Below are 56,763 nucleotides of genomic sequence, written 5' to 3' on the forward strand. Positions count from 1 at the left end.
CCTCCAAGGCCGTTCCCGAACTCGTGGCCAAGGACGGCGGCCGGGCGGTCCGGACGCGCGTCGGGCACTCCTTCATCAAAGCCGTCATGGCCGAAGAAGGTGCCGTGTTCGGCGGGGAGCACTCTGCTCACTTCTACTTCCGGGATTTCTGGAACGCGGACACCGGAATGCTCGCCGCCATGCATGTCCTGGCAGCCCTGGGCGAGCAGGACGGTCCCCTCTCCGAACTCGGGCGTCAGTACGAGCCCTACGTTTCCTCCGGTGAAATCAACTCCGAGATCGACGACAAAGCAGGCGCGATCGAGCGGGTCCGCCTTGATTTCCAGAACGATGACGTCGAGATCGACCACATGGACGGCAGCACCTTCAGTGCCAAGGACGGCAGCTGGTGGTTCAACCTGCGCCCCTCCAACACCGAGCCCTTCCTCCGCTTGAACGCCGAAGCCAAAGACCTGCCCACCATGGAAAAAATCCGCGACCGCGTCCTGACTCTGGTCCGGGCATAGGGACCGGCAAACATGAGCGAGCAGCCCATCGACGACGCCGATTCCACCGGGACCGTCCAGGAGCGTGAACTCCGGGAGATTCTGGGTACTGCACTGGGAACTGCCCAGGAGCACATACTGCAGAACGGCGGCTTTCTCCCCTTTGGCATCACGCTTTCACATGAGGGTGAGGTGCGGATTGTCATGGTTTCTCCAGGAGAGCCGGACGAAGACGGTCACATTGACGCGGGGGCAATGTTGACGGACGTCGAGGAATTACTTCGCCAGGGACGGAACGATTACCGGGCCGTGGCCATCGCAAGTGATGTCGCGCTGCCCGAGCACGGCTCGGATGGCATCCACGGCACTGCCGAGCACCGGGATGGTGGGGTCATGGCAGCCGTCATCCCCTACGTCCACACCGCTGAAGGGTTCGACTTCGGCGCCCTTGAGCCTGACACCCACGAGCCCTCGCTCTGGGTGGACTAGACCTGACTACGTAGGCTGATCCCATGAAAATCAACGCGTTCGCAGATGTCAGCCTCCGCGCCGTTATGGTGTTGGCGTCCGCCCCTGAGGGCACCTTGCTGACAACCCAGGCTGTGGCCGACGCCGTGGGAACTCCGTACAACCACGTCAGCAAGGCCATGGTCCGATTGCGGAGCCTTGGATTGATTGATGTGGAACGAGGCCGCCTGGGTGGCTCGCGCCTTAATGAAGCGGGGAGACAAGCGACCGTTGGCCAACTCCTTCGCCACTTGGACAGCCGGCAGGATCCGGCGGAATGCCAGTCCCCCACCCATGACTGCCCCCTCATCACAGAGTGCGGTCTCCGTCACGCAATGAGTCGGGCCCGCGAAGCGTTCTATCGCGAGCTGGACACCGTCGTCATCTCATCCCTCCCTCATGCCCGGCAGATGAATCCGGTCTTCCAAACAATTGGCCTCCGGCCCGAATTCAGGTCCCCCGCAACCCTGCCCTGACCGGTCGTCCGAGCAGGCCTGCGCTTCGATTTGCACATCTTTTCTACAAGGAGTAGAAATTGAGATGTAAATATAGGCATTCGAAATGCTTGTATTGTGACGGTCCGAATGACCCAGCCGGGCCCCTACCTCAGGAGAACCATGCTCTCGGAAAAATCCCGCCCCATTATTGAAGCCACTCTTCCGCTGGTGGGCTCGCGTATTGGTGACATCACCGCCGATTTCTACACGCGTCTCTTTGCAGCGCACCCCGAGTTGCTCGATGGACTCTTCAGCCGCTCCAACCAGCGCTCGGGTGATCAGCAACAGGCACTCGCCGGGAGCATCGCCGCCTTCGCCACCCATCTGGTGAACAACCCGGGCACCCTCCCGGAAAAGGTCCTGGCCCGGATCGCCCACAAGCACGCCTCACTGGGCATCGCCGAAGAGCAGTACGGAGTGGTCTACGAGCACCTCTTCGCAGCAATCGCGGCCGACCTGTCAGACGTCATTACACCGGAAATCGCCGAGGCATGGACCGAGGTTTACTGGCTTATGGCAGACGCCCTGATCAAGCTCGAAAAGGACCTCTATGCCTCCCAGTCAAACAATAAAATGTGGATGCCCTGGCGCGTGGTTTCCAAGGTACCGGCTGGCAAGGACGCCATGACATTCACCTTGGAACCTGCCGACGACACTCCGGTAACACCGGCCCTGGCCGGCCAGTATGTGAGCGTCAAGGTTGCCCTCCCTGACGGCTTGCGCCAAGTGCGGCAGTATTCATTGTCAGGCGACGCCGGCACCAGCCGGATCTTCACCACCAAGCTAAACGACGGTGGTGAGGTGTCCACCGCCCTGCATACCGCCGTCGAGCCTGGCGATGTACTCGAAATCTCCAACCCCTACGGCGAGATCACCCTCAAGGACGGCGAGGGGCCGGTTGTGCTCGCATCAGCGGGCATCGGGTGCACGCCGACGGCCTCGATCCTGCGTTCTCTGGCTGAGGCTGGCACCGATCGCCAGGTTCTTGTCCTGCACGCCGAACGCTCCATGGACAGTTGGGCCTTGAGCGGCCAAATGACTGCAGACGCCGCAAGCATTGACGCCGAACTGCAGCTCTGGCTCGAGTCGCCGCAGCCCAGCAACGAAGAGCACCGCGCCAAGGCAGGCTTCATGTCCCTGAGGGAAGTCGACGTGCCGGCAGACGCTTCCCTGTACCTCTGCGGGCCGTTGCCCTTCATGAAGAAAATTCGTGACGAAGCAATCGAGGCCGGGATTCCGGCCACCCGGATCCACTACGAAGTTTTCGGCCCCGACGTGTGGCTCGCGAACTAAGGCAGAGCCGCAAACACTGTAAAAGCGCCAGAAGCACGACGGCGGCCCGCCACCTTTCATCCAAAAGGTGACGGGCCGTCGTCGTTCACTTAAGAACGCCGTTGTTCCTAAGAGGTCTAGCCCAGACGGGTCTTCAGACCGTCCAGCTCGGACTGAAGTGCCGCCGGGAGCGACTCGCCGAAGTTGGCGAACCATTCCTCGATGGACGCCAGTTCGGTTGCCCATTCCTCGGGGTCGACACGAACAGCCGACTCAACCTCAGCCGGGGTCATGTCCAGGCCCTCGAGGTCGATGGATTCACCGGTCGGTACGAAACCGATCGGGGTTTCAACGGCGTCAGCCTTGCCTTCGAGGCGTTCGATGGCCCACTTGAGCACACGCGCGTTGTCTCCGAAGCCAGGCCAGGCGAAGCCGCCTTCAGCCGTGCGACGGAACCAGTTGACCAGGAAGATCTTGGGCAGACGCTCCGGGTTTGCCTTGGCGGACAGGTTTACCCAGTGGTTCAGGTAGTCACCTGCGTCGTAGCCGATGAACGGCAGCATTGCCATGGGATCGCGGCGGACAACACCGACGGCGCCAGCTGCAGCAGCGGTGGTCTCCGAGGACAGCGTGGAACCCATGAAGATGCCGTTGGACCAGTTGCGGGCCTCAGTGACCAGGGGAATGGTGGTCTTGCGGCGGCCGCCGAACAGGATCGCGGACAACTCCACGCCGTCCGGGCTGAAGTACTCTTCGGCCAACATGTCGATCTGGTCGATCGGCGTGCAGAAGCGGGAGTTGGGGTGTGCGGCCGGGGCGTCGGAGTCCGGAGTCCAGGACTCGCCGCGCCAGTCGGTCAGGTGCGCCGGAGTTTCCTCGGTCATACCTTCCCACCACACGCCGCCGTCATCGGTCAGCGCAACATTGGTGAAGATGCTGTTGCCCTTGGCAATGGCACGCATGGCGTTGGGGTTGGTGCCCCAACCGGTGCCTGGCGCGACGCCGAACAAGCCGGCCTCAGGGTTGACGGCGCGGAGCTCGCCTTCCTTGCCGAAACGCATCCAGGTGATGTCGTCACCGAGGGTCTCCACCTTCCAACCCTTGATGGTGGGATCCAGCAGGGCGAGGTTGGTCTTGCCGCAAGCAGACGGGAAGGCAGCGGAGACGTAGTAAGTCTTCTGCTCCGGCGAGGTCAGCTTGAGGATGAGCATGTGCTCGGCCAGCCAGCCTTCGTCGCGGGCCATCACGGAGGCGATACGCAGTGCGTAGCACTTCTTGCCCAGCAGGGCGTTTCCGCCGTAGCCGGAACCGAAAGACCAGATGGAGCGCTCTTCGGGGAAATGGACGATCCACTTGTCCGTGTTGCACGGCCACGCGACGTCGGCCTGGCCGGCTTCCAGCGGAGCGCCCAGCGAGTGGAGGGCCGGAACAAAGAATGCATCTGTTTGCGTGATACGGTCCAGGACGTCCGTGCCAATGCGGGCCATGATGCGCATGGAAGCTACAACGTAGGCGGAGTCAGTGATCTCAACGCCGAACTTCGGGTCCTCTGCATCCAGATGGCCCATGACGAACGGAATGACGTACATGGTGCGGCCGCGCATGGAGCCGGCGAACAGGCCGCGCAGCTTCTGCTTCATCTCCGCCGGGGCCATCCAGTTGTTGGTAAAGCCTGCGTCGCGCTCGTTCTCGGAGCAGATGAAGGTCTGCTCCTCTACACGGGCAACGTCGGCCGGGTCAGAGAACGCCGCGAAGGAATTCGGGAACGTTTCCGGGTTCAGCCTCTTCAGGGTGCCGGCCTCGACGAGTTCGTCGGTCAGCTTCTTGTTCTCTGCTTCGCTGCCATCAACCCAGTGGATGCGGTCCGGCTGAGTCAGCTCGGCTACTTCCTCAACCCAGGCCAGCAGGCGTGCATGCGTAGTAGGTGCCTTCTCAAGCAGCGGCAGTCGCGCCAGATCGCCCATTGCGGTTCCCTTCCTCGGGTTCAGTGGTGTGTCCTAAACGATAGGGGTCCCGGACCAGACCAATCCCCTGTCAGACGTCAGATGTCCAGTGGGGACGAAACGAAAAACCCCTAGAATTCAAGGTTCCAGTTTCACAGAAGCGCGATTTAAGTGAGGAAGGTCACATAGACCGGTCTAGTTGTCTAGATTACAGCTTTTCGATTTGGAACTTCACATGAACTTCTGTAAAGTTTATTGAGGTTCGAGGGGGTCAGAGAAACAGACCGCCGAGAATCACACGAAATGCGCCCATAGCTCAGCTGGATAGAGCGTCTGTCTACGGAACAGAAGGTCAGGGGTTCGAATCCCTTTGGGCGCACAGATAGAGACCCGCACCGGTTCGCCGGTGCGGGTCTCTTGTTTTGCCCGGCTGACCCAAGTAACTGGCATTAGTGGTTGTTTTGAGCGCTCATAACAACCACTAATGCCAGTCAGTTGGGTGAGCCGCGCGCAGAAACGGACAGGGCCGCCGTCGTACGTTCCGAAAAAGTACGACGGCGGCCCTTGCCGTAAGTGCGGACGCTTACTCGCCCACAGCCTCGCTGATGCGGCGGCGGATCCCATCGAAGTGACGGTTGAGAAGCTCGGCCGCGAGCACCTTGTCTCCCGCCGCAACGGCGGCATAGATGTTCCGATGAATGGCGGCAGTCTTGGCCAGGTCCTCGATACCGGCGCCGATCTCTACGTGGATCTTCCGGTATACCTTCCAGAAGACCCCCATCAGGTTGATCAGAAGCTCGTTGTTAAGGGGTTCGAATAGGCGGCGATGGAACTCGGCGTCGGCGGCCACGAAGTTCTCGCCGGCGGCAGCGAGTTCCTCCATTTGCTTCACCGATTCCTCGATGGACGCCAACTGCTCCTTGGTCATCACATCGATGGAGGAGGCAATCAGCCCAGACTCCAAGGCCTGCCGCACGTCCACCAGCTGCAAGGCTTCGAGTCCCTGGTGCCGGAGGGAAAGCCGGCCCCGGAATGTCAGGCCATCAGCCAAGGCATCGAAATTGCTGGGCGCCACGAACATCCCGAAGCCATGGCGGATCTCGATCACACCCAGGGCCTGCAGCACTTTCAGGGACTCGCGCAAGGTGTTGCGCCCTACACCGAGCGCGACCGAAAGTTCGCTCTCCGTGGGCAGCGGGTCACCTGCCTCGAGCTCACGCTCGAGGATGAGCTCCATAATGTCCGACTGCAACGCACGCAGCCGGGCCTGTGCACTGAACCGCGCTTGCGGAACGACACCGGAAGTTGTCATGGGCTCTCCTTGCCGATGCACTCCTCCCGCAGAGGCCTATGAACCTCGGATGCGAAGGAGTGCGGTGTTAATATTGAGGCGAGCTTAATGCCCACCGCAGAATGAGTGACTCGCAACATACAATATCGGATGTCCCACCTCCTTGATAGGTATGTCTTCGGAATTCCTTGAGAATTCCGCATTCTGGCGCCCGGGCGGCGAGGAGCCGCGAGGCTCCAGCTTCCCAGGCAGCCTCACCGTGATCCATCTCTCACTTGACGTCCCCTTGTGACCACACTTACAGTTTCAATACGAGCATCGGACGTCCTACATCCGATAACCCACGACAGTCGAATGGTGAGGCACCTTTATGAGCAAGACCATCAACAGCCTGCCGCTGGTCAATGACGCCAGCCGCCGCAATTTCCTCAAGCTGAGCGGCGCAGTTGGTGCAGCCGCCGCCTTCACGGCAACCCTTTCCGCGTGTGGCGGCGCTGCCAGCACCACCACGGGGAATGCAGCCAACACCGCGGCTGTGAACAAGGACCTCATCATCGAGGCAGGCATCTCATACGCCCTCTCCACAGGCTTTGACCCGCTGAGCTCTTCGGGAGCCACACCGATGGCAGCCAACCTCCACATCTTCGAAGGCCTCATTGAGCTCCACCCGGCGACGCGCCAGCCCTACAACGCCCTGGCAGCGACGGATCCCAAAAAGGTCAACGACACCACCTACCAGGTGACCATTCGCGACGGCGCCAAGTTCCACGACGGCTCCCCCGTCACCACCGAAGACGTGGCCTTTTCCTTTACCCGCGTCATGGACCCGGCGAACAAGTCGTTGTTCTCCCAGTTCATCCCTTTCATCCAGGACGTCAAGCCTCTGGACGCCAAGACAGTGGAATTCACGCTCAAGTACGCCTTCCCGGGCTTCGGGCCGCGAATTTCGGTGGTCAAGGTGGTCCCCAAGGCACTCGCCAGCGATCTAAAGGCCTTCGACGCCAAGCCAATCGGCTCCGGTCCTTACAAGCTGGTCTCCGCCGTCAAGGACGACAAGATCGTCTTCGAAGCGTTCGCAGACTACAACGGCCCCAAGCCTGCACTCGCCAAGGGCATGACCTGGCTCCTCCTTTCGGACGCTGCGGCCCGCGTTACTGCTGTCCAATCCGGCCGCGTCCAGGCCATCGAGGACGTTCCGTACCTGGACGTCGACGGCCTGAAGTCCAAGGTCAAGGTGGAATCAGTCCAGTCCTTCGGCCTGCTGTTCCTCATGTTCAACTGCGCCAAGGCCCCGTTCGACAACAAACTCGTCCGCCAGGCACTGCACTATGGCATGGACAAGGAAGCCATCATCAAGAAGGCCCTGTTCGGCAACGCCAAGGCGGCCAGCTCCTACTTCCAGGAAGGCCACCCCGACTACGTCAAGGCCAAGAACGTCTACGGTTTTGACACGAAGAAGGCCGAAGACCTGCTCAAGCAGGCGGGCGTCAGCAGCCTCGAATTCGAACTCCTCACTACGGACACTGCCTGGGTGAAGGACGTTGCACCACTGATCCTGGAGTCCTGGAACAAGATCCCTGGCGTCAAGGTCACGGTGAAAAGCCTCCAGTCCGGTGCCCTTTACAGCGACCGCGTGGGTAAGGGTGACTACACAGTGGTTGCGGCTCCGGGCGATCCATCCGTGTTCGGCAATGATGCTGACCTGCTGCTGAGCTGGTTCTACTCCGGTGCCACGTGGATGGAGAAGCGCGCCTTCTGGACAACTCCTGAGCGCACCAAGCTGCAGGAACTCATGAACAAGGGATCGCAGGCTTCCGGCGACGACGCCAAGAAGGTAGTGGCCGAAATCGTGGACATGGTCTCGGATGAGGTCCCCCTGTACCCCGTCCTTCACCGCCAGCTTCCCAGCGCCTGGGACGAGAAAAAGCTCAAGGGCTTCCAGCCGCTGCCCACCACCGGATTGTCGTTCATCGACGTCGGACGTACCGCCTAGAAACCTGAGTTGCGAGGCCTGCTTTGCGGCCTGAATCCCCAAAGTAGCGCGCAGAGCAGGCCCCACAACCAGCAGCACCCCCAACCAAACCGGAGAACAAATTGGTCACGATATTGCGTCTGCTTGGCCGCAGGCTTGCAGCATTGCCATTGATGATCCTGGGCATTACGTTGCTCGTCTTCCTCGTCCTGCAGGCCGCCCCCGGCGACCAAGCCAGCTCGGCCCTCGGTGACGGTGCCAGCGAAGAAGCCAAGCAGCAGTACCGCCAGGAAAATGGCCTGAACGATCCCCTGGTCCTGCAATACTTCCGTTTCCTGGGGAGGCTGCTGCAGTTGGATCTCGGCGTCACAACCCCGCCGGCAAAGTCAGTGGCATCCATGATCGGCTCTGCGTTCCCCCTGACGCTTCAGCTGACCTTTCTGGGCGTCATTATCGCAATTGTTCTGTCCCTGGCTTTCGGAATCCTCGGTGCCCTCTACCGCGACAAGTGGCAGGACCAGTTGATCCGGGTCTTCTCAATCGCCGCCATCGCCACGCCGTCGTTCTGGCTGGGCATCCTGCTCATCCAGTGGTTCGCACTCGGCGCCAACCCGATGTTTCCCTCAGGCGGAATTGCGACGCCGGAATCCGGCTTTGGCGGTTGGCTGAACTCGATGGCCCTCCCGGCCCTGGCACTGGGCATCCCGGTATCGGCATCGCTGATCCGCGTGGTCCGGACCTCGATGGTGGAAGAGCTTGACCGCGACTACGTCCGCACAGCCATCGGCAACGGTGTCCCCTACCGCGAAGTGGTTTCCAAGAATGTTCTCCGCAACGCCCTCGTCACCCCGGTGACCGTGCTGGGACTCCGCGTGGGCTATCTGCTGGGTGGCGCCGTCGTGATTGAAATGATCTTCGCCCTGCCCGGCATGGGCCAGCTGATCCTTAATGGCATCACCAACCTGGACGTCAATCTGGTCCAGGGCGTGGTGCTCACCATCTCGGTCACCTTTGTTCTGGTGAACATCGTGGTTGACCTTCTCTACCTGCTCATCAACCCCCGAATCAGGACGGTATAGCTCATGCGCAGCAAGCTCGCAGAACGGCTAAGTGCACCGGGCATCCGCTTCAAGGCCCTGCCCTGGGGCTCCCGCATCGCCCTGCTCTTCCTCATCATGATTGTCCTCGCGGCCATTTTCGCGCCGATCATCGCCCCGCACGATCCGCTGGAGACCTTCATTCCGGCCACCCCGCCGGGCGCTGAACACTTCTTCGGCACCGACCGCCTGGGCCGCGACATTTTCTCGCGCCTGCTCTTCGGCGCACAGTCGTCACTTTTGATCGGCCTCGGCGCGGTTGGTCTAGCCATCCTCGCCGGTGCGCTCCTGGGCTCCTTCGCAGCGACGTCCAGCAAGTCCGTGAACGAGATCATCATGCGGCTCATGGACATCCTCATGGCGTTCCCGGGTATCGCCCTTGCAGCCGTATTGTTGGCTGCCTTTGGCAACTCGGTTCCCACCATCATCATCGCGATCGCCATCATCTACACCCCGCAGCTTGCACGAGTGGTCCGCGCCAACGTGCTGGCGCAATACGGCGAAGACTACGTCCGTGCCGAACGCGTGATCGGTGCTGGCCGCTTCTACATCCTGGTCAAGCACATCGTCCGCAACACCGCCGCTCCGGTGCTGGTGTTCGCCACAGTGATGGTGGCCGACGCCATCATCCTGGAAGCCTCGCTCTCCTTCCTGGGCGCGGGCGTTCAGGATCCCGCCCCCTCTTGGGGCAATGTGATCTCCTACGGCCGCAATCTGGTTCTTTCCGGTGGCTGGTGGGCCACCACGTTCGCTGGCCTGACAATTCTGTTGACCGTCCTGTCCCTGAACATCCTCGCGGAGGGCCTCACCGACGCCATGGTGAACCCGAAGCTTCGCCGCGCGCCCGCAGTGAAGGACGACGACGGCTCTGCCGCAGTTCTGGCCGTGGACACTGAGGTTGCAACGTCCGTAGCTCAGCCGTCGGTGGTTGAGGAACACGAGCTCGACGGCGTTCGTCCGGCTTCCGATCGCACCGTCACCGAAGTCTTCGGCAAGTCAGCTCTTCTCACCGATGTGAACGCTGCAGCCGCCAAACCGCACCTCCTGCTGGACCGCGAACTGGAACTGCTGGCAGCCATCGAAGCCAAGCGCACGGACCGCCTCCCCCAGGTGCCGGCAGGCGCGCGGAATGTCCTTGAGGTGAAGAACCTCTCCATCCGTTTCCCGGGCCGCTTCGGCGAAACCGCGATCGTGGACAACGTCTCCTTCACGGTCCGCGAAGGCGAAACCATGGGCCTGGTGGGGGAGTCCGGTTGCGGTAAATCGATCACCTCACTCGCTGTGATGGGCCTTCTGCCCAAGACAGCCCAGGTCACCGGTTCCATCCTGTTTGATGGCAAGGAACTCCTGGACGCGAAGACCCAGCACAGCAACCCCAAGGCCTATGAGGGGCTGCGCGGCGAGCAGATTGCCATGGTCTACCAGGATGCGTTGAGCTCGCTGAACCCCTCCATGAAGATCAAGGACCAGCTGGAGCAGCTCACCAAACGTGGCGGCCGAAAGACACCCGCTGAACTGCTGGAAATGGTGAAACTGGACCCCGCCAGGACGCTTGCCAGCTACCCCCACGAGCTCTCCGGCGGCCAACGCCAGCGCGTGCTGATTGCCATGGCCCTGTCCCGATCGCCGAAAATCGTGGTGGCCGATGAGCCCACCACGGCCTTGGATGTCACCGTGCAAAAGCAGGTGGTGGATCTGCTCAACGAACTCCGTGAGCAACTCGGTTTTGCCATGGTATTCGTCAGCCACGACCTCGCCTTGGTGGCCTCCCTGGCTCACCGCATCACAGTCATGTACGCCGGCCAAGTGGTGGAATCCGCACAGGCTTCCGAGCTTCTGCAGAATCCCAAGCACGAGTACACCCGTGGCTTGTTGGGTGCCGTCCTCTCCATAGAGGCCGACGCCGTCCGGCTGCACCAGATCCCCGGCACAGTCCCTTCACCACGCGACTTTGCTTCGGGCGACCGCTTCGCGGCCCGCTCACTCAGGGCTGACGCCGACCCCAACCAAAAGCTCGTCCTCACCACCGTCCCGTCTCCCAATGCCGACGCTGCGGATCACTATTGGGCCAGCCACTTGAAGGAGGACGCAAAATGAGCGAATCAAGCTCCAAGCCGGTCATCGAGCTCCAGGACGTCAAGGTCTATCACCACGCCAGGACCGGCGGATTATTCCGGCCCAACATCGTCAAAGCTGTTGACGGAGTGGACTTCACCATCAGCCGCGGCGAAACCGTGGGCATCGTTGGTGAGTCCGGCTGTGGCAAGTCCACCCTCGCTTCAGTTCTCGTGGGACTTCAGCCGCCGACGTCGGGCAAGGTTTTGTTTCACGGAAAGCCAGCCATCAAGCGCAACGCTGCCATGCGCAAGCAGTTTGGCCGCTCGGTCTCCGTGGTCTTCCAGGACCCGGCTACGGCGCTCAACCCACGCATGACCATCCAGGACATCCTCACCGACCCCCTTCAGATCCACGGCATCGGGAACGCGGCAAGCCGCGCTGCCAAGGTCAAGGAACTGTTGGCGCTGGTTGGCTTGCCGCAATCGGCAGCCGAGGTGACGCCGTCGCAGGTTTCCGGTGGTCAGCGCCAACGTGTGGCAATCGCCCGGGCACTGGCGCTCGATCCGGACATCATCGTGGCGGATGAGCCGACGTCGGCCCTGGACGTTTCCGTCCGGGCGCAGGTCCTGAACCTGTTGTCGGATCTGAAGACCCAGCTGAACCTGGGCATGGTGTTCATCTCTCACGACATCCAAACCGTCCGCTATGTTTCGGACCGCATCTGCGTCATGTACTTCGGCAAAATCGTCGAGCAAGGCACAGCCGCACAGGTCTTCGACAACCCCGGAAACGATTACACCAAGAAGCTGCTGGGCGCCGCGCCGAGCCTTCTCCACATCTAGTTTTCCCCTCACCAGCTACCAACAACGGAGATTTCTGTGTCCACTCAGTTCCAGGGCGTCATTCCCCCGGTCATCACACCACGCCACTCCGACGGCAGCATCGACACTGCGTCGCTGAAGAACGTCACCAAGCACCTGATCGACGGCGGCGTGTCCGGACTTTTCGTCCTCGGCTCCTCCGGGGAAGTCCCCTACCTCACCAATGATGAGCGTGAGCTGGTGGTCTCCACCATCGCCGACGCCAACGCCGGAGCGGTCCCGCTGATCGTCGGCGCCAACGAGCAAACCACCAACCGGGTGATCGAGGAGGCCCGAAAAGTGGTGGACCTGGGCGCTGACGCGATCGTGGTGACCTCCATGTACTACGCCATCGGCAACGCCGCGGAGACTGAAACTCATTTTCGCAGCATCCACGCAGCCGTCGAGAAGCCAATCTTCGCTTACGACGTCCCCGTCCGAACCCACTTCAAACTGCCAACGGACCTCTTGGTCCGCCTGGGCCGTGATGGTGTCATCGCCGGCGTGAAGGACTCCTCCGGCGACGACGTTTCGTTCCGCCAGCTGCTCCTGGCGGCCAAGGACATTCCCAACTTCGACATCTTCACCGGTCACGAAGTTGTGGTGGACGGCGCCCTCCTTGGTGGCGCCCAGGGTGTTGTTCCGGGCCTTGGCAACGTTGATCCGGCGGGCTACCGCCGGCTGTTCGACGCCGCGCAGGCTGGCGACTGGGCGGGTGCGGCCCGGGAGCAGGACCGTTTGGCCGACGTCTTCGAGATCGTCTACACGCCCAACGGCCGTGTCTCCGGCGGCGCCGCTGGGCTGGGAGCGTTCAAGACCGCGCTGCAGGTCATGGGCGTCATTGAGTCCAACACGATGAGCGAGCCCATGCTGTCCCTGAACTCCGATGAGACGGCGCTGATCCGTGAAATCCTGGAGCGGAACGGGCTGGTCTAGGTTTTCCATGACCGCTTCCATGACCCACGTGATCGGCGTTGACCTCGGCGGCACCAAAACCGCCGCCGGGGTTGTTTCCGGCTTTGGTGAAGTGCTCTTCTCGGAATCCATTCCGACGTTGAACCGGGCCGGTGGCGAAGCGATCCTCGACGCCACCGCTGCCCTGGTATCGGGTTTGATGCAACGCGCTGCCGACGCCGGACATTCCGTGTCCGGCGTCGGCGTCGGCTCCGCTGGGGTGATTAACGCGTCTTCCGGGGCTGTCTTGTCTGCCACGGATGCGATTCATGGTTGGGCGGGGACTGAGCTTGTTACCGGGCTTGCTGCCCGTCTTTCCTTTCCGGCTGCTTCGGTGCGCACCGTCAACGATGTCCACGCTCATGCTCTCGGAGAAGCTTGGCTTGGTGCCGCAGCTGGAACGTCCACTTCTCTGATGGTGGCGTTCGGGACAGGCGTTGGCGGCAGCTTCGTGGTGGATGGCGCTCCTGTTTTGGGGCATCACTCTGTTGGCGGTCATGTTGGGCATTTTGCCTCGCCCTACGCCACATTTGATGGGGCAGCGCTGCCATGTGTATGCGGCCATGCCGGGCACGTCGAGGCCGTGGCTTCGGGGCCCGCCATTCACGAGTCGTACCTGCGATTTGGTGGTTCTTCACGCGAGGCGGCGGATACGCGTGGCGTGTTCGTGCTGGCTTCCGGTGCTCCTGCTGGCGTGCCCGACGGCGGTGCTGCCGCCACTGTCAGCCGAGCCGCCGCCTTGCGTGCCATAGGTCTCGGGGCGGCCGCCGCAGGTCAAGCCGTGGGCGGACTCATCAACATTCTTGACCCTGAAACCGTAGTCATTTCAGGTGGCCTGGCGGACGCCGGTGGGCTCTGGTGGGAGCCCATGGAAGCCGCCCTCCGCCAAGAGCTACTGGTGCCTCTTGCCGAGGTCCCCGTGGTCCGGGCAACCCTTGGCAACACCGCGGCCATCGTTGGTGCCGCGAAACTCGTCCTTTAGAAGAAAGAGACAACATGATCCTGACCCTCGAAGGCCTCGAAGCCCTCCGTTCCCAGCTGATCGTCTCCTGCCAGGCCTACCCGGGCGAGCCGATGCGTGATCCGCGAACTACGGGACAGGTGGCGGCATCAGCGGTCATCGGCGGTGCTGCGGCGATCCGAGTCCAAGGGTTGGCCGACGTACAGTTCACTCGTGCCGCCGTCGAAGTTCCCGTCATCGGCCTCTGGAAGGACGGTCACGATGGCGTCTTCATCACCCCCACGCTCCGGCACGCGCTTGCCGTGGCGAACGCGGGCGCGCATATTGTGGCGATTGACGGAACGCGCCTGGCTCGCCCCGATGGTTTGTCGCTGGGAGCCACCGTTGCTGGCATCCACGCCGAGTCCCACGCCTTGGTCATGGCGGACTGCGGTTCCTTCGATGACGCCGTGGCAGCTGTTGAAGCCGGCGCAGACCTGATCGGAACCACCCTGTCCGGCTATACCGGCGAGCGCCCGAAGACCGACGGTCCGGATCTGGATTTGCTGAAGCAGATCGCTTCCGCCGACTTGGGTAAGCCACTCATCGCAGAAGGCCGCATCCAGACCCCGGCCCATGCACGGCAGGCCCTCGACGCCGGAGCGTTTGCCGTTGTTGTCGGGACCGCGATCACACACCCAGCCACGATTACGGGCTGGTTCAAGGGCGCGATGCACGCGTAGCCCTGACTTGCGGCGCCTACTCTGCGCCCCAAAGCCATACCAGGGCCCACGCCGCCCGGGCCTCACAACGCAGAGGTAGCAGTTGTAGGCTTCTCCCATGAATGCCGAGAGCTCCCGTGAATTCGACGTAATTGTGATCGGCGCGGGCGCCGTCGGGGAAAACGTGGCGGACAGGGTGGTTCGTGGCGGACTGACGGCAGTGATTGTGGAAAGCGAATTGGTGGGCGGCGAATGCTCGTACTGGGCGTGCATTCCTTCCAAAGCACTCCTCCGGCCAGGCAGCGTCCTCCACGCGGCGCAGGGAATTCCCGGGGCTTCGGAAGCGGTAACGGGAGTCATCGACGCAGAGTCGGCCCTGAAACACCGGGACTGGTTTACGAACAATTGGCAGGACGGGAGCCAGGTCGAGTGGCTGGATAGTGCCGGCATCGAGCTGATCCGTGGGCGGGGGCGCATCACAGGACCGCGGGAGGTCCAGGTGGACGGGCTCGACGGCAACAGCTATGCGCTCAAGGCACACCATGCAGTGGTTGTTGCTACAGGCTCAACCCCTACCATCCCGGATGTTGAGGGCCTCAAGGACGTACCCTTCTGGACCACTCGCGGCGCCACTGCCGCAAAAGTCATCCCCCAGCGGTTCGCGGTGCTCGGAGGCGGAGTGGCCGGCGTCGAATTGGCCCAGGCTTTTGCCCGACTTGGTTCGGTGGTGACACTCATTGCTCGTGGTCGACTTCTGAGCAGCTACTCCGAAGAGGCGGCCGACCTGGTCCTGGCCGGGCTGCGGGCTGATGGGGTAACAGTCCATCTCCACACTGATGTGGACAAAGTGGAAAAGAACGACGACGGCTCGGTGTCAGTCACGTTCAACGGCGAGGCCGTCACGGCCGACAAACTCCTGGTCGCATCTGGCCGGCATCCAGCGTTGGCCAATTTGGGTTTGGAAAATGTGGGCGTTGAACCGCAGAACGGGAAACCGCTCCGGCTCACTACGGACGCCAGTGGGCTGGTGGAGGGGCCGGCAAGCGATGGCACCAGCGGACTCTGGTTGTACGCGGCAGGCGATGCCGCGGGCAAAGTCTTGCTCACGCACCAGGGAAAGTATGAAGCCCGGGCAACCGGTGATGCAATCGTCGCAAGGGCAAACGGTAAACTCTCCGGCGCCCCGAAACCTTGGAGCGCGTGGGCCCACACAGCCAACGAGCACGCCATTCCAAGCGTCGTCTTCACGGATCCGGAAGTGGCCTCGGTGGGCCCGAGCCTTGAACAGGCCCTGCTCCAAGGCAAGCATGTCACCGGAGTGGAGTTGCCCATCAATGTCTCCGGATCCCAACTCTATTCCCCCGATTTCAAAGGGTGGGCGCAGATCGTGGTGGACGAGGACCGCAAAGTCATTCTGGGTGCCACGTTCGTCGGGCCCGGGGTGGCGGAACTGCTCCACTCCGCCACCATCGCGATCGTCGGCGAAGTCCCCTTGGACAGGTTGTGGCACGCGGTGCCGTCGTACCCCACCATCAGCGAGGTGTGGTTACGTCTCTTGGAGAAGTACGGCCTTTAACTCCTATTTGAACTGACCAGTCAGTTCAGTTAGACTTTCAGCAGACACCATTTCTGCGAAAGGCTCATTGTGCTGTCCGTACAGCAACTCCAGATCAACGGCCGCCGGGACGATCTCCTTCCGGCAACGTCACTCCAGGCCCGTCGTGGCGAACTCTTGCTCGTGGCTGGCGAAGGCCAGGATCAGCGGACCGCCTTGGCCTTGGCACTCAGTGGACGCATGAAACCCAGCAACGGCGTCCTCAGTTGGGACAACAACAGCAAGACCAAGAAGATCCGGCTGGCGAGCGCCTTGGTGGACTCGCCCGGCGTCAATGAGCCTGAACAGCATCTAAGTGTTCGCGACCTCGTCACAGAGGACCTCTCCCTCATCCCCCGCCGTTATCGTGGCGCCCTGCTGAGCAAGCCGTGGCTGAAGATCAACAGCTTTGAGGACATCGCCGGCCTATGGGTTGAACAGCTTTCCGCCAGCCGCCGGCTCGAGCTCCTGACCGCCCTCGCTTTGGCAGATCCGGCAACGGACCTCCTCGTGGTCGACTCCCCCGATCGCCACAGCGCCGATCCCGCGGCATGGCTGCCCCGACTTGAGGCACTGGCGTCCGACGCCGGGCGACCCCTCGCCGTCGTCGCCGTCGTCGGTGCCCTCCCGGACAACTGGACTGGCCCTGCTGCGGTGATTGGCAACTCAGTCGCCCACGCGCCGGAACCGGAAACCGTTGAAGTGTCCGCCCAGCCGGCAAAGGCAACGAACGCGCAATCGACAACGACCCCAATCGCGGCCCGCGAGATTCAAGACGAAGCATCCGAACCTGAATTCCAAGACCTCCAAAGGACTGCAAAGTGACTGTTCTGCGGCTCGCCCGCTCCGAACTCAAGCGCATGACCGGCGGGCTCCTGCCCAAGCTGACCATTCTGGCCCTGACCATGGTGCCGCTGCTCTACGGTGCGGTGTACCTCTATGCCAACTGGGATCCTTACGGCAACCTCAACCAGATCGACGCCGCCTTGGTAGTAGAGGACACCGGGGCAACCTCGAAGGATGGCACCGAGCTGCAGGCCGGCAAGAAGGTTGCCGACAGCTTGGTGGATGGCCACGTCTTCAATTGGAAGCAGGTTTCCAGCGCGGAAGCTGCGGATGCCGGCGTCCGTTCAGGCGAATACGCCTTCGCGCTGCGCATCCCCAAGGACTTCTCCGCCAACCTGGTCTCCCCCGGCAGTTTCGACGCCGCCAACCAGGCAATGCTCCATGTCACCACCAACGACGCCAACAACTACCTCCTGAGCACCATCGTGGACAAGCTCACCACAGCCGTGCACTCAACGGTGGCCAAGGAGGTGGGCGAGGAAACAGCAAACCAACTCCTCACCGGCTTCGGCACCATCCACGCCTCCATCGTGAAGGCAGCGGACGGAGCATCCCAGCTCGCCACGGGCGTGGGCCAGCTCAGCGACGGCGCAGCAACGTTGCATGATGGCACCACCCAATTGGTGACCGGAGCAGACCAGCTGGTGGCGGGACAAACGAAACTGCGAGACGGAGCCGTCCAGCTGAACACAGGCGCCAGCCAGTTAAGTTCAGGATTAAACGAACTGAAGAGCAAGACCTCCACCATGCCTGCCGATTCGCAGAAACTCGCCGACGGCGCCGCGCAAGTAGCAGCCGGGAACGCGGAGCTGAATGCGAAAGTCCAGGACGTCGTCGGGCAGCTTGATGCAGCAGACAAAGGCCTTCGCAATCGTGTTGTCGAATCCAATGTGCGGCTGGTTAGCGCCGGCGTGCTCACCCAGGAGCAGGCTGACAAGGTCCTGGCCGATTTCGACTCCACTGCAACCTCTGGCCCGGTTACCGACGCCAAGGCCAAGATCGCGGGCGACGCCGCCAAAATCCAGCAGCTCTCGGATGGTTCAGCTGCCGTGAGCGCCGGCGCATCGAAGCTTGCCGCGGCTACACCAACGTTGACAGACGCGATTTCGCAGGCAGCGGCCGGAGCCGGACAGTTGAGAACCGGGGCGTCCGCGCTGGCCGCCGGCCAGCAGAGCGCACTGGATGGCGCCATAAAGCTCGACGACGGCGCCCATCAACTCAACGACGGCGCCGGACAGCTTGCCAATGGCGCGGTGAAGGCCTCCGATGGCTCACACACACTGGCCACAGAACTCGCCAAGGGTGCCGGAGAAATCCCCAACCCGAACGATGAACAGAAGAGCAGTGTGTCCAAAGTGATCGCCGATCCCGTCGCGGTGGACAACGTATCGCAGGCCAAGGCAGGATCTTACGGGGCCGGCCTGGCACCCTTTTTCCTGACCCTGGCCCTGTGGATCGGCGTATTCATGCTGGTGCAGGCCATGCGCCCCATCACCCAGCGCGCGCTGGCATCCAACGCACGCGCCTGGAAAATCGCGGTGGGTGGCTGGCTTCCGTTCTTCGTTGTCTCGGTCCTGCAGGCCACCATCCTGACCCTCGTGGTGAATCTGGGCCTCGGCTTGAACGCCGCCCACCCCGTAGGCATGTGGTTGTTCATGTTAGCCGCGGTGATGGCGTTCAGTGCGATCATCCAGGGCATCGTGGCGCTCATGGGTACTCCGGGCAAGTTCGTGGTGCTGATCCTGCTGGTCCTGCAGCTTGTGTCCTCGGGCGGTACGTTCCCCTGGCAGACCACCCCCATGCCACTTCACGTGGTGCACGAAGTCCTGCCCATGGGCTACGTGGTGACGGGAATGCGGCACCTGATCTACGGCGGGGAACTCAGCATGATCTGGCCAACAGTTCTGGGCCTGCTTGGATACACTTTGCTGGGAGCGGCACTGTCCACTCTCGCGGTCCGCAAACACAAGATGTGGACCCTCAAGACGCTGAAGCCGGAGATCGCCGTATGAGTACCACCGAGCCGGCCCCTTCAGAGCTGGGGGCCGCGGCAGGAAACGCGGAGAAGAAGTTGCGCCCCGGGCGCACCAACGCCACCAAGCAGCGCCTCTTCGAGGCGTCCATGGAGCTGATTGGCGAACGTGGCGCTGCAGGTGTCACCGTGGATGAGATTGCGGCCGCGGCCGGCGTGTCCAAGGGTACGGTTTACTATAACTTCGGCAGTAAATCGGACCTGATCGCGCAGCTGCTGCGGCACGGCGTGGACATTATGCTGGTCCGCCTCCAGGCAATCGAAGGCCAAGCCAGCGATCCCCTGGAATCCATGAAGAACATGGTGGGCCAGGCCATGGAATTCATGGACGAATACCCGTCATTCGCTCGTCTGTGGGTCAGCGAAAACTGGCGGACGCCGGGCGAGTGGAGTGCTGTGTTCGCCGAACTCCGGGCAGAACTCCTCGCGGTCATCGGCTCTGCGGTGGAACGTGTGGCTTCCGGATACAAGGTGGACGAGTCCATCGCCCGCGGGAGCCTGGAGGCGGCCATCTTCGGGGCCATCTTCGTGGTGGGACTCGACCGGCAAACCTACAACCCGGAGCGTACCCGGGAACAGAGCGTGGCCGCGGTCATGACCATCATGCATGGGTACGTCATCAAGTAGGTGACCGTCCGCAACGGTATCCAACTGCAATCTACGACGGCGTGGCGTAGCCCGCTGGTCGGCGATGATTAGACTCATGCGTCACATGGGGAACAGCGGAAAGCTTGCGGTGGTAACCGCTTTTATGTCGCTCGGGCTCTTGGTCCTCGCAGCCGTGGTCCTTGAAGAACTGGTCCTGTATCTGTTTCTGGGAGCGGTGCTGACCTGCTATTTGGCATCGATAGTGCAGGTCTTCAACCGGCGCCGATACCTCGTGGTTCTCCTTGGCGCTGCAGGCACCAGCTTGTTCATCGGCTTCAGCATCGCGTTCCTGCGCATGTGGGGCCTCGCGTTCAACCAGGACGCCAACGCCATGGGAAGTGCCGTAAGTACCGAGGACTCAGACATCTACTTCTACCTGGCCGCCGTGGCTGGGGTTGGAACCCTGGCTGTGCTGTTCCTCGGGGCGGTGGTGCCATCGTTCGGTTCCAGCCGGGCCAGGCGACCCACGCCGGTGGCCAAAAGAACCACAACGCCAACTAAACGAGCTCCCAACTCACGTCCAGCCGCGCCGGCAAAACGCCCAACTACATCGACGGCACGTCCTTCGAGCTCCGCCAAGGCCTCTCCGGCGAAGCGTCCCGCAACACCCCGCACACCTACAGCGGCAGCCAAGCGTCCGACGTCGGGCGTTCCGTCTCAACGCAAACCTGCCTCCAAGCGCTAGCGATCTCCAAACGCCAGCCTTGCGGGGCCCGCTCTGCGTGCCTCCCGAACGATTAGACGCGCAGAGCGGCCCCTGCAACGGTCACTTCGGGACGCTTCCGCCCAACTCCCAGGACTGCAGTGGCAACACCGAGCAGCAGGATCAGGCCGCCCATGATCTCGGCAACGGTGGGAATCTCGTTCAGGACCAACCAGGCCGCCGTCATGCCGACCACCGGAACCAACAGCGTGAAAGGCACGACGTCGGAACTCGGGTAGAGGGACAACAGCCGGTTCCAGATTCCGTACCCAATAAGCGAGGCGAAAACCGCCGTGTAGATGGCGCTCAGGATGGTGGGCATTTGGAGGTTCGTGATGGTCGCCCACACGGTGTCCGGACAGTCCACCACAAGTGACAATCCCGCCAACGGGAGCGGCACCACGGCCCCCGACCACACCACCAAGCCAAGGCCTGACGCAGCCTTCGAGTGCCGGGCCACCACGTTGCCCACAGCCCAGGACAAGGCAGCGGCCAGCACAATCATGAGCGGAAGGACAGGCGCCACGGCACTTCGTCCCAGTGCCACCACTCCCAGGCCTGCGATACCCAGCACCACGCCTGCCATTTGGCGGCGGCTGGGCCTCTCTCCCAGGAACTTCGCGGCGAGCAGGATCGTGAACAGCACCTGGGCCTGGAGAACCAGCGATGCCAGGCCGGCCGGCATCCCCAGCGCCATGCCCAGGTACAGCAACCCGAACTGACCGGCGCTCATGAAAAGCCCGACGCCGATGATCGCCTTCCAGCTCACGTCCGGTTTGCGGATGAACAGGATGAACGGAAACACGACCAGCAGGAAGCGGAAGGCGACGAAAAGCAGCGGCGGGACATCGCGACCGTTGGCGTGAAGGCCCAGGTCTATGGCGACAAAGTTCACGCCCCAGAGGACAGCGACAAGGACGGCGAGTGCGGAGTGGCGGAGGTTCACAAGAATCACTCTGGCATGCGATTGGTTTAAGCACCAGCGTTGAATTCAGCATGAAACCACGTAGATTTACTTCATGATCGACATTTCAGCTTTGCGTGCTCTTGTAGCTGTGGAACAGCACGGATCGGTAGTGGCCGCCTCCGACGTGATGGGCTACAGTCCGTCAGCAGTTTCCCAGCAGATCAAGAAGCTGGAGAAGCAAACGGGCGTAGCCGTCCTGGAACGGAACGGCCGTGGTGTACTCCTTACCGAACGGGGCCTTGCCCTCGCTGGCTACGGGCGGCGAATCATGGACGAGCTCGAGGAACTGCAGGCAACGCTCCTCGCCGATCCCGCGAAGCCCTCGGGTCTGCTGCGGCTCGTAGCATTCTCCACTGCCTGCCGTGGCTTGGTGGGGCCAATGCTCGGACGCATCGGGACCACCGATTCTGAGCTTGAAATCAGCGTGCTGGCCGAGGACCCACGTGAGGCCGTCCAACGAGTGGCCTTAGGCGAAGCCGAGCTGGCCGTGGTGCACAACTGGAACTCCGTGCCGCTGGTCATTCCGGAAAATCTGGTGCACGAGGACCTTTGCCTGGACCAGGCCGACGTCCTGGTTAACAGCACCCACGCACTCGCTGGACGGACCGTCGTCGAGCGTGAAGACCTGCTGGATGAAATTTGGGTCAGTACGCCGGCTGGCGCCATCTGCAACGAAGCCCTTCTGCAGATCTTCGCAGGGCTTGGGCGCGTCCCCGACATCCGTGTCTACGATCCCGACTTCTCCACCCATATTGCCATGGTGGAGCAGGCCGTGGCCGTGGCGCTTGTGCCTCGGCTGGGCAGGCCGCCCCTGCCACCTGGCGTGGTTGCGGTGCCGGTCGTTAATCCCATTCAGCAGCGGGCAGTGGGAATCGTGTATCGAAAGACCATGACCGCCAGCCCCAATATCCGGCACGCCGTCAGGCTTCTCCGCGAAATAGCGGCCGAGCACGAACTGCCAGTACGGGGTTAAACCATCCGTACGGGCCAAACGACGGCGCTGTTACTTGCGGGGCACCTTAAAGTGCGTCAGACGGGCGTCCTGCCCATCCAGTTCCGCCCATGACTTCTCAGTCTCAAGCACCGTCAAAGCACTGGTTGGGTACCGCGTGGCAGCGTCCATGTAAGCATCATGGTCTGAGTCGCGCGATGCGAGGTGCATGGCCAGATCCTGGACGCCGGGCATGTGCGAGATCACCATCAAAGTGGTGACGGTGTCCGGGACGTGGTTGATCACGGTCAACATTCGATTCGCTGAAGCGGCGTACAAACCGTCCTCGAGCTTGGGCGTCGGGGCTTTGTCCCCCAGCTCATCGCACACCCACGTGCAGGTTTGGCGGGTCCTCACCGCAGACGAGCACAGAATGAAGTCCGGAACCACGCCATGCTTGAGCAGCCACCTACCAGCCAGCGGAGCCTCACGGTGTCCGCGTTCCTCCAGCGGACGCTCATGGTCCGGCACCCCCATGGGCCAATCGGCTTTGGCATGCCGCATAATCACCAGGCGCCTGATGTGATGGTCACTCATAAACCAACCCTATAGCCGCAAACCCCCATCCGCCGCGGAGGCCAATACTCACGGGAGCACGAGAGGGAAGCCCGGGCATGGTGCGGGCGCTGTAGCGCAGCGGGCCACTTTGGTGAGGGCGCGGTAGCGTAGCGGGGCATCTTGCAGCGGGCGCTGTAGCGTAGCGGGGCATCCCGAAAGCGCCGTTGTTGCGTGAGGCACGAGCGCAGGCGCAGGCGCAAAGGGATCGTCCCGCGAAAGCGAAAGGGCCCGCGACCTGACAGGATCGTCCCGCGAAAGCGAAAGCGCCCGCCCTTACAGGACAGGCGCTTTCGGCTGCAGCAGCTACTTAGATCGAGTATTCCGGAGCGGCCCAAACGATAACTTCGGGGTGCTCGTAGAAGCGGTAGCCCTGGCCGCGTACGGTGCGCACCGTGTTGGCCAGGCGACCCAGCTTGGAACGGAGGCGGCGGATGTGGACGTCGATGGTGCGCTCGTTCGGTACTTCTTCGGCGTTGCGCCACAGGCCCTCAAGCAGTTCGTCGCGGCCCACCGTGCGGGTGCCGTTTTCCACGAGGTAGTTGAGGAGCTCGAATTCCTTGAACGTCAGGTTCAGGGACTCGCCGTCGAGGTGGACTTCGCGGCGGGCGAGGTCGATCAGCACGCCGGAGGGGCGGGCTTCCTGCTGCGGTGCCGGGCGGGCAGCCTCGGTGCGCTGGCGGGCGGCGACTGTGGGGTCACCGAAAGTGGAACGTACGACGTCGAGTGCGGACCCGGGCGCCCCGGCCGGTGCGACGGCGACTGCAGCGTAGCTCTCAGCGCCGGTGACCAGGGACTGTGCGTAGGCCCGGATTTCCTGGGCGAGCTTAGCGATGGAGGTTCCTGCCGCTGCTGCTGTCTCTTCGTCGATGCCCATGTAGAGCACGAAACCGCGGGCCACGTTGTCGTTGGCGACGGGGCGAAGGCGGTCAGACTGCGCAATGACAGGAGTAGGCGCCGTCATGGGTGCTGGCTCGTTGGTGGGAACTGCCCGCAACTGGCCGTAGGAGTTGGGGTTGTACCCCTGTGGCACGTAGCCGGGAGCCTGCTGGCCGTTGCCCTGGGGGGCGGGGGCGTAGCCGGGACGGTTGCCGAAGCCGGGGCGGAGCCCTGCGTTTGAAGCGGCCTTGTTGGCGTTTCGGACGGAGATGTGGACGTAACCGGATGCAACTGACATGGAGTGATTACCTCAAAAGTGAATAGCCGTCATCGCGGCTTCGAATGCTGGTTGTCCCCGCAATGAGTTTGGGGAAGGGCGCCCAACGCTGGGCTAGGGGGCGAATGCCTGAAACTTCTTTGGGGTGGAAAGTTAGGCTTGCATTCGACAACAGCGGGTCACGTCGCCAGCGGGTGAGCTGGACCAGATTGCTGCGGCTGCAGGTGCTGTTGAGTTCTTGTTCACATTGGAAGTGTGCAACGTAACAATGGCAACACGCAAGTAACAAAGCGCCTAACCGTCCACATTTTGAGACAAGAGGGTCTATTGTGCTGCAGATCACAATTCTTTCACTACGGAAAATGAACGTCATTTCATTCGGTTCCGATAAGAAATATTCGGCTTATGGTGAATTTTCTTCGGCCAATGGTGCATGATGCCCTTCCTGATTCCCGGCAGGCGCAAGACGACGGAATCTCAAGATCTGAAACACTTGCTGTCCAATCGCAAGCCACTCTCGTCTCGAATTTTTCCCTCAAAATCTGCTACAAGCCGTAGAAAGGGCGCGCATGGGACGGCCATGCCCCGCAACGCCTTCCACCGAACTCCCACGTCGCTAGTGTTGACCTCACAGCGTCCTCACAGGCTCGGCAAAGCTTCGCCAAACCAGAAGAATGGAGAGTTGTCCCATGGCATCCCCGCACTCCATGACGAACAACCTTCCCCAGCTTTCCCACCCGGACGGCTCTCCTATCCGCGCCTTGGTGGTGGACGACGAACCCAGCCTCTCCGAGCTCATGAGCATGGGCCTTCGCATGGCAGGCTGGTCCGTCGCGGTAGCAGCCGACGGACCAGAAGCCGTGAAGCTTGCCAAGGACTTCCGCCCTGACGTGCTGGTGCTGGACGTGATGCTTCCAGGATTCGACGGCGTCGAGGTCCTCAACCGGATCCGTACCTTCGCGCCGGAAGTGCCCGCGCTCTTTCTCACGGCCAAGGACGCTGTCCAGGACCGCATCGTAGGTCTTGCCGCCGGCGGGGACGACTACGTCACCAAGCCCTTCAGCATGGAGGAAGTCCTCCTTCGCCTGCACAGGCTCGTCCAACGTTCGGGCGTTGCCGCCATGGACACGGCGGAACTGGTGGTGGGTGATCTCACGCTGAACGTGGATACACGGGAAGTCTCGCGCGCCGGCGAAGACATCCAGCTCACGGCAACGCAGTTCGAGCTGCTTCGTTACCTTATGGAGAACCCCAAGCGCGTGGTCAGCAAGGCGCAGATCCTGGACCGCGTCTGGGACTATGACTTCGGCGGGCAGGCCAACATCGTGGAGCTCTACATTTCCTACCTGCGCAAGAAAATCGAAGCCAACCACCCGCCAATGATCCACACCATCCGTGGCGCCGGCTACGTCATCAAGCCTGCGGACTGAATCTTGTCCACCCTTTCAGGAGTAACCCGCAAGACCCAGCGGAACTGGCTCAATCCCACCACCTGGCATCTGCGCACGCGATTGGTCCTGGTGGCCATGGCCTTGCTGGTAGCGATTTGCGGGGCAGTCGGAGTGGTGAGTTACGCCTCCATGGACATGTACTTCAACAAGCAACTCGATAAGCAGCTGGAGCAGGCGTCAAGCCGCGCGAATGACTTCGGCAGGCCGCCGTCGAACTTTCCCTCAAGCGGGCGGCCAGATCCTCTGGAGGCCCGCGGCCAAGGTGCCGGTACCCTCAACGCGAGGATTGACGGTTCCACCGTCATTAACTCCGGCCTGCTAAATTCGAATGGCCGCCGCGTCGCACTTTCGGCAGAAGACAAGCAGGTCCTGCTCTCACTCCCCCGTGACAACCGGCCTGTGGACCGTTCATTGTCCAACGGCGACTACCGGCTGGTGGCAGTAAATACCACCTACGGCGACGTGATTGTGACGGGCCTGCCGTTGGCTGATAAGCAAAATGCCGAGGCCTCGCTGGTATGGACCATGGTGTTTGTTTCCCTTGGCGGACTGGTGCTGATCGGCCTTGCCGGTACCGTCATCATTCGCCGGACCATGCGGCCGCTGGAGCAACTATCGGAGGTTGCAACCAAAGTATCGCGCCTTCCCCTCGACGCCGGTGAAGTGGCACTCGCTGTGCGCGTACCGCCGTCGGCCTCCCATCCTGGAACAGAAGTAGGCAGCGTTGGCCACGCTTTGAACCAAATGCTCAACAACGTTTCCAGGGCCCTGGAAGCCCGTCAGGAGAGCGAAACCAAGGTCCGGCAGTTCGTTGCGGATGCCTCCCACGAACTGCGGACGCCGCTGACCGCCATTCGTGGATATACCGAATTACTCCGCATGACGGAGAACTTCACGGACGACGGCCGGAAGTCCCTGGCACGCGTCCAGAGCCAGTCCGAACGCATGACCACCCTGGTGGAGGACCTGTTGCTGTTGGCGCGGTTGGACGAAGGCCAGCCATTGAAGGTCACGGATGTGGACCTTACCCAGTTGGTGATCGAGACCGTCAGCGACGAAAAGGTGATGGCACCGGATCACATCTGGAAGCTCCAACTCCCCGACGAGCCCATCACGGTACGCGGGGACGCAACCCAGCTGCATCAGGTGCTGGCCAATCTCCTGTCCAACGCCCGCAAACACACCGATCCAGGTACCACAGTGATCACTGGCGTCGTGCTCTCCGCGGACGGTACCGCGGTGGTCACGGTCACTGACAACGGGGCTGGCATTCCGCCTGAATTCCAGGGCCATGTTTTCTCGCGTTTTGCCCGCGCTGACGCCGCGAGATCAGGCTCTGAAGGAACCTCCGGATTGGGCTTGTCAATCGTCGAATCAATCGTCCAAGCGCACGGCGGAAGCGTGGCAGTAACGTCCAAGCCGGGGTGCACCGAGTTCATTCTGAGACTCCCGTCAGTTTCGAACGAACACGTATAACGAATCAGGCAACATGACGCGCCGTGACCGTGATCTCTGTTACCCAAATGTGACTTAAGCCGAAACCTCCTGTACCTTCGAAAGGGTGGGTCGCCCATAGTTGGCCCACACCCGGGATGCGCCGAGCTCTGCCACTTCCCGGAGTTCCGTTCTCATTCGAGGCAGAGACGGGGGACCCAGAGTCTCCGGGCACAGTACTTTCCTTGCCCTTGGGGTGAAGCCGCAGCTACGCGCGCGGCCGGATGACCTCATCCGAACCCGACAGCTAACTCCGCAGGCGCTGAGAGGTAATCACACATGTCTGAATTCAACGATCAGACGCGCCCTTCCGCGCGTCACCGTGACGAACACAACGCTCCCCTGACCAAATCGCAGTCTGTTCTGAAGACCGCTGCCCGCCGCGGCAAGACCGGTCAGCGCATGTCCGTTGTTGCAGGAGTCGTTGCCGCAGCATTGGGCGTCGCATCGCTTGGCCAGGCCGCAAACGCCGCATTCAACCTCCCGGAAACGAGCCAGGCATCCGAGACGCAAGCCACGGCCCAGGTCAGCAACAAATCAGCGGAAATCTCTGCGTCCCTGGATGCTGCTGCCAAGAAGGGCGCCGGCGATAGGGCCGCTGCAGATCAGGCAGCAGCAGCTGCACAGGCCGCTGCCGAGAAGGCTGCCGCTGAGAAGGCTGCGGCCGAAAAAGCCGCCGCCGACCAGGCAGCAGCCGCACAAGCCGCCGCCGAAAAGGCTGCCGCTGATGCAGCCGCCAAGCAGGCTGCCGATGCCGCCGCTGCTGCAGCCGCAGCCGCAGCAGCTGTTCCCAAGGCCGTGGACGATCCCGCTGCTGCCAAAGCTTACGCCGCCAGCATCCTCGCCAGCTACGGCTGGGGTCCGGGTGAAATGACTGCCCTGAACACACTGTGGGAGAAGGAATCCAACTGGCGGACCACCGCGACCAACGCGTCCAGTGGCGCCTACGGAATCGTGCAGTCTCTGCCAGCTTCCAAGATGGCAACTGCCGGCGCCGACTGGGAGACCAACTACCAAACCCAGATCAAGTGGGGCCTGAACTACATCAAGGAACGCTACGGCTCCCCCTCGGCCGCCCTCGCCTTCCACTTGGCCAACAACTGGTACTAAGCCAACTCAATAAGCAGGTTTGAGCCCACCCCAGCGGGCTCAAACGTGCAGGGCCTGATTACCGCCCCGTTTTCCGCCGTTCGCAGCAGTGATTACTGCAGCTGACAGCGGGAACGGGGCGGTTTTCGCGTTTCAGGTGGCGACGGCTTGCACCTCACGTAACGTCAGGACTTAGCGTTGTGCCCATGACGGGAACAACAGGAACCGGACCGTGGAGCATCGGTGAACTGGCCACAGCATGTGGCGTCAGCGTGCGGACGCTCCACCACTACGACGAGATCGGGCTGCTGTCCGCAAGCCAAAGGACATCATCTGGTCATCGCCGGTATTCGGAGAGCGACCTGCGCCGCCTATACCGGATCAGATCGCTTCAGATGCTGGGGCTTCCGCTCGCTGCCATCGGCAAGGCGCTGCAAACGCCCGAGGATGATCTGGAGTCCCTTCGAGACCTCCTCCAACAGCAGCTGGTCCATGTGCAGGAGCATGCCCAGCAACTCCAAGCGCTCCAAAACCGTTTGGGCGAGCTGTTGTCACGCATGGACGGACACGCCATGCCCACCCCTGAACAATTCATGTCAACGTTGGAGATGATTACCGTGCTCGAAAACAACTTCACTGCCGAACAACGCCTGCAGCTCGCGGACAAGCGGGAAGAACTCGGCGCAGAAAAAGTCGAAGCCGCCAAGCAGCAGTGGGCTGCCCTTGTGGAAGAAGGACTGGCACACGTCGAAGCCAACACGCCCGTTACGGACCCCTCCGTCCAGGAATGGGTGCGCTCATGGGACGGCATAGGTTCCATGTTCCACTCCAGTGAGGACACCAAGGCCGCAGCGCGTGCGGCTTGGCAGGAAAACACCCAAGCCATTAGCGCCGGCCTGCCTTGGAGCGCTGAGCAGTTGGCCGGGCTGATGGCATATTTGGAAAAGGCGCGCTCGGCCCGGTAACTGGACTGTGCCTATACTTCCGGTTCGGCCTATGCTTCCGGTTCGGCCTCTGCCGCACCTCGAACGGCTGCGATGGAGGCAGCGACGTCACCTGCGTCCGTGGACCAATTGCTTACCGAAATCCGGAGGATGTCACGTCCTCGCCATGAGGAACCCGACATCCATACAATCCCTTCCGCCATGAGCCGCTGGGTGATGCGGTGTGTGCGGTCGTCACTGCCGAAGGCGACCGACACTTGCGTGAAAACGACGTCATTCAGAATTTCCACACCCGGGATCTCCGCGAGGCCCTCCGCCAGCGCGCGGGCGTTTGCTGCAAGCCTGTCCACCATGGCTATGACTCCGGACCGGCCCAACTGTCGCAGCGCTGCCCACACCGGGATGCCGCGGGCCCTACGGGACAGTTCCGGAACTTTGTCGAACGGATCGCCCAGTCCGGTCTCCGTTGCAATGAGGTAACTCGTGTGAACGCTGAAGGCGCGTCTAAGGGCTTCCGGCCGGGAGACGATGGCCAAGCCGCAGTCGTAGGGAACGTTCAATGTTTTGTGGGCATCGGTGGCCCACGAATCGGCTGCCTCTACTCCGGCCAGCCGCCCGCGCAGATTTGGGCTGACTGCCGCCCACAGCCCAAAGGCGCCATCCACATGCACCCAGGCCTCCCGGTCATGGGCTACCGCGATGGCTTCGGACATCGGATCGAACGCACCGGAATGCAGGTTGCCGGCCTGCAGGCACACGAGGGAAGGCCCGGGTTGCTGGTCCATGGCGTCGGCAAGGGCTTCCGGCAGGATCCTGCCTTGATCGTCCGTGTCCACGGGCACGCACGCTCCCAGCCCCAGATACCGCAGGGCGAGATCCACGGCGGCGTGCCGTTCCCGGCCGGCAAACGTTGTGATGAGCGGCGCGCCGGTCAGGCCCAGGTCCGCCAGGTCCCATCCTGCCTCGTCCATCAGGTATTGGCGCCCGGCGGCCAGGCCCGCGAAGTTGGCCGTGGTAGCGCCAGTGGTGAATCCGACGTCGGACCCTCGCGGAAGATCCAATAGTTCCAGGAGCCAAGCTGCTGCGGATTCTTCGATGGCAGCGGCAGCGGGAGTTGCAAATCTGAGTCCGGCGTTTTGGTCCCATGCCGAAACAAGCCAGTCTGCGGCCATGGCAGCGGGCAACGTCCCGCCCATGACCCAGCCGTAGAAGCGTCCGGACTGGATGGCCATCAACCCGGGCTCCGCCAATGCGGCGAGCTCGTCTACTACGTCAGCCGCGTCCGTTGCTTCGTCGGGAAGGCTCGAAAGAAGGCTCGCGGCAACTTGGTCGGCGTCGGACGTGGGCCGGACTGAACGGCTGGGCACTGACGCAAGCCACTCCGTAGCGTGCGCCATGGCCCGCTCCAGTGCAGCACCGTACGCCTCCGGCAACGCAGACATGCGCACAGCCTACTCCCGGTTCACCGGCTGGAACAGCGAAGGCGAACAGTGCTAGAGCGTGAAGGTGATGAGGTGACCGCCGTCGTCGTCTTTCACTGCTGTGACCATCACGGCTGAGTAGTCCGGGATCCGCCACATGCCCGGCTCAAGCTCGCCTCCGGCGTCGCCCACCACCACGGTTCGCATCCCGGCGGCGCGGGCTGCGGCGATACCTGCCGGAGCGTCCTCAAAAACCACGACGTCGGCCGGTTCCGCGCCCAGCAACGCTGCGGCTTTGAGATACCCCTCCGGGTGCGGCTTGCCCCGCGTAACGCCTTCGGCGGTGACGGTAGTCGATGGCATGGAAAGTCCGGCAGCCTTCATCCGGATGTCGGCAAGGATGCGGTCCGCGGACGTGACAAGCGCGATGGCGTCGTCCGGCAATGATGCAAGCAGGGCTTCTGCGCCAGGAAGGGCAATCACGCCGTCGGTCCTGGTGCGTTCCATCTCGCCCAGCTCGGCCGTCAAAGCTTCAAGATCAGCTCCTGCCGGAGCATAACGGCGCACAGTATCGCCCGCTTGCACCCCGTGTGACGTCCGCAGGATTTCGTTGTAGTCGAGGCCGTATCGTTCGGCGAACTCCAGCCATACTTGCTCGACGATCGCCGTGGAATCAACCAGTGTTCCGTCCATGTCGAACAGGACAGCACGAACCGTCAGGGTAGAGGATCGCTCGGCGTGTGCGGAAGGCGAGGTTGGCTCGGCAGGATGGCTCATGCATCCATCCTGCCGCACCATGCAGGGGTTGCGGCTAACTGTGACTTAGCCGTTGGGCCGGTGCGGAATGTACTGCACAGCCCACTTATTGCCGTCGGGGTCCGCAAAATGGACGAAGTGTCCCCAGTCCTGAACGTCGATATCACTGACCTCGACGCCATTGGCCTTGAGCTGTTCGTGGGCTTTATTGATGTCGCTCACCACTATTTGAAGGGATGGCGCTGTCCCGGGAGGAGCATCGCTGAGGCCCTCCCCGATCGCGATGGAACAAGCCGATCCCGGCGGCGTCAACTGCACAAAGCGGATGCCGTCCATGGGACGCTCATCGAAATCGGCATTGAAACCAACTTTGTTGACGTAGAAATCCTTCGCGCGATCCACGTCGGACACAGGGACAAACACCAGTTCAAGTTTCCAGTCCATGCGCCACAGGCTAACGGGGCGCGCAGGAAAGCGGTAGAGGCGTACGGATTAGCCGGCCACGCCGTAGAGGCGGTCGCCGGCGTCGCCCAAGCCTGGAACGATATATGACCTGTCGTTCAGCTTCTCGTCAATCGAAGCGAGGACTACCGTCACATTGGCGTCCTGCAGTTCCTCCTCCAACTTGGCGAGGCCTTCCGGAGCAGCCAGCAGGCAGATGCACGTAACGTCGGAGGCGCCGCGTTTGAAGAGGAATTTGATGGCTTCGCGCAAGGTGCCGCCGGTGGCAAGCATGGGGTCCAGCACGAAGATCTGACGTCCGGTGAGGTCCTCGGGAAGGCGCTCGGCGTAGGTGATGATGTCCAGTGTCTCTTCGTCGCGGGCCATGCCCAGGAAGCCGACCTCAGCGGTGGGGACCAGTTTGGTCATGCCCTCAAGCATTCCCAGCCCAGCGCGCAGGATGGGAACCACCAAGGGCGTCGGCTTGGTGAACGCCGTGCCGATGGTCTTTGTGACAGGAGTCTCGATCTCCACTGGCTGTGTCTTGACCTCGCGGGTGGCCTCGTAGGCCAGGAGGGTGACGAGTTCTTCAGTGAGCTGCCGGAAGACCGGTGAAGGGGTGTTCTTATCCCGCAGTACGGTGAGCTTGTGAGCGACCAGCGGGTGGTCCACGACGAGTGTGCGCATCGTCCAAAACTATCATTGAGACATGAGCGCCACGGAGCCGTATCACGCTGAACACATGGCTTGGATGGGCCTCGCCCTGGACGAGGCCCGATTGGCGATGGAAACGGACGACGTGCCGATCGGCGCGGTCGTTCTAGGACCCGACGGCGGTGTGCTGGGTTCAGGGCGCAACGAACGGGAAGCACACGGGGACCCGACCGCCCACGCAGAGATCGTCGCCATCCGCGAGGCCGCGGCTGCCCTGCAACGCCATGCCCTCGAATTGGGCGAAGGCGGCGACGGGTGGCGGCTCGAGGACTGCACCTTGGTGGTAACCCTTGAACCGTGTGCCATGTGCGCCGGGGCGATCGTCCTGGCACGGATTCCCCGCGTCGTGTTTGGCGCGTGGGATGAGAAAGCCGGGGCCGCAGGTTCGGTGTTCGATATCCTCCGCGAGCGCCGGCTCAACCACTGGGTGGAGGTGTATGCAGGAGTGCGCGAGGAAGAATGCGCAACGCTCCTCCGGGACTTCTTCGCTACACATCGTGTGCCGGCAGCGGAGCACCGCTCACCCGCCTGAGCTCTATGTAAGGAGCCAATCATGACAATCGCTTTCAACCACACCATCGTCTACGCCACGGACAAGCACGCGTCGGCTGCGTTTCTGGCCCGCATCCTTGGGCTTCCCGCACCACAGCTCATGTGGTCCTTCGTCACTGTTTCCTTGGAAAACGGCGTCACCCTGGATTTCCTCGATGCCACAGGAACCATCGCGCCCCAGCACTACGCCTTCCTGGTCAGCGAAGAGGAGTTCGATGCGATCTTTTTGCGGATCACGGCCGAACACATTCCCTATTGGGCCGATCCCGCACGTTCCCGTGCGCAACAAATCAACCACAACGACGGCGGCCGCGGGATCTACTTCAGCGACCCGGACGGGCACTTCCTTGAAGCAATCACCCGGCCGTATGGTTCGGGCTGAATGCCTTTCGGGCTGAGTGCGTTACAGACCAGCGGCCTCGTTGAGGGCGTCGATCCGTAGCTGCCGGGACGCCGGTGAGTCCAGGCTGAACGACCTGAAGTCGCCGAGTTCATCGCGGATCCATGCTTCTATTTCGGCGATGCGCTTGCTGACTGCGGCAGTGGGCTTGGCGAACGTCCACGCCGCGATGCGTTCGTTGCCGGGATCATACTGCCACAGGCCGATGATCCGGCCCCGGTCCAGAATCGGGTGATCCGGGAGGTCGGCCTGAAGCGCAAGGGTGGTGTCCAGGACCTTCTTTCCTTTGTCCTCCTCTGCGAACATCTCAGCCGAATTCCGCCTGTGGAGGACCAGTGAGTCGGTGCCTGCAAGCAACTGGATCTGCTCGTCGCCGGGTTCTTGGAAGTCGGCCAAGCGTTCGACGTCGTCCGGCAGCATCCACAGCACGTCACCGTTCGCGGTGGCCACTTCCACGGCCCCGACGCCGGCGAGCGCCGCTTTGGTCTGGGCTACGGTGAACGCAGTGAACCACTGGCTCTGCTTGAGAGTCGCTCCGCCTGTCCAGCGCAAGTACCGTTCGAGCAGGAGGCGGCGAGCGCCGTCGTCGTCGATTTTGCTGGGCCCAAGGCCCCACTTGGTGTAGGCATAACGCTGCTGGTCGAGGCGGCCGTTGATGGGGACCCGGCGGATGCGGCCGTCGGCCTGAAGCAGGCCCAGGGCCGTGGGCAGCGTGGTGGCTGCACCCTTCTTCTTGCCTTCCTCCCCGAGGCTCCGGACAGAATCGCCCAGTTGGTCCTTGAGCTGCCTGGGATCCAGGGGATCGCTGGACTCCTGCAGGGCGTGCTCCACTTGGTCCTCTAGAAGGGTGATCTCGCTGCGCTCCACGCCGAGTCGCGCCAATACCTTGAAGGGTGCAACGGCGGCGTCGCGGCCGATCTGCAGGCCCCAGGCGAAGTCGGCCCGGCCCAGTACGTACGTGCAGCCGCGGGCAGTGGGGAGTTCGTGGATGTTGAGTTCTTTGACATCGCGGTCGGCCTGTTCCCGACTGATTCCCGCCCTCGCAAACAGGGTGAGGTACGGATTGGCGCCGCCCACCGAGCGTGCCCATCCGGCGTGATCGAGGACTTCCTCGGATGTCTTTCCTGCGAGCGACCCGTCGAGGCCCTGTTTGTGCCAGGCCCAGGCCCGGAGGTGCTCCGCGGTGAGGGTTGCTGCGGCCGGAATGGTCTGGACTTTGGGCGTCATGGCCCTATTCTGCACCCTCGCCGGTTCCGAGGGCTTTCAGAACCTTTGCTGCTGTGGTGTCCCACCCGGGAAGGTTGGCCCGGGCCTGGATTGCGGCAGTGCGCCAGGTCTGCTGGAGTTCGTGGTCGCTAAGCCATCTCCGGATGGTGCTGGCAAGGTTGTTGGGCTGTGTTAGGTCAAGCGCCGTCCCCGCTCCTGCGCTTCCGAGCGCTTCCACGGCACCGGTCCCCTGCCGGACAAGAACCGGTACGCCATGGGCCAATGACTCCGTCACCACCAGGCCGAACGCCTCGGACTTCGAAATGAGGATGCTGAGATCGGCTTTGCGCCACTGATCCTCCAACAATTCTCCGGTCAACTCGCCGGTGATGATGATGCGGTTTTGGAGGCCATGACGTTCGACGGCGGCCCTCACCTTCGTCGCGTACGCCGGGTCAGCGTGTTCCGTGCCGATCAGGGCCGCGGCCCACGGAAGGTCCTTCAGTGTGGCGAGGGCTTCCACCAGTTCTGATTGGCTCTTATTGGGCAGCAGCGCGGCGAGGGCGATGATGTGCGGGGGTTCCGAGCCCTTGGCAATTTCAGCCGCTTCAACACCGGGATGGGCGATCACCACGTTTTTGAGGCCATGCCTGTTTTCCAGTTCCGCGACGGCGTGGGCGCTGGGGCAGACAACGCCTGAGGCTGCAGCCAGAGCCCGGGCTTCAAGATCCGCGTGATCGGCCAGCGCCATATGAGAGAGTACCCACACCTTGGTTCCTGCACTCACCGCGCCCGCCACCTCTTCCGGGGCCCCGCTCGCAACCAAACCGTCGGCAATCACTGTAGCGCCGCCGTCGAGCACTTCCGCGAACCGGCGCCGGTCTGCCGCGCTCCCAACCGGCCAATCGCCGTCGACGATGACTGTCTCGACCCCGACGCCCAGGGCCATCAGGTGCTCGGCGAGTTTGGCGTTGTACTTGTTCCCGCCGGAACCATGCCGGACGTTTCCCGGCACCAGGAAGCGGATGTGCACTTACTTGACCGGGAGCTCCAGTGAATATCCTGCCCACGCGTCCGGATTCTCGCGAAGGACGACGTCGATACCGCTGAGGGCCGGCCCATCCTCTGTGTTCTGGATCCGGGTGGCAACGGCGTCGGCGATGTGCTTCGCCAACGCCTCCGTGGTGGACAACTTGCCCTTGAACGCAGGGTGTTCGTCGAGGTTCTTGTAGTTCAGGTCTTCAAGAATTTCCTCAAGAATGCCGCCTGCCGCGCCAATATCCAGGACGATTGCGTCCTCGTTGAGCTCGGTGCGGCGGAAGGTCACTTCGGCGACGAACGTGGCACCGTGGAGGCCCTGCGCTGGGCCGAAGGCTTCGCGGGGAAGGCTGTGGGCGATCATGAAATGGCGTCGGACGGTCAGGCTGAACATGTCTTACTCCTCCGGCTTTGGATAGGCGACCACATGGCAAAAGCCGCCAGGCTTTTCAAACAACTTAACGAGGCTGGTGGGCAGATTCTGAAATTGGCATTCGCTGCTCAGGAACGTGTCGAACACCGGGTCTCTTAATTGGTTCGCGGCGAGTTCGAGGCGCTGGGCGTTGGTTCTTCTGTGTCTCCTCGGCAGCGCCACCACGCCCACTTGGCTGGAGCGGATCGTCAGCCTGCGCGCGTGGAAATCCTCGCCCAGCGGCAGAGTGACTTCCTTGTCAGCGAACCATGAAAGCTCGATCACGTCGGAATCGTCGCCAGCAAGTTGAAGGCTCAGTTTGAGTCCCTCGTTGGCGGCGGAGCAGTGGAAAACGATGTCGCAATCGTTCTCTGCTTCGTCCGGGAGCGCGAAGTTGATGTTGAGTTTTTCGGCGAGATCTCTCTTGTCCGTATCTGCGTCCACGAGTTGCAGCCGGCCGAGCGGATACTTTCGGAGTATGGTCGCCAGAACGCCGCCCACCAAGCCACCCCCGACGACGGCGACACGGTCTCCCAGCCTGGGCCCGGCTTCCCAGAGGGCATTGATGGCCACCTCCACGATGCCCGTGAGTACGGCCCGGCGCGCAGGCACGTCGGCCGGTATGGCTGTGAGCTGATTCGTCGGGACGACATAGAAATCCTGGTGCGGGTGCAGACTGAAAACCGTTTTGCCGAGCCAGTTGTCCGGGCCTTGTTCTACGACGCCCACGGACAGGTAGCCGTACTTGACCGGGCCGGGGAAGTCGCCTTCTTGATGCGGCGCATGCATCAGATCCGCCACGCGCTCCGGGACCCGCCCCTCATGCACAACACGCTCCGTGCCGCGGCTGACGCCCGAGTAAAGGGTCCTGACGAGGGCTTCTTTGGGGCCCGGCGTTGGTATGGCCTCCGGGCGCAACTCACCGTGTCCCGACTCAGTGACCCAATAGGCCTGGGCCTCGTGTTCTTGTTCGTGCGAGATAGTCATGATGCTTATGAATCTATCGCTGGGCCGGTGCGGGCGGAAGTTGGCGTGGGTTGTCGGCGTTTCCCGGGTGGTTGGTGGTTGGCTCGCTTGCGGCTCGTTTGCGGCTCGTTTGCGGCTCGTTTTGGGGAACGGGCCCCAACTCCGATACCCTATTTCAGTTGGTGACGTGTCCGAGCGGCCGAAGGTGCAACACTCGAAATGTTGTTTGGTGTAAAAGCCAACGTGGGTTCAAATCCCACCGTCACCGCCACGTTGAAAGGCCCTGCTTCCCTTTGTTTATGAGGGATGCGGGGCCTTTTGCTTTGGTCGGACTGGGCGCGTGGTTCGGCGGGCTTCTTCTATATCAGCAGCCACGTCGCTCCCCCGGCTGGTTTTGCCGGCTGGGTCTAGTATTTCTGTGCCAGGCTCACGGACGGCGTTGTCGAGGGAGGCACTTGATATTTCGCCAGGACCCTGGCCATGACGTCGTTGAATACGCCAGCTTCACTAATACCGTAGATATTTCCCTTCGGGCGCTGAACATTGACCATCACAACGTATTGCGGGTCGTCCATGGGCGCCATTCCCACAAATGATGCCGTGAAGCCGTTAAAGCCGGCCCCGGTCTCGGCAACCGCTTCGGCTGTTCCTGTCTTGCCTCCGACGCGTTAGCCAGGAACCTTCACGTCCCTGGCGCCGCCAGCGGTGACAACACTTTCAAGAATGTCCCGCACCTGGTGGGCGGTGTCCTTACTGATGACTTCGGTTCCCGACGCAGGTGTCTCAGCATGCTCGATGCCTGCCTGATCGATGATGGATTCGACGAGCCGGGGTTGTAGCCTCACTCCGTCGTTGGCGATCGCCTGGAACGCCATTGTCGTCTGCAGCGGCGTCTGCGCAACCCCCTGCCCAAAGAGAACGGAGAACTCCTGGCGGGAATCCCACGTATCGGGTTGAGCCAGCAGACCAGGTGATTCGCCAGGCAGTGGTATGCCTGATTTCTCGCCAATACCGAATTTCCGCAGGTAGTCATACCGCTGCTCGCGCGACAGCTTCTCGCCAACCATGACAGTCCCAGTGTTCATGGAATCGCCGATGATGCCAGCGAACGTGCGCTGCTGCGTTTCGTGCACGAAAGAATCCTGGAAGGTCTGGCCATTCACGGTATACGTCGGCGGGACAAGGAGCTGGGACAACGGCTCAATCTTTCCTTCCTGGATGGCGGCCGCTGCGGTGATTGCCTTTTCTGTTGATCCTGGTTCGATCGCCGCCGTGACTGACCTTGCACCCCGGTCGCCAGGTGGCGTCGCCCCGGGAACATTGGGATCGACCGTGCCGGTTTCCGCCATGGCACGGATCTTGCCTGTCTTTGACTCGACCACCACGATGTTGCCGTACTCCGCACGTTGAGCCTGGACCTGTTTCTCAATGGACTGCTGCGCGTAAAACTGCAGGTCACCATCGATTGTCAGCTTCACCGTCGCCCCGTCCACAGCCGGCGTAATTCTGTTCGTGGCTGTTGGAATGATGATTCCGTCCGCACCGATCTGAAAGGTCCGTTCCCCATCGGAGCCTTTCAGCTCCTCGTTCAACGTTTGCTCGATACCGGCGGCCCCTCCTTCATCATTGACGTAGCCAACGATGCTGCCGCCAACAGGGCCCAGAGGATACGTACGCTGCTGGACCGGACGGGACTTGACTCCGGGAATCCGAAGTTCGGCAATCGTGGCCTCTACTGCCGAGGAGACGGACCGCGCGAGGTATGCAAATTGACTGCCGCCTTTCATGGCCGTCCTGATGTCTTCGTCGGAGCGGCCCAGGGCTTCTGCCAGATCACGAAGGCCGGTGTCCCGGTCAATGTCGGCGATAGTGCCGTCTGCTGCCTGTCGAGGAAAAGAGAGATTGGCTGTATTTTCCCGGGGCGATCCGATGATGTCGTAACGAATAATGCTCTCGGCCAGAACGACACCTGAAGCATCCACGATCTTTCCTCGGGATGCGCCCAATACCGATGACTGCGTTCGCAAAGCGTCACCTGCCTCCGCCAGTCCGGTGGGGTCAAAACCTTGGACAACAATGACCCGCCCGGCAATGACCAACAGGAACACCAACATGACCCCCATGCCGATGCGGAGCCGTTGACGCCCTCTTTTCGCGTTCACTCGGGCGGAAGAAATTGCTGGTACCGACTATTCACTTTAGGACGTCCTTGTATTTGGCCAGCGCGGAAGGGCCACCGCTATCCATTAGGTGTCCGCACTCCCCCAAACATGATGCAGATCGCCGTGATCCGCCCTGTCTGAAGCGGGAAGTATGGACGCTAAACCTAACTTCCATTTCGTGACGCGAAAATCTAAAGAATTAATCAAACCGAGACTAAATGCATAATTGACCCTTGCCATTCAGCACTAGCGAGCGAAAGCTCAATTGTTTGAATCGAGAAAAATCCATTACCTTTGAAAATCGTGCATGTAGCGCATCAACCACTCTGAGGAGCGTCATGAACCCGCTGGATCAAGCCGAAGCATCTCCGCCACATTTTCGAGTGCGGAAGCCGGCCAGCATGTCTTCCTCGGCGCTTCGAAATCCTTGGTGGATCGCGTTGTCTGTCGGATTGCTGGCCCTGGCGTTCCGGGTGTTCGGCATTCAGCGGGCAAACGATGTATTTATCGACGAAGTTACCTACGCGGACCTGGCCAGAGAAATTGCTGATGGGAAAATGCCATCAATTCTCGGCAACCCTTTTTTTCTTCATCCCCCGGCCTCGTACGCTCTGAACGCGCTCGTAATACGCGTGCTCGGTCTTGAGGGCCACCCCATGGACCTGGCTTTGCAATTGCGCTGGGTCAACACGGTCCTCGGAGCATTGACGGTGGTTGTCTGCTTTCTGTTGGTGCGCCGTCTGGTCGGAGTAGGACCAGCTGCGGTGGCTGCCGTCATACAGGCCAGTGATCCCTTTGTCCTCCGCATGGACGGGCGCTTGATGATGGAGACTCCAGCTGGCCTGGCTGTACTGTCGGGATGGCTACTCGTCCTTCACCTGATAGACCGCAAGTGGGACCGCACACGCTTGTGGCTTGAACTCAGCGCCGGGTTGGTCTTCGGGCTGGCAATCGTCACCAAAGACATGACTGCTGCGTTCACTGTCGTCCCGCTCGTGGCCGCCACGTTCTGGCGTAGAACCGTTCCACTGCTTACAGCTCTGCGAATCCTCGTCGTTTCCGCCGTGCCCTATTTGATCTATCTAGGCGTGATCGGAGCAAACGGCCTGCTTCCGCAGTTCATCGAACAAAAGTCGGTGGGCGTTCTAAGAATGATGGGAGCCGTTCAAATGACCGGCTTCAATTCAGTTCCGGGCGTGAACCTGACAGAACGGCTTATAGACATGGCTGGCCGGTTCGGCACCAGCTATCTGCTCCTGGGGCTATCGATTCTGGCCGGTGCCGTGGCCGTCACCTCACAGGTGACGAGTCGGCGCGTCATTGGCTTGTTTTCGCTTTTCACAGGTTTCGTGGGCATCTATTCAGTTTTCTTTGGGGCGGCAGAAGAACAATTTGGATACTGCGTTGTTCTTGCAGCCCTGGTTTCAACGCCGGTGGCTCTGGCGATGTTGGTTTCGTGGCGACCACGACTTCGCAGGATCACAACTGCCGCCGTGGCAGTCGTGGCAGTTCTCAGTCTCGGTTTGGGCATACAGGCAAGGTCAGTCGTGGACGACGGGCTTGTCCGCGCACGAGATTGGATGAACGCCGAACTGCCCGGATCTTCCAAGGTGGGGTTGACGTCGGTAACCGGTGAATTCGCACTAATGCCACACGAAGGTTGGGAGGTTTTGCCCTCGTTGCAGTCGTTAAGGAACGCTGGCGCCGAGTACGTCCTGACTCAGGGAAGGCCGCTGAGCGAGGGCTACGGCTTCGCGGCTCCTGAACTCCTGGACTGGCTGGAGGGCAATGCTCAGCCGGTTTTCATTTTTACCGGACCCACTTCAGGTGAGACGGTCATTTGGAAGCTGGACCGAACTAAGCTGGACGCCGCAGTCGCCGGAGGGACGATCCTGCCACCGATAAATGGCGGATACCGGTAGAGGCAGGATTCTAATCTCATGGCCGGATCCCAGGCATGAAGCACGGCCCACGCCTGAATAGATGCCAGCCGAGACACCCTTGGGAAGTCGTTCTTCACGTCACGTTTACAGAGCTGCAGGCACTAAAGAAGTAAAGGCGACCGGGACAAGTGAACGATCCGCGTCGTAGTCATCAGCCTCGAGAATTTGATCGGACACTAAATCAATGACTTATTACATCGACAGCTCTGGGCTCCACTCGTCGCCGCCGTGTGGTGCAAATGATGAGTCTTCTCCGGCAGCTGCAAAGGTGTCAGGTAGGAGTCGGAGCAAGCGCCAGCGCCTGCTCCATTTCGTAACTTCTGCAAGCGCTACACTTCTGGTCTTGATTGCAATGACGCCGGCAGCGCCCGCCGCGACTGCGACATGGGTTCAGAATTTCGTGCCTCTTGCAGTTACGTCGTCCCGCACTTTAAGTGGTGCCACGGGTAGCAGCGCGACCAACCTTTACCCCGTCACGGCCACTCCAGATGACGCCATCGACGATACGGCCGCCATCCAAGGCAGGATCAATGTGGCAGGCGCGGCCGGCGGTGGCGTTGTGAAACTATCTGCGGGGACGTTTGTTATCAACGGCAAACTTCGCATGGCGAGCAATGTGAAACTCGAAGGATCCGGGCCAACAACCGTTTTGAAGGCCGGGCCAACCTTCATGAACAACAGCGGTCCGGCGGGCGGTTTTCCGATCGTGACGACGGCAGGGGCCGACAATACAACACTGACGAACTTCACTGCAGATCAGTCAGGTGACACTCTGAACGGCAACGTCACGGGCCGGTTGAATGAGTACATGATTGACGTCCGCGACTCGTTGAACTCGCTCGTCCAAGGTGTTCACACGAAAAACCCTTTGACGTACTCAATTGCGTTCGTCGGCGGTTCCACCTGGTGCGTCAAGGACAGCAGCACTGAATCTACAACCAACGGCAAATATGTTGAACTGGACGGCATCCACGCAATGAACACGAGTAACGGCGACATTGTTGGGAACGTCGTTGACCAACGCAAAGGCACCGATGGGGATGACGGAATCGCCATCCACACGTACGGCGCCGAGGACGTTCACGACGTCAGGATCGCGAACAACGACGTGCGCGGCGGTCGTCATGGCGCCGGGATCGACCTCGCTGGCGGATCCGGCGTGATTTACAACATTGATCTCACGGGTAACACCGTCTGGGGTTCCCCACGCGGGCTGCACGACGCTTATTACGATGGAACGCAGCAAATCCATCACATCCAGATCGTGGGGAACACCTTTAGGAACAACGACATCCAGACTGCCGGAGGGGCCATCGACTTCGAGCGCGCGGTGAGGTACGTGACAATGACGGACAACACGGCCTGCAGCTCAGGCGGTTACAACCTTCCGGCCGGCACGGGGAATGTGAACCTCAGGAACACTCTGACCGCGACGTGCGGAGATTGACTGCTCCCGGTAACTAATCCTGATAGGTTTCCCTGTAATCCTTGGGAGCTTCAATGCGTGCTAGGCGACGGTTTCTGAGAGCCACTTTGCTGGCCGCGACTTTAGGGCTTCTCGCTGTTTCTTCGTGTGCGCAACCAGGCGATCCTGCCTGTGAAGTATCCACTTCCACTGCGAACCCGGTGGAGGTGTCTTCAGGGACATCTGGGCCTGCATCCGCCACAACGATGCAATCGCCGACACCTTTGCCGAGTCGCACCCCTACGGATAAGTGCTTAGACAACACACAAGTGTTGAGATAGGACCACAGCTCAGCGCAGCGGGCCTCCCGGGGAGCCAGCATCACCGTCGATTCCTATGGCGGTGTGCTCGGTCAGGAAACTGCCGCAGTGCCAACAGCCTGGATATAACCGTTCATTTCTCATCGGTAAATTACTGCCAGGACATCGTGAACCAGATGATCGCGATGACATAGCCCACCAGCGCCAGTAAAGCGAAGCGTCGGGGCGTGCCGACTGGGTTCTTCTTGGTAAAGCCGAAGAACGAGTTGATATTGAACAAATGAAGCAGCAACCCTCCGCCGAGCAGTCCGGCGAACATCGAGGGAGGCGCCACCAAAAGAACAGTTACGGCAAAGAACGCATACTCCAGGACGAATGCCAGTCGGGGGCGGCTCCATAAACCAAAACCTACACGTCGATCACTCCGCCCCCAGCCAAGAACTGGAAGGTCCCGGAGGTGGACCACCACATCCAGAAGCCAGTGAGACAGGACGCCAACCCAGAACAGGACACCCACAAGGACACTCTGGTAGATCACGCCAGCCAGCAGTGCAGGCACAATGCTGAGCGCACCACCGAGGACCAGCGAATGCGAGTAAGGGTATGAAGTGAATTTGACCCGGGACTGCAACGGATTGTTGGGGTCCACTTTCACCGACTCTTTGCCAGCAAAGACCAATGCAGGCCAAACAATGTCCGGCCACGCAACTGCGACCGCGATTGGTAAGGCGGGCGTTTCAGGCGCCACTGCGAGAATAACCGCAGCTGCGGCGAAATGACCTATATACACAATCGCCAAGCCTAGCGTCGGCATCGAATGACTATCTCAATCTGCCACCTCGAATCGCCTTTGCACCCACCACACGCGGCACTCACCACAAGCGAGATCCCGGGCGCTCCCGGAAAGCTAAGGCGCGAAGACCAACCTCTCGGTACGATTAGCAGCGGAGGCACCAATGGCCAGGTCAATGCAACGAACCAGCAAAAGCACCGACTACGAGTTCCTTACGGTCTGGAGAGTGGCCGGAACGCGAGAGGAAGTGGTGGATGTCCTCGGTAACGCGGCCACCCTCAAACAGTGGTGGCCCTCGGTGTACCTCAAGGTGACACCCGTGGCGCAAGGCAACGCGGACGGCGTGGGCGCCTCGTTCGACCTCCACACCAAGGGCTGGCTCCCGTACACCCTGCGTTGGCGGCTCACCGTTACCGAACCCATTACCCTGCACGGCTTTGCGCTCAAAGCCGAGGGAGACCTCAACGGCACGGGCCGCTGGACTTTCGAAACCGACGGCCCGGAAGTCGTCATCACCTACGACTGGCGGGTCAGCACAGCGAAGCCACTCCTGCGAAAGCTGAGCTGGCTTCTGAAGCCTGCGTTCTCGGCCAACCATCACTGGGCCATGGCGCGTGGCGAGGAAAGCCTGAAACTTGAGCTCCGCCGTCGTCGGCCTGGTGCGGATCTCAGCCGCATACCGGAACCACCCGGACCAACCTTTGTGCGTACTAAGGGCCGACTTTCAGAGCAATAAGCCCGGGGCCAGCATCTCCACATGCGCGCAAAGTATCCACATAGGCACCCATCCGAGGCCAGTCCGGCTCCGAACTCCCGATAGAATCAAGACGCTGACAACAGGCAGTATCCAGCCAGACGATCGAGGGAGGACTCCGTGCGCTCATCGCAGCCGAGGGCACCCTTCCATGCGTTGCGGTCCGGTGCGATCTCGCTCGTCATAGTGCTTCTTGCAGCTGGGGCTCACGTGATCGGCGGCGGGGAACTACCCACTACCGTGGTGTTGTTGGCCCTTGTCGCATTGACAGGATTGGCCGCGACGCTGGCTACGCGCTTCAAGCTCAACTTGACCGCCATGACGGCCTTGCTTGGAACCAGCCAGCTCGTGCTCCATGAAGCCTTCACGGCTTTGAGTCCAGTAGCGGCAACAGCTCAAGTAAACGCGCACCACGCCGCTGCCGAACCTCTGACTCCCTTGCTCTACACAGCCACGCCCCACGTCCATGAGCTCGGCACCACTGCGGGCACCGTAATGTTGATTGGCCACATCCTGGCGACCATCGGCTCTGCTGTGATCCTGGCCAAGGGCGAGGATGCACTGTGGCAGCTGGGGGCCTGGCTGCGTCCTTTAGTTGCGCTGCCCACCCTGCTGTTCAGGCCCGACGCCGGCGCCTCCCCTATCGCCGTCGGTGCGCCTGACGTTTTCCTGCCCCGCCCTTGGCGGAACCTGAGGCAAGACAGCCGCCGCGGCCCGCCCGCCGTCGTCGTTCTTCCCTGATTCCGCCCGGCACCAGCGCGACGCACTAAGCAGACGCCTTTGGTGACGGGCCACAACCCCGTACCCGGCGCCGATACTGGCGCCCCTGAAAGGCAATCCCATGAAGAAGTCCACCATCCGCCGCACCCTGTCCGCGACCGCCGCCGCTGGCGGAACCGCTGTTCTGATGATGGCCGGCCTCGCCGGAGCATCCGCACATGTATCAGCCGATCCGAACAAGACTGCTGCCAACTCGTACGCACTGTTGACGTTCGGCATCCCCCACGGCTGCGACACGTTCGGCACAACAAAAGTCGCTATCTCGTTGCCCGAGGAACTGACCGATGCTCAGCCCACGGTCAACCCAAACTGGACTGTCGAGAAGGTTACGGAGACGTTAGCCGCACCGAAGAAGCTCGACGATGGCACCACCATCACCAAGCGGACCAGCCAGATCGTCTACACAGCCAAGGCTCCGTTGGACCCACATCTTCGTGATGCTTTGGTTCTCTCGGTCAAGCTGCCCGACGCCGCCGGCAAGACGCTCTACTTCCCGACGCTGCAGACCTGCGAGCAGGGCCAGACTGACTGGTCGGAGATACCAAAGGATGGACAAGACGAGCACGAGCTCAAAGCACCGGCCCCGTCCGTCACCATCACACCTGCCGAAGCCGAAGGCGACCACCACGCAGGCACGGTGTCCACCGAGCAGGCCTCATCGGTAACCGACGATGGATCACAGGCCCGCAGCTGGGCCGGCCTTATCGCCGGCATCGCTGGTTTGGGCCTGGGCGGCGCCGCGTTCTTCCGCGGCCGGTCAGCAAAGACAGCAGCAGTCAAGGACGACGCCAAGTAAAAGCGTGAACCTTTAGGGGATTGGCGTTCGGAAAGATTACGATCCGGACGCCAATCCAATTTCCTTGCCGTGGCTCAATTGACTCCCGTCACACCCGGCGCAAGGCTGGTGCCCATGTGGACTCAGCGCATCAAAACTGGACTTGTGACGACGACGGCCGCAGCCTCGCTGCTGCTCCTTGCTGCTTGTGGGCCAAGCCCAAGCCCGGCTGGAAGCAGCAGCGCCCCTCCCACCTCCTCTTCCGCATCTCCGACGTCGGCCTCTCCCAGCGCGAGCAACTCGGCTTCGCCGTCCGGAACGGCCACCTCCGCAGCGCCTGCGGCCGAAGGCCAATGCAAGGCCGGTTCCCTCACCGCCGCCACTGATTCCACCGGCGGCGGCGCTGCTGGGAGCATCTACGAGAAACTGATCCTGACGAACTCCGGAACCACGCCTTGCACCTTGGAAGGCTTCGCGGGAGTTTCCCTGACGGCCGATGCCAACGGTGCCCCTATCGGCGAGCCTGCTACCCGTGAAACCACTACGCCTGTCACCAAGATCGAGCTTGCCCCAGGGAAGTCGGCGTGGGCTGAACTGCGTTACACCCAGGCTGGAAACTATGGCGATTGCACCAAGGTTCCGGCGGCTGGTTACCGCATCTACCCGCCTAACGACACAGCGTCACTGTTCGTCGCTGAGCAACACGATGCCTGCAGCAACGCAGGCATCAAACTCCTGACCATCACTGCCTTCCAGGCTGTCTAACCATCAGCCCACGGCTCGGGCTTATTCTGTCTGAGCCGTGGGGCATGATGGAGGAATGCAGGAGCAGCAGGCGTCCATCGGCGCCATAGGCCGTTTCAGCCAGGCAACCAGGGAATGGTTCCTTGGCGCTTTTTCCGCGCCCACTCCCGCCCAGGATGGTGCGTGGAACGCTATCTCGTCGGGCTCACATGCCCTGGTGGTGGCCCCCACTGGTTCCGGTAAGACCCTCGCCGCTTTCCTTTGGGCCTTGGACCGGTTGCATTCCACGCCGTCGGATACGTTGCCCGGATTGGAGTCCGTCCCCGACGGGAAGGGCCGCGCGAAGCGTCCCAAGACAAAGACCCGCGTCCTTTATATATCGCCCCTTAAAGCACTGGGTGTTGATGTGGAGCGGAACCTTCGCTCACCGCTCATCGGGATAACCCAAACTGCCAAGCGATTGGGGCTCCCGGCACCTCTGGTTACTGTCGGCGTCCGTTCCGGAGACACGACGGCGGCAGATCGCCGCTCGCTGTTATCGAACCCGCCGGACATCCTGATCACCACGCCGGAGTCCCTGTTCTTGATGCTGACGTCCCGTGCCAGGGAAACGCTGAGCGAAGTAGACACCATCATCATTGACGAAGTGCATGCTGTGGCAGGAACCAAGCGGGGCGCCCACCTCGCCGTGTCCTTGGAAAGGCTTGATGCCCTTCTACCGAAGCCTGCCCAGCGGATCGGCCTCTCCGCTACGGTGCAGCCGCGTGAACTTGTTGCCCAGTTCCTGGCGGGCCAAGCCCCTGTGGAAATTGTGGCTCCGCCGTCCAAGAAGAACTGGAATCTCACAGTCACTGTGCCTGTGGAGGACATGTCGGACCTCCAAGGGGCTGCGGGCGCCTTTGACTCCGGCCCTGCTTCCGGGCTTCAACCCCAAGCATCCATCTGGCCCCATGTTGAGGAACAGATTGTCGATCTTGTCCTTTCCAAGCAGTCCACCATCGTCTTCGCCAACTCACGCCGCTTGGCCGAACGGCTGACAGCCCGATTAAACGAGATCTATGCCGAACGGCAAATGCTGGCCGCGGCCGGAGGAGAGTGGGGCGCTCCCGACAACGCAGAGGATTCGGGAAGCTGGGGCACCGGGCCGACTGCCAAAACCGCTCCCGTGTCCACGGCGACGCCGGCCCATTTGATGGCCCAGGCCGGCAGCACGAGCGGAGCGGATCCCGTGTTGGCACGCGCCCACCACGGCTCGGTTTCCAAGGACCAGCGGGCCATGATCGAGGATGACCTGAAGTCGGGCAGGCTGCGCTGCGTCGTTGCCACCTCGTCACTGGAACTTGGCATTGATATGGGAGCCGTGGACCTGGTCATCCAGGTAGAGTCACCGCCCTCGGTAGCCAGCGGCCTGCAGCGTGTAGGGCGTGCCGGCCACCAAGTGGGCGAGATCTCCGAGGGCGTGTTGTTCCCCAAACACCGGGCTGACCTCCTTCACACCACCGTCACAGTCGAACGGATGCTAAGCGGCCAAATCGAGCGCCTAAGCATCCCCATGAATCCTTTGGACATCCTTGCCCAGCAAACTGTGGCCGCTACGGCCCTGGGCAGCATCGACGTCGAGGAATGGTTCAGCACGGTCCGCCGCTCGGCGCCTTTTGCCAGCCTGCCCCGGTCCGCATTTGAGGCCACGCTGGACCTTCTTGCCGGCAGGTATCCGTCCGACGAATTTGCAGAACTTCGGCCACGCATTGTCTGGGACCGCCACGCAGGCACCATCGAGGGCAGGCCAGGGGCGCAGCGCCTTGCCGTCACCTCTGGTGGCACTATTCCGGACAGAGGCCTCTTCGGCGTGTACATCATCGGCACGGAAGTTGAAGGATCCTCGTCCTCTGCGAACGCCGATGGTGAAGGCCCCAGCGCCTCCGCCCGTGCCGCGAAGGGTGGACGCCGCGTGGGTGAGCTCGACGAAGAAATGGTCTACGAATCTCGGGTAGGCGACATCTTTGCCCTCGGAGCCACCAGCTGGAAAATCGAAGACATCACCCACGACCGCGTTTTGGTCTCCCCTGCTTTCGGCCAGCCGGGAAAGCTCCCCTTCTGGAAAGGCGATTCGCTCGGCCGTCCGGTGGATCTCGGCCGCGCTTTAGGAGCCTTCATCCGCGAACTCTCGGCGGCCGACCCCGCGCCAGCCATGGAGCGCTGCCAAGCCAGTGGGCTCGACGCCTTTGCGGCGGGCAACCTGCTGCAATATCTGGAAGAACAGAAGCAGGCTACGAACATCGTTCCCAGCGATCGAACATTGGTCGTGGAACGCTTCCATGATGAGCTCGGGGACTGGCGTGTTGTCCTGCACAGCCCCTTCGGCATGCCTGTTCACGCGCCGTGGGCTCTGGCCGTTGGTCAACGCCTTCAGCAGCGCTACGGCTTGGATGGCTCAGCCATGGCCGCCGATGACGGCATCGTTCTTCGCGTCCCCATGATGGAGGACGAGCCACCCGGCGCCGAGCTGTTCCTCTTCGATCCCGAAGAACTGGAACAGATCGTCACCGCTGAGGTTGGGGGCAGCGCGTTGTTCGCCTCCCGGTTCCGTGAGTGTGCCGCCCGCGCGCTGCTGCTGCCCCGCCAAAACCCCGCCAAGCGCCAACCCCTGTGGCAGCAACGACAACGTTCTGCCCAATTACTGGACGTCGCCCGGAAGTACCCGTCCTTCCCCATCGTGCTCGAAACCGTCCGCGAATGCTTGCAGGATGTTTACGATCTGCCCGCCCTCAAGGACATCGCCGCATCCGTCGAGCGCCGCGAACTGCGCATTGTGGAGACCACCACCCAGCAGCCGTCACCGTTCGCGAAGTCCCTGTTGTTTGGCTACGTGGCACAGTTCCTCTACGAGGGCGATTCCCCCTTGGCGGAGCGTAGGGCGGCGGCCCTCGCCTTGGATTCCACGCTGCTCAATGAGCTTTTGGGCAGGGTGGAGTTGCGCGAGCTTCTTGACGCGGCGGTCATCGATGCCACGGAACGCGAGCTGCAGCGTCTGGTGCCGGACCGTCGCGTGCGCGGAATGGAAGGTGTCGCTGACCTCCTCCGGCTCCTTGGTCCACTCAGCGTCGAGGAAGTGATGGAGCGCCTTGAAGAAGCGGCGGATGCGGGCTCACACCTTGCCGCACTCCAGAAAGCCAACCGCGCGCTGAAGGTAACGATCGGCGGCGTCGAACGTTTTGCAGCAGTGGAAGATGCCGCCCGTCTGCGCGACGCCATCGGTGTTCCCCTGCCCATGGGCGTGCCGCTCGCCTTCATTGAGCCCGTCCACGATCCCCTGGGCGACCTCGTCTCACGGTATGCGCGCACCCACGGACCGTTCACGGCAGCCGAGGCTGCATCCAGGCTGGGACTTGGCGTCGCCGTCGTCAATACTGCACTGAAGCGGCTCGCGGCCGATGGCCGTGTTGTGGAGGGTGAGTTCCGGCCGCATGCCGTGGCGACGGAGAGCAGCACGGTGGAAGCGGCAAATCCAGAGCTCATGTCCGCAGACGCACCGCCGTCCAGCGAATGGTGTGATGCCGAGGTCCTGCGGAAGCTCCGGCGTCGTTCGCTGGCTGCCTTGCGCGCGGAGGTTGAGCCCGTTGACACTGCCGCGTATGGGCGGTTCCTGCCGGCCTGGCAGAACGTGACGGCACCGGGGAAATCGCGGAGCCAGGCATTGCGCGGACTCGATGGCATCATCACGGCGGTCGATCAACTCTCAGGCGTGCCCATCCCCGCTTCCGCATGGGAGCCATTGGTGCTCTCGAGCCGCGTGGCGGACTACAAGCCCGCCATGTTGGACGAACTGATGGCCGCCGGTGAGTTGCTGTGGTCCGGGGCTGGGGCCTTGCCTGGAAACGACGGCTGGATCACCCTCCACGTGGCTGACTCCGCCGAGCTGACGCTCAATCCGGCGCCCGATTTCGAACCCGGCGACGCCCAAAAACGGCTCCTGGACTACTTGGGTGCAGGAGGCGGTTACTTCTTCCGCCAACTCACTGAGGTGGCGGGCGGAATGGACTCTGTGTTGAGCGATGATGCCGTGGTCTCGGCACTCTGGGACCTGGTGTGGGCCGGCCGCGTCACCGGCGACACCTTTGCTCCGGTGCGGGCCATGATCGCCGGCGGGCGCACAGCCCACCGGCAGGTCGCCAAGGCACCTCGCGCCCGTGCCCCGAGAATGAGCAGGTTGGGGCGCTCCCACGGCACGGGCCTTCTGGGATCCCCCGGGCTTACGGGAGGGCGCTATGGTTCTGTGTCCGGCACCGCTCCCGCCCCGCCATCAGCCGTAGGACGCTGGTCCGCGCTGCCTTCGCCCGAACTTGACCCGACCATCCACGCACGCGGCACCGCCGAGCTTCTGCTGGATCGGTATGGCGTGGTCACACGGGGATCGGTCATGGCCGAGAACATTATTGGCGGCTTCGGGCTTATGTATAAAGTCCTGGCAAGACTCGAGGAAGCAGGGCGTTGCCGCCGTGGCTACTTCATCGAGCATCTGGGAGCGGCCCAATTCGCCGTCCCCGCAACGGTGGACAGGCTCCGTTCCTTCACCGAAGATGCGCGCATCACCAAGTCAGAACCCTCGGCACTGGCACTCGCAGCCACGGATCCGGCCAACCCTTACGGCGCCGCGTTGCCTTGGCCTGCACTGTCCGTCGACGCCGGTTCCGGACACCGCCCCGGCCGGAAGGCCGGCGCGCTGGTGGTGATGGTCGACGGCGCGTTGGTCCTATATGTTGAGCGCGGCGGTAAGACTCTTCTCACCTTCAGCCATGACGACGCCGTCCTGGCGGTCGCTGCCGAAGCTTTGGTGGACGTGGTGCGTCGCGGAGCAGTGGACAAGCTTTTCATGGAAAAGGTCAACGGTCACGACCTCCTGGATACGCCGATTGCTGCTGCGCTTGCGGCTGCCGGAGCCTACTCGACGCCGAAGGGGCTACGGATCCGTGCCTGAGGGAGATTCCATTTGGCGGGCAGCCGCGCGCCTCAACGCGGCCTTGGCCGGGCAGGTCATTACAGCTTCAGACTTCCGGGTGCCGCGTTTCGCCACCCTGAACCTTGCGGGTTGGACAATGACCGAGGTGATTCCCCGGGGCAAACACCTGCTCATGCGTTTGGTGGGACCCGCGGACGAGGAACCTGACGCGAGCAGGAAACCCCGTGAGCTGACCATCCACTCCCATCTCAAGATGGAAGGGAGTTGGATGGTCTACCCGCCGGGAGGTCGCTGGACAAAACCAGGACACACTGCGCGTTGCGTGCTGCGGACGGCTTCCGCTGATGCGGTCGGGTTCTCACTGGGCATCCTCGAGGTGGTGCCAACCAGCGAGGAAGATCGAATCGTGGGGCATCTGGGGCCTGATCTGCTCGGGCCTGACTGGGATGAAGAAGAAGCTCTTCGCCGGCTCCAAGCTGAACCCGACGTCCCCATCGGCTACGCCCTCCTCGATCAGCGGAAGCTGGCCGGGATCGGCAACATCTACCGCTGCGAATCATGCTTCCTTTCCGGAATCCACCCCGCGTTGCCTGTGGGCTCAGTGCCGGATCTCGCCAAGACCGTCAACGACGCCAAGAGACTCCTGGGCGAGAACCTCGGTCCAGGCCTGCGGACCACCTTGGGTCCCCGGGCGATGAGGCCCGGCTACTGGGTTTATGGCAGGGCACGCCAGCCATGCAGGCGCTGCGGAACGCCTATTCGCCGTGACGTCCTTGCAGCGCCGGATGGAACCGAGGAGCGCGACATCTACTTCTGTCCCAGATGCCAACCCCTCCCGTAGTCCGTGGGTAGCGCTGGGACGGCTGGCCGTCAGGCGGCCGGCGCGGCCTCCACAGCCTCCGTAGCTTCAGCCGGGGCGGGAGCCTTGGCGGGTTCCGGGACCATGAACTTCGGCAAGAGAACCTGCACGATCGGACCGATTGCCAGAGCGTAAACTACCGTACCGACACCTACGGACCCACCCAGCAAGAAGCCCACGGCCAGGACCACTACTTCAATTCCCGTTCGGACAAGGCGGACGGACCACCCTGTCCGGCGAACCAGTCCCGTCATCAGGCCATCACGGGCTCCCGGGCCGAGGCGTGCTCCGATGTAGCAAGCGGACGCGATCCCATTCAGGATCACCGCGCCGGCCAGCATCGCAATTTGTCCGCCCAGGTGTGAGAACTCCGGGATCAGCCATAAGCCCAGATCAGCAAAGACTCCCACAAGGACGGCGTTTGCCAAGGTTCCGAATCCGGGCATTTGCCGCAGGGGGATCCAGAGGAGGAGGACGAGGAAACTGACCGCGATCACCACAACCCCAATGCTGAAACCGGTCTTTTCCGAAACGCCCTGATGGAAGACGTCCCAAGGGTCAAGGCCAAGACCGGCGCGGATGAACATGGCCAGCGAGATGCCGTACATCGCCAGGCCGATCAGGAGTTGTGTGATTCTTCGGGTCATCATGAATCCATGGTCGTGGAAAACTGGCCTTGTATTCCATAGCCAGTTTGGAATACTGGTCCTATGCCCGGCTCATTGAACCCCACCGCACTCGTCCGCCTCCTGGGCTCTTGGAGTAGCGGCGCCCTGCCCGCCTACCGCGAGCTGGCCGACGTCGTGCGTTTGCTGGTGATGGATGGGCGCATTCCGCTGGACGTCGCGCTGCCCAGTGAGCGTGCGCTGGCGCAGACGCTCGGACTGAGCCGCACCACTGTCACGGCGGCCTACGCGAGCCTTCGCGAACAAGGTTTCCTCACAGCAGGCCAAGGCAGCCGCGGCCGGACAAGCATCCCCCACCGCGACGCACCTGTGAGCGTTCCGGGCCTTGCTGCGCCTGAAGGACTCCTGGACCTGGCGTACGCATCGCTTCCGGCCGCCGGCGAAGTTGTCCACCGGGCGTTCGCTGATGCCCTCACTGAATTGCCTGCGTTGCTCCCCGGCTTCGGGTACGACGCCCTTGGAGTGCCAGCCCTGCGGCAGGCAATCGCGGAGAAGTATGCCGCGGAAGGAGTACCCACTACCGCGGATCAGATCCTCGTGACGTCCGGCGCGCAGCACGCCCTCAATGTGGTTCTCCATACCCTCGTGGGAAAGCAGGACAGGGTTTTGGTGGAACACCCCACTTATCCAAACGCCCTGGATGCCATACGGGCGGCGGGCTGCAAAGTGCTGCCTGTGGCGTTGCCACCCCACGCTTCCCCTGCTTGGGACGTTGATGCCATGGTGTCCACGATGAACCAGCAGCGCCCCGCAATGGCCTACCTTGTCCCTGACTTCCACAACCCCACAGGCCGCATCATGTCCGATCTGCAGCGCCGCCGTTTAGCCCGGGCGGCCGCTGCCGCCGGGACCGTGCTGGTGGTGGACGAGACATTGCGCGGATTGAACCTCGACGCCGTCAAGACCTCGCCGATGTCAGCCTTCAGTGCCACGGTCGTTTCGATCGGCTCGCTCAGCAAGTCGCATTGGGCCGGACTCAGGACGGGCTGGATCCGGGCGGACGAAGCGATGATCACCCGGTTCGTGGCGACAAGGACCACCATGGACCTCGGCGGACCCGTGGTTGAGCAGTTGGCCGCCGCGCGACTGGTCAGGTCATTCGCCGAACCGCTCGATGCCCGCCTGCACGAGCTGCGTCACAACCGGGAGTCCCTGCTCGCACTGCTTGCCGAACACCTGCCGGAATGGGAGGTGGAAAGGCCCCGCGGCGGACTCACCGTATGGTGCCGATTGCCCACTGCCTGCAGCACTGCCCTCACTGTGCTGGCGCCGGATTTCGGGCTTCGCTTGGCAGCCGGACCGCGATTCGGGGTGGGTGGGGCTTTCGAGCATTACCTGCGCGTCCCCTACACATTGCCACCAGCGCAGCTCGAATTCGCCGTCGGCGCCTTGCGCGCCGCCCAGGACAAGCTCGACGCCTCTCCCCAACTCCGCCGGACCCTCAAGGCCGGGCGGCCACCCGCCGTCGCAGTCGCCTAAGCGCCCTCCGGTCACGCTCCCGCAGCTGAACCCATGCGCTGCTTCGCGGTGTTGCTGCCCGGGCCGACGGGAACATGGGAAGTGGCCTTGGCCAAGCCAAAGAGCGGCATGCCGTTGTACACCACTTCAATGCCCGACGCCGGTACCTGGTACGTCTCGTGCCACACCCCGATATCGCCACTGCCGGAAATTTCCTTCATGAACTTCCGCCATGGACCCAAATGTGGGGATTCACGGTCCGCCGCGAAGCGCCTCAGATGCTCGGGACTTTCCCAATAGCTGAGCAGAATGGTGGTGCGCCCGAACCATTGCTCACTCCCGAGCAACCCGGCCTCGGGATTGGCGGCAAGATGCCTCATCATCGTGGGCATGGCTGATGCTACCCGCGCCACCTTGCCCATCTTCCACCAGCGGTTGGCCCGCATTCCGATCAGGAAGACGGTCATTGTTTCGCGCCCAATGTCCGCCGTAAAACGTCCGGGAAAGATCTCCTGTGCCATGTCGCTCCTTTGGTGGGGAACCGGGAATTCTGGGTTCCAAGTTTCGTAACGTTGTTATGAAACGATGTTATGAAACACTTGGAGACATGGCAAGACCCATTGTTCATGATCAGCACGTTCAGCAACGGCTTCTGGAAGTAACCGCAGAGCTCGTGGACCGCGAAGGTCCCGCTCGAGTCACTCTCCGCGACGTCGCCGCGGCCGCAGACACCTCCACCTCGGCGATTTACTCGCTCTTCGGTGGGAAATCGCAACTCTTGACGGCCGCCGTCGACGACGGTTTTCGCTCTTTCGGCGAGTCTCAACAGGACGCGGCCAAAGACGGACTCCTGGGCCTGGGCCGGGCGTACCGCGTCTGGGCTTTGGAACATCCGGCGCTTTACCGGCTCATGTTCAGCGGCGCGCTGGCCGCGTATGTGGATTGCAGCCCGACGCCGGAGGTCGCCTCAGCCTCGATGCTCCCCTTGGTGGACGCAGTTGTCGCCGCCCAATCGTCCGGGAGGATCCGTTCGGAGGACCCCTCCCTCGTTGCAATGGCCATTTGGGGGCAGGTCCACGGGCTCGTCAGCCTGGAGCTGGCGCGGATGAATGAACCCGAAACGGACTGGGCCGGGATCTATGAAGGCTCCCTTGAAGCAGTCGCCCGCGCCTGGGCCCCTTAAGCCCAAAAGTAGGTAGCAGTTGATGCCGTTCTGAATGCTCAAAACGGCATCTACTGCTACCTACTTGGGGCACGCCCGGAAGGTGACCCTACGCGTACACCTTCTCCAGGAACGCACTCCACGTCTTCGCCGTCAGCTCGGAGTCCCCCGAGCCACCGAATTCATGCACGGTCATGCCCACCGGCGCACCGAAAGCGTTCCTGCCGAAGAAGCGGAGCAGCGTGTCGGAGGTGCGCAGGCCCAGGAAGTTCTCGTTGGAGAAGTCCACCTCGCCACTCAGCCGACCCACGCCGTCGACGTCCACCTCAAACGGGGTACCGGCTGACATGCCATCCACGCCCAAAGCCCTTTTCAGCTGCACGAATCCATCCGGAGTCTGCGAAGAAGCCGGCGCTTGGATATCCGTGAAGACCACGGGCTGCCCATCGAAATACTGCAGGTACTGGCCCAGGGTGTGGAGGTAAAACTCCGTGTGCTTGCTGGCGCCGTCGTACTGCTCGTCCCAGTTGTCGGCGAAGATGCCGCTGTGGACATAGTGCAGCTTGGCGCGGCCACCCTCGACGGGCTCCAGGACGTGCTCCAATTGGTTGAACCAACCATTGGGACCCTCCATCCGCGACACAAGGTGACTGGGGTATTCTTCGACGGTTTTCACATCGGGCCACTGATCCGTGGGGAACATCCAGGCCGCCGTGTCCTTGGTAACCGCCTGCCACACCCGCTCTGGAGTGCCCGGCAGTTCGGCGTCCGCCACGATCTCGAATTTCCGGTTGTCAGTCATTGCCTTGTTCCTTTTCTGCTGTTTTTTCCGTTGACGGTGTCTTGAGTGTTGGATGAAGTACGACGACGAGCCGGTGCTTTCGTGCGCCGCCCGCCACTGCGGCAGCACCGCCGTCGTGGTATTTATCGACGAGCCGCGTGACCGCCACGCCGAGCTCTTCAGCGAAAGCGGCACGTTCTGCGGCTG

General features: G+C 62.1%; 51 protein-coding genes, 2 tRNA genes, 1 pseudogene and 1 riboswitch (2 of these 55 running past the window's edge). Of the genes and pseudogenes, 35 read left to right on the plus strand and 19 right to left on the minus strand.

Annotated elements, in window-relative coordinates; genetic code table 11:
• From AC1DD5_RS16110 to AC1DD5_RS16125, 4 genes are all read left to right on the plus strand, one after another.
• A protein-coding gene (locus tag AC1DD5_RS16110; RefSeq protein WP_442004738.1) for a phosphomannomutase/phosphoglucomutase crosses the window boundary here: on the plus strand, nt 1–506 show its end. The gene continues 913 nt to the left of window position 1, outside the view; the window shows 506 of its 1,419 coding nt (coding positions 914–1,419); the start codon falls outside the window, past its left edge; its stop codon occupies nt 504–506.
• Nucleotides 507–518: 12 nt separating this feature from the next.
• Nucleotides 519–974 (plus strand): hypothetical protein, encoded by a 456-nt coding sequence (locus tag AC1DD5_RS16115; protein WP_442004737.1) that lies wholly within the window; start codon nt 519–521, stop codon nt 972–974.
• A gap of 23 nt (nt 975–997) precedes the next feature.
• Nucleotides 998–1,468, plus strand: a complete 471-nt coding sequence (locus AC1DD5_RS16120; protein WP_442004736.1) for an RrF2 family transcriptional regulator — start codon at nt 998–1,000, stop codon at nt 1,466–1,468.
• Nucleotides 1,469–1,609: 141 nt separating this feature from the next.
• Nucleotides 1,610–2,782, plus strand: coding sequence for a globin domain-containing protein (locus tag AC1DD5_RS16125; protein WP_477519195.1), 1,173 nt, complete (start codon nt 1,610–1,612; stop codon nt 2,780–2,782).
• A gap of 116 nt (nt 2,783–2,898) precedes the next feature.
• On the opposite strand, the gene AC1DD5_RS16130 is transcribed toward AC1DD5_RS16125, so the two are convergent.
• On the minus strand, nt 2,899–4,725 hold the full coding sequence (locus AC1DD5_RS16130; RefSeq protein WP_477519196.1) for a phosphoenolpyruvate carboxykinase (GTP): 1,827 nt from the start codon (nt 4,723–4,725) through the stop codon (nt 2,899–2,901).
• A 284-nt stretch (nt 4,726–5,009) separates the two neighbouring features.
• Between AC1DD5_RS16130 and AC1DD5_RS16135 the strand changes: the two genes are divergently transcribed.
• Nucleotides 5,010–5,083: transfer RNA gene (locus tag AC1DD5_RS16135), tRNA-Arg, on the plus strand.
• A 204-nt stretch (nt 5,084–5,287) separates the two neighbouring features.
• Here the strand turns inward: AC1DD5_RS16135 and AC1DD5_RS16140 are convergent.
• Nucleotides 5,288–6,016 (minus strand): FadR/GntR family transcriptional regulator, encoded by a 729-nt coding sequence (locus AC1DD5_RS16140; protein WP_442017356.1) that lies wholly within the window; start codon nt 6,014–6,016, stop codon nt 5,288–5,290.
• Between the two features lie 349 nt (nt 6,017–6,365).
• Between AC1DD5_RS16140 and AC1DD5_RS16145 the strand changes: the two genes are divergently transcribed.
• The 12 genes from AC1DD5_RS16145 to AC1DD5_RS16200 all read left to right on the plus strand — a co-directional run bounded on the left by AC1DD5_RS16145 (nt 6,366) and on the right by AC1DD5_RS16200 (nt 20,403).
• On the plus strand, nt 6,366–7,988 hold the full coding sequence (locus tag AC1DD5_RS16145) for an ABC transporter substrate-binding protein (protein WP_442017357.1): 1,623 nt from the start codon (nt 6,366–6,368) through the stop codon (nt 7,986–7,988).
• Between the two features lie 101 nt (nt 7,989–8,089).
• Nucleotides 8,090–9,046, plus strand: coding sequence for an ABC transporter permease (locus AC1DD5_RS16150; RefSeq protein WP_477519197.1), 957 nt, complete (start codon nt 8,090–8,092; stop codon nt 9,044–9,046).
• Nucleotides 9,047–9,049: 3 nt separating this feature from the next.
• Entirely contained in the window at nt 9,050–11,161 is a 2,112-nt protein-coding gene (locus tag AC1DD5_RS16155) for a dipeptide/oligopeptide/nickel ABC transporter permease/ATP-binding protein (RefSeq protein WP_477519198.1), read from the plus strand.
• On the plus strand, nt 11,158–11,964 hold the full coding sequence (locus AC1DD5_RS16160) for an ATP-binding cassette domain-containing protein (RefSeq protein WP_442017360.1): 807 nt from the start codon (nt 11,158–11,160) through the stop codon (nt 11,962–11,964). Before AC1DD5_RS16155 ends, AC1DD5_RS16160 begins: the two co-directional genes overlap by 4 nt.
• 36 nt (nt 11,965–12,000) lie before the next feature.
• The gene (locus AC1DD5_RS16165; protein WP_442017361.1) at nt 12,001–12,918 is read left to right on the plus strand and encodes a dihydrodipicolinate synthase family protein; all 918 of its coding nucleotides are present in this window, start codon (nt 12,001–12,003) and stop codon (nt 12,916–12,918) included.
• A 19-nt stretch (nt 12,919–12,937) separates the two neighbouring features.
• Nucleotides 12,938–13,918, plus strand: coding sequence for an ROK family protein (locus tag AC1DD5_RS16170; protein ID WP_442017444.1), 981 nt, complete (start codon nt 12,938–12,940; stop codon nt 13,916–13,918).
• Between the two features lie 14 nt (nt 13,919–13,932).
• On the plus strand, nt 13,933–14,619 hold the full coding sequence (locus AC1DD5_RS16175; RefSeq protein ID WP_477522115.1) for an N-acetylmannosamine-6-phosphate 2-epimerase: 687 nt from the start codon (nt 13,933–13,935) through the stop codon (nt 14,617–14,619).
• A 97-nt stretch (nt 14,620–14,716) separates the two neighbouring features.
• Nucleotides 14,717–16,174, plus strand: a complete 1,458-nt coding sequence (locus tag AC1DD5_RS16180; protein ID WP_442017363.1) for a dihydrolipoyl dehydrogenase family protein — start codon at nt 14,717–14,719, stop codon at nt 16,172–16,174.
• A gap of 69 nt (nt 16,175–16,243) precedes the next feature.
• Nucleotides 16,244–17,017 (plus strand): P-loop NTPase family protein, encoded by a 774-nt coding sequence (locus tag AC1DD5_RS16185; RefSeq protein ID WP_442017364.1) that lies wholly within the window; start codon nt 16,244–16,246, stop codon nt 17,015–17,017.
• Nucleotides 17,014–19,050, plus strand: a complete 2,037-nt coding sequence (locus tag AC1DD5_RS16190) for a YhgE/Pip family protein (RefSeq protein ID WP_442017365.1) — start codon at nt 17,014–17,016, stop codon at nt 19,048–19,050. The genes AC1DD5_RS16185 and AC1DD5_RS16190 overlap by 4 nt, the downstream gene beginning before the upstream one ends.
• On the plus strand, nt 19,047–19,697 hold the full coding sequence (locus AC1DD5_RS16195; protein WP_442004723.1) for a TetR/AcrR family transcriptional regulator: 651 nt from the start codon (nt 19,047–19,049) through the stop codon (nt 19,695–19,697). The genes AC1DD5_RS16190 and AC1DD5_RS16195 overlap by 4 nt, the downstream gene beginning before the upstream one ends.
• 85 nt (nt 19,698–19,782) lie before the next feature.
• Nucleotides 19,783–20,403 carry a hypothetical protein gene (locus AC1DD5_RS16200; RefSeq protein ID WP_442017366.1) on the plus strand — a complete coding sequence of 207 codons (621 nt, stop codon included), beginning with the start codon at nt 19,783–19,785 and terminating at the stop codon, nt 20,401–20,403.
• A 52-nt stretch (nt 20,404–20,455) separates the two neighbouring features.
• Here the strand turns inward: AC1DD5_RS16200 and AC1DD5_RS16205 are convergent, their stop codons facing one another.
• On the minus strand, nt 20,456–21,367 hold the full coding sequence (locus AC1DD5_RS16205) for an EamA family transporter (protein ID WP_442017445.1): 912 nt from the start codon (nt 21,365–21,367) through the stop codon (nt 20,456–20,458).
• A gap of 73 nt (nt 21,368–21,440) precedes the next feature.
• On the opposite strand from AC1DD5_RS16205, the gene AC1DD5_RS16210 reads away from it, so the two are divergent.
• Nucleotides 21,441–22,361 (plus strand): LysR family transcriptional regulator, encoded by a 921-nt coding sequence (locus AC1DD5_RS16210; RefSeq protein ID WP_442017367.1) that lies wholly within the window; start codon nt 21,441–21,443, stop codon nt 22,359–22,361.
• A 30-nt stretch (nt 22,362–22,391) separates the two neighbouring features.
• On the opposite strand, the gene AC1DD5_RS16215 is transcribed toward AC1DD5_RS16210, so the two are convergent.
• A complete protein-coding gene (locus AC1DD5_RS16215; RefSeq protein WP_431118312.1) occupies nt 22,392–22,916 on the minus strand; it encodes a SixA phosphatase family protein in 525 nt (174 codons plus the stop codon).
• Nucleotides 22,917–23,244: 328 nt separating this feature from the next.
• Nucleotides 23,245–24,111 carry a winged helix-turn-helix domain-containing protein gene (locus AC1DD5_RS16220; RefSeq protein ID WP_442004719.1) on the minus strand — a complete coding sequence of 289 codons (867 nt, stop codon included), beginning with the start codon at nt 24,109–24,111 and terminating at the stop codon, nt 23,245–23,247.
• Between the two features lie 668 nt (nt 24,112–24,779).
• Between AC1DD5_RS16220 and AC1DD5_RS16225 the strand changes: the two genes are divergently transcribed.
• The 4 genes from AC1DD5_RS16225 to AC1DD5_RS16240 all read left to right on the plus strand — a co-directional run bounded on the left by AC1DD5_RS16225 (nt 24,780) and on the right by AC1DD5_RS16240 (nt 29,089).
• Nucleotides 24,780–25,520, plus strand: a complete 741-nt coding sequence (locus AC1DD5_RS16225) for a response regulator transcription factor (protein WP_431118309.1) — start codon at nt 24,780–24,782, stop codon at nt 25,518–25,520.
• 3 nt (nt 25,521–25,523) lie between these two features.
• Complete coding sequence (locus AC1DD5_RS16230) at nt 25,524–27,017, plus strand: sensor histidine kinase (protein ID WP_442017368.1); 1,494 nt, start codon at nt 25,524–25,526, stop codon at nt 27,015–27,017.
• Nucleotides 27,018–27,151: 134 nt separating this feature from the next.
• Nucleotides 27,152–27,309: riboswitch (cyclic di-AMP (ydaO/yuaA leader) on the plus strand.
• Nucleotides 27,310–27,314: 5 nt separating this feature from the next.
• Nucleotides 27,315–28,145: an aggregation-promoting factor C-terminal-like domain-containing protein gene (locus AC1DD5_RS16235; protein WP_442017369.1), complete on the plus strand. Its 831-nt coding sequence runs from the start codon at nt 27,315–27,317 to the stop codon at nt 28,143–28,145.
• Nucleotides 28,146–28,330: 185 nt separating this feature from the next.
• Nucleotides 28,331–29,089, plus strand: a complete 759-nt coding sequence (locus AC1DD5_RS16240; RefSeq protein ID WP_477522116.1) for a MerR family transcriptional regulator — start codon at nt 28,331–28,333, stop codon at nt 29,087–29,089.
• Between the two features lie 29 nt (nt 29,090–29,118).
• Here the strand turns inward: AC1DD5_RS16240 and AC1DD5_RS16245 are convergent, their stop codons facing one another.
• From AC1DD5_RS16245 to upp, 4 genes are read right to left on the minus strand one after another with little or no spacing between them, the layout of a single operon-like run.
• A complete protein-coding gene (locus tag AC1DD5_RS16245) occupies nt 29,119–30,510 on the minus strand; it encodes a pyridoxal phosphate-dependent decarboxylase family protein (RefSeq protein WP_477522117.1) in 1,392 nt (463 codons plus the stop codon).
• 51 nt (nt 30,511–30,561) lie between these two features.
• Nucleotides 30,562–31,266, minus strand: coding sequence for an HAD-IA family hydrolase (locus tag AC1DD5_RS16250; RefSeq protein WP_442017372.1), 705 nt, complete (start codon nt 31,264–31,266; stop codon nt 30,562–30,564).
• Nucleotides 31,267–31,311: 45 nt separating this feature from the next.
• Entirely contained in the window at nt 31,312–31,689 is a 378-nt protein-coding gene (locus AC1DD5_RS16255) for a VOC family protein (RefSeq protein WP_431118300.1), read from the minus strand.
• A 48-nt stretch (nt 31,690–31,737) separates the two neighbouring features.
• Nucleotides 31,738–32,373 carry a uracil phosphoribosyltransferase gene (upp, locus tag AC1DD5_RS16260; protein WP_442004713.1) on the minus strand — a complete coding sequence of 212 codons (636 nt, stop codon included), beginning with the start codon at nt 32,371–32,373 and terminating at the stop codon, nt 31,738–31,740.
• A 22-nt stretch (nt 32,374–32,395) separates the two neighbouring features.
• On the opposite strand from upp, the gene tadA reads away from it, so the two are divergent.
• The gene (gene tadA / locus AC1DD5_RS16265) at nt 32,396–32,932 is read left to right on the plus strand and encodes a tRNA adenosine(34) deaminase TadA (RefSeq protein ID WP_442004712.1); all 537 of its coding nucleotides are present in this window, start codon (nt 32,396–32,398) and stop codon (nt 32,930–32,932) included.
• A gap of 21 nt (nt 32,933–32,953) precedes the next feature.
• Nucleotides 32,954–33,334 carry a VOC family protein gene (locus AC1DD5_RS16270; protein ID WP_442004711.1) on the plus strand — a complete coding sequence of 127 codons (381 nt, stop codon included), beginning with the start codon at nt 32,954–32,956 and terminating at the stop codon, nt 33,332–33,334.
• 21 nt (nt 33,335–33,355) lie between these two features.
• Here the strand turns inward: AC1DD5_RS16270 and AC1DD5_RS16275 are convergent, their stop codons facing one another.
• The 4 genes from AC1DD5_RS16275 to AC1DD5_RS16290 are packed head-to-tail and all read right to left on the minus strand — an operon-like array spanning nt 33,356 to nt 36,995.
• Entirely contained in the window at nt 33,356–34,579 is a 1,224-nt protein-coding gene (locus tag AC1DD5_RS16275; protein ID WP_442017373.1) for a DNA glycosylase AlkZ-like family protein, read from the minus strand.
• Between the two features lie 4 nt (nt 34,580–34,583).
• A complete protein-coding gene (locus AC1DD5_RS16280; RefSeq protein ID WP_442017374.1) occupies nt 34,584–35,591 on the minus strand; it encodes a glycosyltransferase family 4 protein in 1,008 nt (335 codons plus the stop codon).
• A complete protein-coding gene (locus AC1DD5_RS16285; RefSeq protein ID WP_442004708.1) occupies nt 35,592–35,990 on the minus strand; it encodes a 6-pyruvoyl trahydropterin synthase family protein in 399 nt (132 codons plus the stop codon).
• Nucleotides 35,991–35,993: 3 nt separating this feature from the next.
• The gene (locus tag AC1DD5_RS16290; protein ID WP_477522118.1) at nt 35,994–36,995 is read right to left on the minus strand and encodes a zinc-dependent alcohol dehydrogenase; all 1,002 of its coding nucleotides are present in this window, start codon (nt 36,993–36,995) and stop codon (nt 35,994–35,996) included.
• A 160-nt stretch (nt 36,996–37,155) separates the two neighbouring features.
• Between AC1DD5_RS16290 and AC1DD5_RS16295 the strand changes: the two genes are divergently transcribed.
• Nucleotides 37,156–37,245 (plus strand) — tRNA-Ser (locus AC1DD5_RS16295).
• Nucleotides 37,246–37,381: 136 nt separating this feature from the next.
• Here the strand turns inward: AC1DD5_RS16295 and AC1DD5_RS16300 are convergent.
• Nucleotides 37,382–39,097: pseudogene (locus tag AC1DD5_RS16300) on the minus strand (peptidoglycan D,D-transpeptidase FtsI family protein).
• 377 nt (nt 39,098–39,474) lie between these two features.
• On the opposite strand from AC1DD5_RS16300, the gene AC1DD5_RS16305 reads away from it, so the two are divergent.
• Complete coding sequence (locus tag AC1DD5_RS16305; RefSeq protein WP_477522119.1) at nt 39,475–41,058, plus strand: ArnT family glycosyltransferase; 1,584 nt, start codon at nt 39,475–39,477, stop codon at nt 41,056–41,058.
• Between the two features lie 373 nt (nt 41,059–41,431).
• A complete protein-coding gene (locus tag AC1DD5_RS16310; RefSeq protein WP_477522145.1) occupies nt 41,432–42,526 on the plus strand; it encodes a glycosyl hydrolase family 28-related protein in 1,095 nt (364 codons plus the stop codon).
• Between the two features lie 429 nt (nt 42,527–42,955).
• Here the strand turns inward: AC1DD5_RS16310 and AC1DD5_RS16315 are convergent, their stop codons facing one another.
• The gene (locus AC1DD5_RS16315) at nt 42,956–43,618 is read right to left on the minus strand and encodes a hypothetical protein (protein ID WP_477522120.1); all 663 of its coding nucleotides are present in this window, start codon (nt 43,616–43,618) and stop codon (nt 42,956–42,958) included.
• Between the two features lie 154 nt (nt 43,619–43,772).
• On the opposite strand from AC1DD5_RS16315, the gene AC1DD5_RS16320 reads away from it, so the two are divergent.
• From AC1DD5_RS16320 to AC1DD5_RS16345, 6 genes are all read left to right on the plus strand, one after another.
• On the plus strand, nt 43,773–44,333 hold the full coding sequence (locus tag AC1DD5_RS16320; protein ID WP_477522121.1) for an SRPBCC family protein: 561 nt from the start codon (nt 43,773–43,775) through the stop codon (nt 44,331–44,333).
• Between the two features lie 138 nt (nt 44,334–44,471).
• A complete protein-coding gene (locus AC1DD5_RS16325) occupies nt 44,472–45,092 on the plus strand; it encodes a hypothetical protein (protein ID WP_477522122.1) in 621 nt (206 codons plus the stop codon).
• Between the two features lie 100 nt (nt 45,093–45,192).
• A complete protein-coding gene (locus tag AC1DD5_RS16330; protein WP_477522123.1) occupies nt 45,193–45,927 on the plus strand; it encodes a YcnI family copper-binding membrane protein in 735 nt (244 codons plus the stop codon).
• Nucleotides 45,928–46,041: 114 nt separating this feature from the next.
• Nucleotides 46,042–46,671 (plus strand): DUF4232 domain-containing protein, encoded by a 630-nt coding sequence (locus AC1DD5_RS16335; RefSeq protein ID WP_477522124.1) that lies wholly within the window; start codon nt 46,042–46,044, stop codon nt 46,669–46,671.
• A 55-nt stretch (nt 46,672–46,726) separates the two neighbouring features.
• Complete coding sequence (locus AC1DD5_RS16340; RefSeq protein WP_477522125.1) at nt 46,727–51,628, plus strand: ATP-dependent helicase; 4,902 nt, start codon at nt 46,727–46,729, stop codon at nt 51,626–51,628.
• Nucleotides 51,621–52,451 carry a DNA-formamidopyrimidine glycosylase family protein gene (locus AC1DD5_RS16345; RefSeq protein ID WP_477522126.1) on the plus strand — a complete coding sequence of 277 codons (831 nt, stop codon included), beginning with the start codon at nt 51,621–51,623 and terminating at the stop codon, nt 52,449–52,451. Before AC1DD5_RS16340 ends, AC1DD5_RS16345 begins: the two co-directional genes overlap by 8 nt.
• Before the next feature lie 29 nt (nt 52,452–52,480).
• On the opposite strand, the gene yczE is transcribed toward AC1DD5_RS16345, so the two are convergent.
• Nucleotides 52,481–53,119, minus strand: coding sequence for a membrane protein YczE (gene yczE, locus AC1DD5_RS16350; RefSeq protein ID WP_477522127.1), 639 nt, complete (start codon nt 53,117–53,119; stop codon nt 52,481–52,483).
• A gap of 60 nt (nt 53,120–53,179) precedes the next feature.
• Between yczE and yczR the strand changes: the two genes are divergently transcribed.
• Nucleotides 53,180–54,634, plus strand: coding sequence for a MocR-like transcription factor YczR (gene yczR / locus AC1DD5_RS16355; protein WP_477522128.1), 1,455 nt, complete (start codon nt 53,180–53,182; stop codon nt 54,632–54,634).
• Nucleotides 54,635–54,645: 11 nt separating this feature from the next.
• Here the strand turns inward: yczR and AC1DD5_RS16360 are convergent, their stop codons facing one another.
• On the minus strand, nt 54,646–55,134 hold the full coding sequence (locus AC1DD5_RS16360; protein WP_477522129.1) for a DUF4188 domain-containing protein: 489 nt from the start codon (nt 55,132–55,134) through the stop codon (nt 54,646–54,648).
• Between the two features lie 86 nt (nt 55,135–55,220).
• Between AC1DD5_RS16360 and AC1DD5_RS16365 the strand changes: the two genes are divergently transcribed.
• Complete coding sequence (locus AC1DD5_RS16365; RefSeq protein ID WP_477522130.1) at nt 55,221–55,796, plus strand: TetR-like C-terminal domain-containing protein; 576 nt, start codon at nt 55,221–55,223, stop codon at nt 55,794–55,796.
• Between the two features lie 88 nt (nt 55,797–55,884).
• On the opposite strand, the gene AC1DD5_RS16370 is transcribed toward AC1DD5_RS16365, so the two are convergent.
• Both AC1DD5_RS16370 and AC1DD5_RS16375 read right to left on the minus strand, forming a co-directional pair.
• Nucleotides 55,885–56,577: an SRPBCC family protein gene (locus AC1DD5_RS16370; RefSeq protein WP_477522131.1), complete on the minus strand. Its 693-nt coding sequence runs from the start codon at nt 56,575–56,577 to the stop codon at nt 55,885–55,887.
• Nucleotides 56,570–56,763, minus strand: the 3' portion of a protein-coding gene (locus tag AC1DD5_RS16375) for an ArsR/SmtB family transcription factor (RefSeq protein ID WP_477522132.1). 442 nt of this gene lie beyond the right edge of the window; only the last 194 of its 636 coding nucleotides appear in the window; the start codon falls outside the window, past its right edge; the stop codon is at nt 56,570–56,572. Before AC1DD5_RS16375 ends, AC1DD5_RS16370 begins: the two co-directional genes overlap by 8 nt.

It is taken from the genome of Paenarthrobacter sp. 10L420 (assembly GCF_056395385.1).

Bases quoted from the DNA above. Each gene is read 5' to 3' on its own strand.
- AC1DD5_RS16145 (WP_442017357.1), top strand. From the start codon at position 6,366: ATGAGCAAGACCATCAACAGCCTGCCGCTGGTCAATGACGCCAGCCGC.
- AC1DD5_RS16305 (WP_477522119.1), top strand. From the start codon at position 39,475: ATGAACCCGCTGGATCAAGCCGAAGCATCTCCGCCACATTTTCGAGTG.
- AC1DD5_RS16220 (WP_442004719.1), bottom strand. From the start codon at position 24,111: ATGTCAGTTGCATCCGGTTACGTCCACATCTCCGTCCGAAACGCCAAC.
- AC1DD5_RS16235 (WP_442017369.1), top strand. From the start codon at position 27,315: ATGTCTGAATTCAACGATCAGACGCGCCCTTCCGCGCGTCACCGTGAC.
- AC1DD5_RS16315 (WP_477522120.1), bottom strand. From the start codon at position 43,618: ATGCCGACGCTAGGCTTGGCGATTGTGTATATAGGTCATTTCGCCGCA.
- AC1DD5_RS16210 (WP_442017367.1), top strand. From the start codon at position 21,441: ATGATCGACATTTCAGCTTTGCGTGCTCTTGTAGCTGTGGAACAGCAC.
- AC1DD5_RS16140 (WP_442017356.1), bottom strand. From the start codon at position 6,016: ATGACAACTTCCGGTGTCGTTCCGCAAGCGCGGTTCAGTGCACAGGCC.
- yczR (WP_477522128.1), top strand. From the start codon at position 53,180: ATGCCCGGCTCATTGAACCCCACCGCACTCGTCCGCCTCCTGGGCTCT.
- AC1DD5_RS16170 (WP_442017444.1), top strand. From the start codon at position 12,938: ATGACCCACGTGATCGGCGTTGACCTCGGCGGCACCAAAACCGCCGCC.
- AC1DD5_RS16160 (WP_442017360.1), top strand. From the start codon at position 11,158: ATGAGCGAATCAAGCTCCAAGCCGGTCATCGAGCTCCAGGACGTCAAG.
- AC1DD5_RS16240 (WP_477522116.1), top strand. From the start codon at position 28,331: ATGACGGGAACAACAGGAACCGGACCGTGGAGCATCGGTGAACTGGCC.
- AC1DD5_RS16225 (WP_431118309.1), top strand. From the start codon at position 24,780: ATGGCATCCCCGCACTCCATGACGAACAACCTTCCCCAGCTTTCCCAC.
- AC1DD5_RS16340 (WP_477522125.1), top strand. From the start codon at position 46,727: ATGCAGGAGCAGCAGGCGTCCATCGGCGCCATAGGCCGTTTCAGCCAG.
- AC1DD5_RS16365 (WP_477522130.1), top strand. From the start codon at position 55,221: ATGGCAAGACCCATTGTTCATGATCAGCACGTTCAGCAACGGCTTCTG.
- AC1DD5_RS16310 (WP_477522145.1), top strand. From the start codon at position 41,432: ATGACGCCGGCAGCGCCCGCCGCGACTGCGACATGGGTTCAGAATTTC.
- AC1DD5_RS16155 (WP_477519198.1), top strand. From the start codon at position 9,050: ATGCGCAGCAAGCTCGCAGAACGGCTAAGTGCACCGGGCATCCGCTTC.
- AC1DD5_RS16255 (WP_431118300.1), bottom strand. From the start codon at position 31,689: ATGGACTGGAAACTTGAACTGGTGTTTGTCCCTGTGTCCGACGTGGAT.
- AC1DD5_RS16270 (WP_442004711.1), top strand. From the start codon at position 32,954: ATGACAATCGCTTTCAACCACACCATCGTCTACGCCACGGACAAGCAC.
- AC1DD5_RS16125 (WP_477519195.1), top strand. From the start codon at position 1,610: ATGCTCTCGGAAAAATCCCGCCCCATTATTGAAGCCACTCTTCCGCTG.
- AC1DD5_RS16335 (WP_477522124.1), top strand. From the start codon at position 46,042: ATGTGGACTCAGCGCATCAAAACTGGACTTGTGACGACGACGGCCGCA.
- AC1DD5_RS16245 (WP_477522117.1), bottom strand. From the start codon at position 30,510: ATGTCTGCGTTGCCGGAGGCGTACGGTGCTGCACTGGAGCGGGCCATG.
- AC1DD5_RS16285 (WP_442004708.1), bottom strand. From the start codon at position 35,990: ATGTTCAGCCTGACCGTCCGACGCCATTTCATGATCGCCCACAGCCTT.
- AC1DD5_RS16215 (WP_431118312.1), bottom strand. From the start codon at position 22,916: ATGAGTGACCATCACATCAGGCGCCTGGTGATTATGCGGCATGCCAAA.
- AC1DD5_RS16320 (WP_477522121.1), top strand. From the start codon at position 43,773: ATGCAACGAACCAGCAAAAGCACCGACTACGAGTTCCTTACGGTCTGG.
- AC1DD5_RS16275 (WP_442017373.1), bottom strand. From the start codon at position 34,579: ATGACGCCCAAAGTCCAGACCATTCCGGCCGCAGCAACCCTCACCGCG.
- upp (WP_442004713.1), bottom strand. From the start codon at position 32,373: ATGCGCACACTCGTCGTGGACCACCCGCTGGTCGCTCACAAGCTCACC.
- AC1DD5_RS16200 (WP_442017366.1), top strand. From the start codon at position 19,783: ATGGGGAACAGCGGAAAGCTTGCGGTGGTAACCGCTTTTATGTCGCTC.
- AC1DD5_RS16180 (WP_442017363.1), top strand. From the start codon at position 14,717: ATGAATGCCGAGAGCTCCCGTGAATTCGACGTAATTGTGATCGGCGCG.
- AC1DD5_RS16120 (WP_442004736.1), top strand. From the start codon at position 998: ATGAAAATCAACGCGTTCGCAGATGTCAGCCTCCGCGCCGTTATGGTG.
- yczE (WP_477522127.1), bottom strand. From the start codon at position 53,119: ATGATGACCCGAAGAATCACACAACTCCTGATCGGCCTGGCGATGTAC.
- AC1DD5_RS16175 (WP_477522115.1), top strand. From the start codon at position 13,933: ATGATCCTGACCCTCGAAGGCCTCGAAGCCCTCCGTTCCCAGCTGATC.
- AC1DD5_RS16370 (WP_477522131.1), bottom strand. From the start codon at position 56,577: ATGACTGACAACCGGAAATTCGAGATCGTGGCGGACGCCGAACTGCCG.
- AC1DD5_RS16195 (WP_442004723.1), top strand. From the start codon at position 19,047: ATGAGTACCACCGAGCCGGCCCCTTCAGAGCTGGGGGCCGCGGCAGGA.
- AC1DD5_RS16290 (WP_477522118.1), bottom strand. From the start codon at position 36,995: ATGACTATCTCGCACGAACAAGAACACGAGGCCCAGGCCTATTGGGTC.
- AC1DD5_RS16250 (WP_442017372.1), bottom strand. From the start codon at position 31,266: ATGAGCCATCCTGCCGAGCCAACCTCGCCTTCCGCACACGCCGAGCGA.
- AC1DD5_RS16115 (WP_442004737.1), top strand. From the start codon at position 519: ATGAGCGAGCAGCCCATCGACGACGCCGATTCCACCGGGACCGTCCAG.
- AC1DD5_RS16360 (WP_477522129.1), bottom strand. From the start codon at position 55,134: ATGGCACAGGAGATCTTTCCCGGACGTTTTACGGCGGACATTGGGCGC.
- tadA (WP_442004712.1), top strand. From the start codon at position 32,396: ATGAGCGCCACGGAGCCGTATCACGCTGAACACATGGCTTGGATGGGC.
- AC1DD5_RS16330 (WP_477522123.1), top strand. From the start codon at position 45,193: ATGAAGAAGTCCACCATCCGCCGCACCCTGTCCGCGACCGCCGCCGCT.
- AC1DD5_RS16130 (WP_477519196.1), bottom strand. From the start codon at position 4,725: ATGGGCGATCTGGCGCGACTGCCGCTGCTTGAGAAGGCACCTACTACG.